The 57,671-nt window shown below is 37.6% G+C and carries 50 protein-coding genes and 1 riboswitch (1 of these 51 running past the window's edge); of the genes, 8 read left to right on the top strand and 42 right to left on the bottom strand.

Annotation, left to right across the window (positions count from 1 at the left end; genetic code table 11):
* A protein-coding gene (locus IPL24_06185; GenBank protein ID MBK8363279.1) for a T9SS type A sorting domain-containing protein crosses the window boundary here: on the top strand, nucleotides 1–1,223 show its 3' portion. Its footprint begins 319 nt before the window's first position; 1,223 of the gene's 1,542 nt are visible here — the last part of the coding sequence; its start codon lies off the left edge, out of view; the stop codon is at nucleotides 1,221–1,223.
* Between the two features lie 45 nt (nucleotides 1,224–1,268).
* Here the strand turns inward: IPL24_06185 and metH are convergent, their stop codons facing one another.
* The 11 genes from metH to cyoE form a co-directional block, all read right to left on the bottom strand.
* A complete protein-coding gene (gene metH, locus IPL24_06180; GenBank protein ID MBK8363278.1) occupies nucleotides 1,269–4,988 on the bottom strand; it encodes a methionine synthase in 3,720 nt (1,239 codons plus the stop codon).
* Between the two features lie 222 nt (nucleotides 4,989–5,210).
* Nucleotides 5,211–5,323: riboswitch (SAM riboswitch) on the bottom strand.
* A gap of 81 nt (nucleotides 5,324–5,404) precedes the next feature.
* On the bottom strand, nucleotides 5,405–7,009 hold the full coding sequence (locus IPL24_06175) for a T9SS type A sorting domain-containing protein (GenBank protein ID MBK8363277.1): 1,605 nt from the start codon (nucleotides 7,007–7,009) through the stop codon (nucleotides 5,405–5,407).
* 23 nt (nucleotides 7,010–7,032) lie between these two features.
* Nucleotides 7,033–8,085, bottom strand: a complete 1,053-nt coding sequence (locus tag IPL24_06170; GenBank protein ID MBK8363276.1) for a rhodanese-related sulfurtransferase — start codon at nucleotides 8,083–8,085, stop codon at nucleotides 7,033–7,035.
* A gap of 214 nt (nucleotides 8,086–8,299) precedes the next feature.
* Nucleotides 8,300–8,776 (bottom strand): IS200/IS605 family transposase, encoded by a 477-nt coding sequence (tnpA, locus tag IPL24_06165; protein MBK8363275.1) that lies wholly within the window; start codon nucleotides 8,774–8,776, stop codon nucleotides 8,300–8,302.
* A gap of 1,025 nt (nucleotides 8,777–9,801) precedes the next feature.
* Nucleotides 9,802–10,023, bottom strand: a complete 222-nt coding sequence (locus IPL24_06160; protein MBK8363274.1) for a hypothetical protein — start codon at nucleotides 10,021–10,023, stop codon at nucleotides 9,802–9,804.
* Between the two features lie 14 nt (nucleotides 10,024–10,037).
* Complete coding sequence (locus IPL24_06155) at nucleotides 10,038–10,577, bottom strand: DUF420 domain-containing protein (protein ID MBK8363273.1); 540 nt, start codon at nucleotides 10,575–10,577, stop codon at nucleotides 10,038–10,040.
* 6 nt (nucleotides 10,578–10,583) lie between these two features.
* On the bottom strand, nucleotides 10,584–11,240 hold the full coding sequence (locus IPL24_06150; GenBank protein MBK8363272.1) for an SCO family protein: 657 nt from the start codon (nucleotides 11,238–11,240) through the stop codon (nucleotides 10,584–10,586).
* 6 nt (nucleotides 11,241–11,246) lie between these two features.
* Nucleotides 11,247–11,579: a cytochrome C oxidase subunit IV family protein gene (locus tag IPL24_06145; protein MBK8363271.1), complete on the bottom strand. Its 333-nt coding sequence runs from the start codon at nucleotides 11,577–11,579 to the stop codon at nucleotides 11,247–11,249.
* 18 nt (nucleotides 11,580–11,597) lie between these two features.
* Nucleotides 11,598–12,410, bottom strand: coding sequence for a cytochrome c oxidase subunit 3 (locus IPL24_06140; GenBank protein ID MBK8363270.1), 813 nt, complete (start codon nucleotides 12,408–12,410; stop codon nucleotides 11,598–11,600).
* A gap of 56 nt (nucleotides 12,411–12,466) precedes the next feature.
* A complete protein-coding gene (locus tag IPL24_06135) occupies nucleotides 12,467–13,126 on the bottom strand; it encodes a cytochrome c oxidase subunit 3 (protein ID MBK8363269.1) in 660 nt (219 codons plus the stop codon).
* Nucleotides 13,127–13,133: 7 nt separating this feature from the next.
* The gene (gene cyoE / locus IPL24_06130; GenBank protein MBK8363268.1) at nucleotides 13,134–14,033 is read right to left on the bottom strand and encodes a protoheme IX farnesyltransferase; all 900 of its coding nucleotides are present in this window, start codon (nucleotides 14,031–14,033) and stop codon (nucleotides 13,134–13,136) included.
* Nucleotides 14,034–14,279: 246 nt separating this feature from the next.
* Here cyoE and IPL24_06125 point away from each other — a divergent pair, with 246 nt between their 5' ends.
* Together IPL24_06125 and IPL24_06120 are read left to right on the top strand one after the other, a co-directional pair.
* Complete coding sequence (locus IPL24_06125; protein ID MBK8363267.1) at nucleotides 14,280–16,217, top strand: hypothetical protein; 1,938 nt, start codon at nucleotides 14,280–14,282, stop codon at nucleotides 16,215–16,217.
* Between the two features lie 38 nt (nucleotides 16,218–16,255).
* Nucleotides 16,256–16,948, top strand: a complete 693-nt coding sequence (locus IPL24_06120; protein MBK8363266.1) for a response regulator transcription factor — start codon at nucleotides 16,256–16,258, stop codon at nucleotides 16,946–16,948.
* A 19-nt stretch (nucleotides 16,949–16,967) separates the two neighbouring features.
* Here the strand turns inward: IPL24_06120 and IPL24_06115 are convergent, their stop codons facing one another.
* The 31 genes from IPL24_06115 to IPL24_05965 all read right to left on the bottom strand — a co-directional run bounded on the left by IPL24_06115 (nucleotide 16,968) and on the right by IPL24_05965 (nucleotide 51,139).
* Nucleotides 16,968–18,167 carry a glycosyltransferase gene (locus IPL24_06115; GenBank protein MBK8363265.1) on the bottom strand — a complete coding sequence of 400 codons (1,200 nt, stop codon included), beginning with the start codon at nucleotides 18,165–18,167 and terminating at the stop codon, nucleotides 16,968–16,970.
* Between the two features lie 593 nt (nucleotides 18,168–18,760).
* Entirely contained in the window at nucleotides 18,761–20,005 is a 1,245-nt protein-coding gene (locus IPL24_06110) for an alginate lyase family protein (protein ID MBK8363264.1), read from the bottom strand.
* 271 nt (nucleotides 20,006–20,276) lie between these two features.
* Nucleotides 20,277–21,038, bottom strand: coding sequence for a hypothetical protein (locus IPL24_06105; protein MBK8363263.1), 762 nt, complete (start codon nucleotides 21,036–21,038; stop codon nucleotides 20,277–20,279).
* Nucleotides 21,039–21,264: 226 nt separating this feature from the next.
* A complete protein-coding gene (locus tag IPL24_06100; GenBank protein MBK8363262.1) occupies nucleotides 21,265–22,359 on the bottom strand; it encodes a glycosyltransferase in 1,095 nt (364 codons plus the stop codon).
* Nucleotides 22,356–23,624, bottom strand: a complete 1,269-nt coding sequence (locus IPL24_06095) for an O-antigen ligase family protein (GenBank protein ID MBK8363261.1) — start codon at nucleotides 23,622–23,624, stop codon at nucleotides 22,356–22,358. Before IPL24_06095 ends, IPL24_06100 begins: the two co-directional genes overlap by 4 nt.
* Nucleotides 23,625–23,727: 103 nt before the next feature.
* Complete coding sequence (locus tag IPL24_06090) at nucleotides 23,728–23,988, bottom strand: polysaccharide biosynthesis C-terminal domain-containing protein (GenBank protein MBK8363260.1); 261 nt, start codon at nucleotides 23,986–23,988, stop codon at nucleotides 23,728–23,730.
* On the bottom strand, nucleotides 23,985–25,034 hold the full coding sequence (locus IPL24_06085) for an oligosaccharide flippase family protein (protein ID MBK8363259.1): 1,050 nt from the start codon (nucleotides 25,032–25,034) through the stop codon (nucleotides 23,985–23,987). The genes IPL24_06090 and IPL24_06085 overlap by 4 nt, the downstream gene beginning before the upstream one ends.
* 22 nt (nucleotides 25,035–25,056) lie before the next feature.
* The gene (gene wecC, locus IPL24_06080; protein ID MBK8363258.1) at nucleotides 25,057–26,259 is read right to left on the bottom strand and encodes a UDP-N-acetyl-D-mannosamine dehydrogenase; all 1,203 of its coding nucleotides are present in this window, start codon (nucleotides 26,257–26,259) and stop codon (nucleotides 25,057–25,059) included.
* Nucleotides 26,260–26,269: 10 nt separating this feature from the next.
* The gene (wecB, locus tag IPL24_06075) at nucleotides 26,270–27,391 is read right to left on the bottom strand and encodes a UDP-N-acetylglucosamine 2-epimerase (non-hydrolyzing) (protein ID MBK8363257.1); all 1,122 of its coding nucleotides are present in this window, start codon (nucleotides 27,389–27,391) and stop codon (nucleotides 26,270–26,272) included.
* An 89-nt stretch (nucleotides 27,392–27,480) separates the two neighbouring features.
* Nucleotides 27,481–28,536, bottom strand: coding sequence for an undecaprenyl/decaprenyl-phosphate alpha-N-acetylglucosaminyl 1-phosphate transferase (locus IPL24_06070; protein ID MBK8363256.1), 1,056 nt, complete (start codon nucleotides 28,534–28,536; stop codon nucleotides 27,481–27,483).
* A gap of 15 nt (nucleotides 28,537–28,551) precedes the next feature.
* Nucleotides 28,552–28,740: a hypothetical protein gene (locus IPL24_06065; GenBank protein MBK8363255.1), complete on the bottom strand. Its 189-nt coding sequence runs from the start codon at nucleotides 28,738–28,740 to the stop codon at nucleotides 28,552–28,554.
* Nucleotides 28,724–30,154 (bottom strand): hypothetical protein, encoded by a 1,431-nt coding sequence (locus IPL24_06060; protein MBK8363254.1) that lies wholly within the window; start codon nucleotides 30,152–30,154, stop codon nucleotides 28,724–28,726. The genes IPL24_06065 and IPL24_06060 overlap by 17 nt, the downstream gene beginning before the upstream one ends.
* A 75-nt stretch (nucleotides 30,155–30,229) precedes the next feature.
* Nucleotides 30,230–31,075, bottom strand: coding sequence for a polysaccharide deacetylase family protein (locus IPL24_06055; protein ID MBK8363253.1), 846 nt, complete (start codon nucleotides 31,073–31,075; stop codon nucleotides 30,230–30,232).
* A complete protein-coding gene (locus IPL24_06050; GenBank protein MBK8363252.1) occupies nucleotides 31,075–32,094 on the bottom strand; it encodes a GNAT family N-acetyltransferase in 1,020 nt (339 codons plus the stop codon). The genes IPL24_06055 and IPL24_06050 overlap by 1 nt, the downstream gene beginning before the upstream one ends.
* Nucleotides 32,091–33,179 (bottom strand): glycosyltransferase, encoded by a 1,089-nt coding sequence (locus IPL24_06045; GenBank protein ID MBK8363251.1) that lies wholly within the window; start codon nucleotides 33,177–33,179, stop codon nucleotides 32,091–32,093. The genes IPL24_06050 and IPL24_06045 overlap by 4 nt, the downstream gene beginning before the upstream one ends.
* A complete protein-coding gene (locus tag IPL24_06040) occupies nucleotides 33,176–34,294 on the bottom strand; it encodes a glycosyltransferase family 4 protein (GenBank protein ID MBK8363250.1) in 1,119 nt (372 codons plus the stop codon). Before IPL24_06040 ends, IPL24_06045 begins: the two co-directional genes overlap by 4 nt.
* Nucleotides 34,295–34,298: 4 nt before the next feature.
* Nucleotides 34,299–35,195: a sulfotransferase domain-containing protein gene (locus IPL24_06035; protein ID MBK8363249.1), complete on the bottom strand. Its 897-nt coding sequence runs from the start codon at nucleotides 35,193–35,195 to the stop codon at nucleotides 34,299–34,301.
* The gene (locus IPL24_06030) at nucleotides 35,192–36,523 is read right to left on the bottom strand and encodes an O-antigen ligase family protein (protein MBK8363248.1); all 1,332 of its coding nucleotides are present in this window, start codon (nucleotides 36,521–36,523) and stop codon (nucleotides 35,192–35,194) included. Before IPL24_06030 ends, IPL24_06035 begins: the two co-directional genes overlap by 4 nt.
* Nucleotides 36,524–36,568: 45 nt before the next feature.
* A complete protein-coding gene (locus IPL24_06025) occupies nucleotides 36,569–37,915 on the bottom strand; it encodes a flippase (GenBank protein MBK8363247.1) in 1,347 nt (448 codons plus the stop codon).
* Nucleotides 37,893–38,681 carry a 3'(2'),5'-bisphosphate nucleotidase CysQ gene (cysQ, locus tag IPL24_06020; protein MBK8363246.1) on the bottom strand — a complete coding sequence of 263 codons (789 nt, stop codon included), beginning with the start codon at nucleotides 38,679–38,681 and terminating at the stop codon, nucleotides 37,893–37,895. Before cysQ ends, IPL24_06025 begins: the two co-directional genes overlap by 23 nt.
* Before the next feature lie 49 nt (nucleotides 38,682–38,730).
* Entirely contained in the window at nucleotides 38,731–39,990 is a 1,260-nt protein-coding gene (locus IPL24_06015) for a 50S ribosome-binding GTPase (GenBank protein ID MBK8363245.1), read from the bottom strand.
* 184 nt (nucleotides 39,991–40,174) lie between these two features.
* Nucleotides 40,175–41,080, bottom strand: coding sequence for a sulfate adenylyltransferase subunit CysD (gene cysD / locus IPL24_06010; protein MBK8363244.1), 906 nt, complete (start codon nucleotides 41,078–41,080; stop codon nucleotides 40,175–40,177).
* A 10-nt stretch (nucleotides 41,081–41,090) separates the two neighbouring features.
* On the bottom strand, nucleotides 41,091–41,684 hold the full coding sequence (gene cysC / locus IPL24_06005) for an adenylyl-sulfate kinase (GenBank protein ID MBK8363243.1): 594 nt from the start codon (nucleotides 41,682–41,684) through the stop codon (nucleotides 41,091–41,093).
* 11 nt (nucleotides 41,685–41,695) lie between these two features.
* The gene (locus IPL24_06000; GenBank protein ID MBK8363242.1) at nucleotides 41,696–42,625 is read right to left on the bottom strand and encodes an aldehyde dehydrogenase family protein; all 930 of its coding nucleotides are present in this window, start codon (nucleotides 42,623–42,625) and stop codon (nucleotides 41,696–41,698) included.
* Nucleotides 42,626–42,651: 26 nt separating this feature from the next.
* Nucleotides 42,652–44,139 (bottom strand): aldehyde dehydrogenase family protein, encoded by a 1,488-nt coding sequence (locus IPL24_05995; protein ID MBK8363241.1) that lies wholly within the window; start codon nucleotides 44,137–44,139, stop codon nucleotides 42,652–42,654.
* A gap of 38 nt (nucleotides 44,140–44,177) precedes the next feature.
* Entirely contained in the window at nucleotides 44,178–45,083 is a 906-nt protein-coding gene (deoC, locus tag IPL24_05990; GenBank protein ID MBK8363240.1) for a deoxyribose-phosphate aldolase, read from the bottom strand.
* Nucleotides 45,084–45,245: 162 nt separating this feature from the next.
* Nucleotides 45,246–45,833, bottom strand: coding sequence for a PorT family protein (locus tag IPL24_05985; protein MBK8363239.1), 588 nt, complete (start codon nucleotides 45,831–45,833; stop codon nucleotides 45,246–45,248).
* A 3-nt stretch (nucleotides 45,834–45,836) separates the two neighbouring features.
* Nucleotides 45,837–46,766, bottom strand: a complete 930-nt coding sequence (locus IPL24_05980) for an Omp28-related outer membrane protein (protein ID MBK8363238.1) — start codon at nucleotides 46,764–46,766, stop codon at nucleotides 45,837–45,839.
* A 4-nt stretch (nucleotides 46,767–46,770) separates the two neighbouring features.
* On the bottom strand, nucleotides 46,771–48,414 hold the full coding sequence (locus IPL24_05975; protein ID MBK8363237.1) for a hypothetical protein: 1,644 nt from the start codon (nucleotides 48,412–48,414) through the stop codon (nucleotides 46,771–46,773).
* Between the two features lie 244 nt (nucleotides 48,415–48,658).
* Nucleotides 48,659–49,180, bottom strand: coding sequence for a TlpA family protein disulfide reductase (locus tag IPL24_05970; GenBank protein ID MBK8363236.1), 522 nt, complete (start codon nucleotides 49,178–49,180; stop codon nucleotides 48,659–48,661).
* 81 nt (nucleotides 49,181–49,261) lie between these two features.
* Entirely contained in the window at nucleotides 49,262–51,139 is a 1,878-nt protein-coding gene (locus tag IPL24_05965; protein MBK8363235.1) for an Omp28-related outer membrane protein, read from the bottom strand.
* Between the two features lie 337 nt (nucleotides 51,140–51,476).
* On the opposite strand from IPL24_05965, the gene IPL24_05960 reads away from it, so the two are divergent.
* The 5 genes from IPL24_05960 to IPL24_05940 all read left to right on the top strand — a co-directional run bounded on the left by IPL24_05960 (nucleotide 51,477) and on the right by IPL24_05940 (nucleotide 57,107).
* Nucleotides 51,477–52,187: a T9SS type A sorting domain-containing protein gene (locus IPL24_05960; protein MBK8363234.1), complete on the top strand. Its 711-nt coding sequence runs from the start codon at nucleotides 51,477–51,479 to the stop codon at nucleotides 52,185–52,187.
* Nucleotides 52,188–52,297: 110 nt separating this feature from the next.
* On the top strand, nucleotides 52,298–54,568 hold the full coding sequence (locus tag IPL24_05955; GenBank protein ID MBK8363233.1) for an NADP-dependent malic enzyme: 2,271 nt from the start codon (nucleotides 52,298–52,300) through the stop codon (nucleotides 54,566–54,568).
* A gap of 1,032 nt (nucleotides 54,569–55,600) precedes the next feature.
* Nucleotides 55,601–56,176, top strand: coding sequence for a Holliday junction branch migration protein RuvA (ruvA, locus tag IPL24_05950; GenBank protein MBK8363232.1), 576 nt, complete (start codon nucleotides 55,601–55,603; stop codon nucleotides 56,174–56,176).
* A gap of 154 nt (nucleotides 56,177–56,330) precedes the next feature.
* Nucleotides 56,331–56,603, top strand: coding sequence for a hypothetical protein (locus tag IPL24_05945; protein ID MBK8363231.1), 273 nt, complete (start codon nucleotides 56,331–56,333; stop codon nucleotides 56,601–56,603).
* Between the two features lie 78 nt (nucleotides 56,604–56,681).
* Nucleotides 56,682–57,107, top strand: coding sequence for a hypothetical protein (locus IPL24_05940; protein MBK8363230.1), 426 nt, complete (start codon nucleotides 56,682–56,684; stop codon nucleotides 57,105–57,107).
* Nucleotides 57,108–57,671 lie beyond the last annotated feature (564 nt).

Below are 57,671 nucleotides of genomic sequence, written 5' to 3'. Positions count from 1 at the left end.
TTTGTTCAGTCATGCAGCCTGACGGAAAAATTGTTTTAGGCGGACATACTTATGATGGTAGCGGGACGCAATTTGTAGTTGCACGTTATGACAGCACAGGTAATCCGGATACACAGTTCGGTACAGGCGGATTTACTATTGCAGGAATTGGTGGAACAACATTTGGTGATTATGCACAAGGGATAGCTCTTCAGAGTAATGGAAGAATCATTCTTGCCGGTACTTCATATAATGGTGCCAACACGGATTTTACAATGGTTGCATTCGATCCGAATGGAATAGTAGACAGTTCATTTGGAACTAACGGAAGTGTAATTACAGCTATCGGTTCGGAGAATGACAATTGCTATTCGATTGCCGTCCAAAACGATGACAAGATCCTTCTGGCCGGGGATATTCAAAATGGAAACAATTATACTTTCACGTGTGCACGATATAATGAAAACGGGTCTTTGGACAACTCTTTTTCCACAAATGGAATAGGTCAATATCCAGTTGGAATTAACGACGATGACTATGGTTATAGTATCAAAGTTCAGAACGATAAGAAAATTGTATTTGGTGGAACTGCATACAATGGCTTCGATTACGATTTTGTTATTGTAAGAATTGATTCAAATGGAGTTCTGGATAATGGCTTTGGCTCGAATGGTATTGCAATGAGAGATTTTGGGACAGGGAATGACGATTGGGGCAGAGCAATAGAAATACAGTCAGATGGAAAAATTCTTGTAGCCGGAAAAACAAGTATTATTGGAAGTTCGTTCGGAGTTACCAGGTTCAATGAAGATGGAACTAACGATGCGACATTTGGAACAAATGGAATCTCATATATTCAGGTGGCATCAGCACAACACAATATTTATGGAATGACTCTGGATCTGAATTCCGACATCGTCATTTGCGGATCTGCGCCTGCAAGCACACCCGATAATTTCTTTTTGGTCAGATATCATTCAGGGTTAAATACAGGAATAGAAGATTTAACAGTAAATTCAGATTGGTCAGTTTATCCTAATCCCAATAATGGAAATTTTACTGTACAGGCAAACAGCAAATTTGACGAGTTAGAAATAATCGATATAAGTGGAAAAATTATTTACAAGACAATTTCAACAGATAATAATTTGTTTTCAGTTTCAATTAATTTAGAAAGTGGAATGTACTTTTTAAGGCTGAAAAAAGGGAATGAAATAGTTTCCGCTCCTTTGATTATTTATTGAAAATTTTTGCACGGCCCTTAAGGGCCGTGCAAAAATTTTTTCATATTATAGAATTACAGAACCTAACCAGCGTTCAACTTCTTCAATTGAAAGCCCTTTTCTTTCTGCATACGATCTGACCTGGTCTTTAGAGATCTTACCTAGCCCAAAATAATGTGACTCCGGATTTGCAAAATACAAACCACTTACTGAAGAAGTAGGATACATTGCCAGACTATCTGTCAATGTGATTCCTGTATTATTTTCAACATCGAGTAAATTCCAGATTGTATGCTTTTCAGTGTGATCAGGTTGTGCAGGATATCCGGGAGCAGGTCGAATACCTTTGTATTTTTCTTTTATCATTTCATCATTGCTCAATGTTTCATTTGAAGCATAACCCCAAAGTTCACGACGAACTTTCGCATGCATCAATTCTGCAAATGCTTCAGCAAGTCGGTCAGCTAATGCTTTCAACATTATGGAAGAATAATCATCATGGTCTTTTTCAAATTTCTCAATCCATTTCTCCATTCCTATTCCGGTAGTCAATGCAAATGCCCCGATAAAATCGGTTTCAGGTGCAGTAGTAACAGAATTTGATTTTGCTGCCGATTTCTGTTCCGCTAATACAAGTGATTTTGGCTTAATAAAATCTGCTAAAGCAATATTGGCAAAACCATCTGCTTTCCTGCTTTGCTGACGAAGTGTATGAAATTTAGCAACAGGTTTCGTTCCATCATGATCAAGTACTTCAATGTCGTCGCCTGTAGCCAGAGCAGGAAATATTCCAACAACAGCATTTGCAGAAATCCATTTTTCATTGATGATCTGCTTCAACATTTTCTGCGCATCATTGAAAAGCTTACTTGCTTCTTCGCCTCTTACAGGATCCTTCAGTATCTTTGGATAAGAACCTTTCATTTCCCAACTGATAAAGAATGGAGTCCAGTCGATATACGCAGCAATTTCTTCTATAGAATAGTCCCTGAATACTTTTGTTCCCAGCATTTCCGGTGCAATTATTTCAGAAGAATTCCAGTCAATTTTAAATTTATTTTCCTGCGCATTTTCCAGTGAAAGGATCTCTGCTTTCGATCTTGCATTGATATGATACTGACGAAGTCTTTCATTCTCTTCCGAATTATTCTTTACAAATTGTTCCCGGAGTCCTTTGGAAAGTAAATTAGAAACGACCGTTACGGATTTCGAGGCATCATTAACATGTATTACCGGATTAGAATAATTCTGCTCTATCTTTACAGCTGTGTGAACCTTGGAAGTCGTAGCTCCTCCGATCATCAATGGAATTGTAAAATTCTCACGTTGCAATTCCTTTGCAACGTGTACCATTTCATCCAGACTAGGCGTGATCAAACCACTTAAGCCGATGACATCAACATTTTCTCTTCGTGCTGCTTCAAGAATCTTTTCTGCAGGCACCATAACACCAAGATCAACGATGTCGTAGTTGTTGCATGCAAGTACAACTCCAACAATATTCTTTCCAATATCATGGACATCTCCTTTTACTGTGGCAAGTAAAACCTTACCGGCTTTACTTTGCTTTTCTGTTTTTTCAGCTTCCAGATAAGGAGTCAGATAGGCAACACCCTTCTTCATTACACGAGCGCTTTTCACAACTTGTGGCAGAAACATCTTACCGGCGCCAAAAAGATCTCCGACTACATTCATTCCATCCATCAGAGGGCCTTCAATGATATGCAATGTCTTTTCGTATTTTGAACGAGCTTTCTCAAGATCGACTTTGATATAATCTGTTATACCTTTGACCAATGCATGAGTAAGTCGTTTTTCCACAGGCTCTCTGCGCCAGGCTTCATCTTTTTCTTCTTTCACATTTACCTGGCCTTTCAGAGACTCGGCAATTGCAATCAATTTTTCTGTGGCTTCATCATTTTTATCGAACAAGACATCTTCAACTGCTTTCAGCAGATCAGCCGGAATATCGTCGTAAACCTGAAGCTGACTTGGATTCACAATTCCCATATCCATTCCGGCTTTAACACCATGAAATAAAAATGCAGAGTGAATGGCTTCACGAACTATATCATTTCCGCGAAATGAAAACGACACATTACTTACACCTCCGCTGACTTTTGCAAATGGAAGATTTTTCTTTATCCATTTCGTTGCTTCAAAATAATCAACGGCATTTTTTCTGTGTTCATCCATACCTGTTGCTACAGGGAAAATATTGGGGTCGAAAATAATATCCTGCGGCGGGAAATTTATTTCTTCGGTGAGTAGTTTGTAGGCACGTTCACAGATCTCTATTCTTCGTGAAAGTGTATCGGCCTGTCCTTTTTCATCAAAGGCCATTACGATCACAGCGGCGCCGTAACGACGTACTATCTTTGCCTGTCGTAAAAATTCCTTCTCTCCTTCTTTCAGTGAAATTGAATTCACGACAGATTTCCCCTGCGTACATTTCAAAGCAGTTTCAATAACCGGAAACTTTGATGAATCGATCATGATCGGAAGTTTTGCAATATCCGGTTCAGAGGCAATGTAATTCAGATAGGTTGTCATTGCATAATGTGCATCCAACATTCCTTCATCCATGTTGATATCAATGACCTGTGCTCCTCCTTCTGTTTGTTCACGCGCAACCGATAAAGCTTCTTCGTATTGTTCTTCCTTGATGAGTCGCAAAAATTTCTTTGAACCCGTCACATTTGTCCGTTCACCGACATTCATAAAATTCGATTCAGGACGAAGAGTAACAGCTTCAAGTCCGCTGATCCGTAAATAAGGTTCTACTTCCGGAATAGGGCGCGGTTTTACTGTTGCTGCAAGTTTTGCAATATGTGCAATATGTTCAGGAGTAGTTCCGCAACAACCGCCGGCAATATTTAAGAAGCCATGATTCAGGAAATCACTCATGTGATGGCCCATGTGTTCAGGTGTCTCATCATATTCTCCAAACTGATTTGGAAGTCCGGCATTTGGATAAGCACTAATATAGAATGGAGCTTTAACTGAAAGCTCTTCAATGTATGGGCGCATTTCTTTAGCACCTAAAGCACAATTCAGACCGATACTTAAAAGATCCATGTGTGATACAGAATTCAAAAATGCTTCTACAGTTTGTCCGGAAAGAGTTCTACCACTGGCGTCGGTTATCGTTCCTGAGATCATCAAAGGCAATGTGATATTCTTCTCTTCGAAAACCTGCTGTACAGCAAATAATGCTGCTTTAGCATTCATTGTATCAAAAATTGTTTCTATCAGAATAAGATCGACACCACCATCAATCAAACCTCTTACCTGTTCTACATATGCTTCTGCAACCTGATCAAACGTTACTGCTCTGAAAGCAGGATTATTCACATCCGGCGAAAGAGTTAGTGTTCTGTTTGTCGGACCTATTGCACCTGCAACCCATTTTTTCGAATCACCGGTTTCCAAACGATACTTCTCTACTGCAGCTTTGGCGATCTTAGCTGATTCATAATTCAGTTCATACGAAATATCTTCAAGACTATAATCAGCCATAGAAATTCTCTGTGCACTGAAGGTATTTGTCTCAATGATATCAGCACCGGCTTTCAGATACTGCAAATGTATTTCTTCTATGATCTGCGGCTGAGTGATTGAGAGAAGATCATTATTACCTTTTAATAAATGTGAAAAATCTGCAAAGCGTGTTCCGCGAAAATCATTTTCTTCAAGACGATAACGCTGAATCATAGTACCCATTGCACCATCGATTATCAGGATTCGTTTCTTTAATTCTTCTTTTATTGAATGTGGGTGATTCATTGATAAGTTTTAATTGAATGATCGGAATTGGGTTCATGTGAGGAATGGTTTGCAGGTTCCAGGTTTGCAGGTTTCAGTATGCAAACCTGTTAACCTGCAAAGCTGTTAACCTTTTAACCAAAATACATTTACACTTACTTCAAAAGACTTCAAAAAAAAATCTCCTCCGACAAAGTCAGAGGAGATTTTATATAATGATAGTATATTTTACAAATCGATTCTGACTTATCTGACTTCCTTTTGGGAAGAGCGAGTTGGCACCTTCTATTCGCTGTGGTGAATAAGGGTTGCCAAGGTTTCACAGGGCGCAATCCCTCCACCTTTCTTGATAAGTGTATCCGCCACCGGCGGATGAGTATTTTTTAAAGAACGATAAGCAAAAGTAATAAACAGATTGATTCAATCTGCAAATACCATCAATTAAGTATTACTTTTTTGGTGATCGTATTATTTTCGGTTTCAAAACGAAGGAAATAGATGCCGGATGAAAGATCTGCAACATTCATTTCTGTTGAATTGGTTGTCGCATGTATGTTGCGGCAAACTCTTCCTGTTTGATCCAGCAGAGTGATCTGCATAGCACCTTGCACCGGAGACTGGATAAACAATCTATCGTTAGCAGGAACAGGATAAACTTTTATTGACTGAAGAGGATTGTTTTTAACACCGGTTCCTAATACGATATTGACTGTATAATCTTCTGTTTCTCCGTAACCATACTCAGCACAATCACTTGTAGATAGAGCAGCAGCATTGAAGATATAACGAACACGCATTCTGGTAGGACCTAACACTGCAGTTGCAGGAATATTTATATTCATTACAAAATCTCCGGAGTTTTGAGGGATCGTATCGCTTATGTTAGTGAATTCACCTGCATCCTGGAAATCACCATCAGCATTAAAATCAAACCAGATACCTGCTCCGTGCGTTCCGGAACCGGCAGCGGAAGCAATTGTTACATCATAATAATCGCCTGTACCAAGGTCAGTAGTCAGACTACCAGTATCAGGGAATAATGTATAATTCTCCGGAAAAGTTCCGTCGCAGATCATTGTTTCACTTAGCAAAGTATTGATAGCAACTTTTCCAAGAGCATCGCAACCTGATGTATATTCAGGAATGCAATAGCAATCTAACGGTGGATTTTGACCCATGGTCACTACTGTTGAATATCCTGTAAAGCCACCGCACATAACCTCTAATCGATAATAAGAAGCTACCGATTGCCCGGTTACGAATACAGAAGTTGTGATTGCACCAGAAATATCATTCCAGTTTACATTATCAGTTGAAACCTGCCATTGAAATGATGTCCCGGTAACACTATCTGCACCAAGTACAGTAAGGTCAATTAAATTGAATGCACAAACTGAAGTGAAAGATGAACCTGCAGTACCACCATTTGGTGTGGAATTACAAGTCAACGGATAGTCTACGATCTGGACATTGTCAAGTGCCCACCACCAATCCCAGGAACCTGTCCATGTAAACCTTACACGAACATTGGCAGCTCCACCGGTTGGCAAAGTGTATAATGTGTGAGCAGCATCAGTAGTATCAGGAAATCCAACTGCAAGTGAATCATACACAATTGATGTCCATGTTGAACCTGAATTTGTACTGAATTCTATTCTGCGGGAAGAACCGCCGGAACTTGGACCGCCAAGTGGGAAATATTGTTCGTCCATTTCAAGAACAACAGCACCTGTAGCAGTTGAAATATCAATATCACCTGTTGTTAACGATGCATATTCATCTATGTTATCATTAACACTGTTCTCATCACTATCGAACATAGCAAAACTTGTATCAAAACCTGATCCTGCAATTCCACGATTGTAACGATTGTCAAAGATCCATACATTCATTGGTGTTACGCCAAGACTATCATTTGTCCAACCTGATGGCAAGGATTGAGAAGAAAATGTTTCTGTGTAAAGAACCGTCTGTCCACTTGCAGGTTTTACAAGTAAGAAAATTGACAGAAACATAAAAAAGGAGAGTAGAGATTTTTTCATTCGAGCGTGTTTTATGGTGTGACTTATAACTGAATATTATTCTGATCAAGAAATTCACGAAGGTTAGGACGCAATCTGCTTTTGTAAACTGAATGAGCATTGTCCTTTATTTTTCCTTTGCGAAGTTCGCGTTGACTTTCTATTGGCATTAAAGAAATTTCTTTACATGTCGGTGTACAACAGCCATTCATTTTCTGTGCGCATTTTTCGCATTGTATGAATAGTAAATGACAATCATCGTTAGCACAGTTTACATGAGTATCGCAAGGCTGGCCACATTGGTGACAAGAGCTGATAATATCTTCAGTGATCCGTTCACCCATACGATCATCGAATACGAAATTCTTTCCGATGAATCTGGAATCAAGTCCTTCAGCTTTTACCTGACGTGCATAATGAATGATACCACCATTCAATTGATTCACATCTTCAAATCCTTCATGCTTAAAGAATGCACTTGCTTTTTCACAACGAATACCTCCGGTACAATAAAGCAGGATTTTTTTATCCTTCTTATCTTTTAGCATATCAATGACCATTGGAAGTTCATCGCGGAAAGTATCAGCATCAGGAAGTATTGCTCCGCTGAAATGCCCCACTTCACTTTCATAGTGATTGCGAAGATCAACGACTATAGTTTCCGGCAACTGCATAGCATCATTAAATTCTTTTGCACTCAGATGATTTCCAACATTTGTTACATCGAAAGTATCATCCGGTAATCCATCGGCAACGATCTTGCTGCGAACTCTTACAATAAGCTTATAAAAAGACTTGCCATCATCTTCAACAGCAATCTTCAAATTGACATTTGAAAATTCAGGATGAGCATATAGGTCTTCAACGAATTTTTCAAAGTTATGAGTAGGTACAGAGATCTGCGCATTGATCCCTTCACGGGCAATGTAAATCCGGCCAAAAACCTGAAGCGCATCAAATTCTCTATAAAGAGAATCACGCATTTCATTGATATTTTCTAAAATCACATATCGATAGAAAGAAAGCGTGGTCCGGGGGAAGTCCTCCGCCATGAGCTTTTTCCTAAGGGTTTCCTTATCGTACTTATTGTATAACATTTGGCAAAAGTAGGGAATTTCTGAATTAGGTCAATGGGCAAAGGTCACATAGAGGAGGTAAATACCGCAAACTGAGTAAAAAACCAAAAGATACAACTCAAAAGATCAGTAAAGTCGACAGCAAATAATAGGTAATAATCATGCAGCTTAAAGTTCAAGCTTAATTAGACCGATAACATCTGCCAAAAAATGGGGAAATTTGAACAAAAAGTAGTCAATCATCAATTTTGTAGTCTATCCAATCAAAAAGATATTCTGGCTTGAAATCGATTTCAAATTCCTTAAGAAATGCAATGTATTCTTCTTTAAATTTTTCAGTGAGATGATGCTTTTTTTGATTCTTAATGTAGTTTATCACCGTTTGGACCTCAGAACGACAATAGGAAAATCCTCCATAACCCTCTTGCCAGGCAAATTCACGACCCAAACTCAATTTTTCATTAACGAATTTGTTTGAAGCTTTCTTTACTTCTCTCACAAGATCCGAAAGTGTACAGTCTGGACGTAATCCTATAAAAAAATGAATATGATCCGGCATACCGTTAATCGCAAGCATTTTTTGATTTTTGTTCTGTACTATTCCGGTGATGTATTTATATAACTCATCCTCGAAAGAAAACGGAATTAAACTTTGCCTGCCTTTAACTGCAAAAATTACTTGGATATGTATCTGTGTGTATGTATCGCTCATGGTTTTTTTTACAAAAATATAGAGACGTCTGCAGATTTCTGTTTAATATAAGAGGGGAAATGATCGATTTCAAAAACACCGATATGTGACCGTTCTACCGATATGTGACCGTTCTACCGATATGTGACCGCGCTGCGGTCATGCGGAATTGCTTTATTTCTTTTCTACCGATATGTGACCGCGCTGCGGTCATGCGGAATTGCTTTATTTCTTTTCTACCGATATGTGACCGCGCTGCGGTCATGCGGAATTGCTTTATTTTCTACCGATATGTGACCGCTATGCGGTCATAACCGCAGCCTTTGATCATATTGGGACGAAAGATTGTAAAAACTGCGTATGACCGCAGCGCGGTCACATACCGGTAGAAAAAGAAGGTGCGGAATTGGGTATGACCGCAGAGCGGTCACATATCGGTAGAAAAAGAAGGTGCGAATTGGGTATGACCGCAGCGCGGTCACATACCGTAGAAAAGAAGGTGCGGATTGGGTATGACCGCAGAGCGGTCACATATCGGTAGAAAAGAAGGTGCGATGGGTATGACCGCAGGCGGTCACATCCGGAAAAAGAAGGTGCGGAATGGGTATGACCGCAGAGCGGTCACATATCGGTAGAAAAAGAAGGTGCGGAATTGGGTATGACCGCAGAGCGGTCACATATCGGTAGAAAAAGAAGGTGCGAATTGGGTATGACCGCAGAGCGGTCACATATCGGTAGAAAAAGAAGGTGCGGAATTGGGTATGACCGCAGAGCGGTCACATATCGGTAGAAAAAGAAGGTGCGAATTGGGTATGACCGCAGAGCGGTCACATATCGGTAGAAAAAGAAGGTGCGAATTGGGTATGACCGCAGAGCGGTCACATATCGGTAGAAAGAGAAGGTACGAATAAATTATGACCGCAGAGCGGTCACATAAATTTCAATTGTGCGGGATATTAATGATCAAAAAATAAAAAATATTGAAGAAAAGAAGCGATCAATATTTGAAAAAATTCAAATTACAATTTTCGATTTTTGAAAAATATTTACGGTCTTTTTTTCTTCACATAAGCATAGATACCAATCCCTGCCAAAACATAAGGAACAGCCAACAAGTACATAATACCTGAATTCAACCCACGGCCTTTTTTGTCTTCATGTGCATCATGACTACTTTCTGCGACACGGCGACACATTGCACATTGGGCATTTGTATCGATTGAAAACGAACCAATAGAAATTAGTAATATGAGCAGGAATTTTTTCATTTCAGAATTGGCGATCAGAATTTGTAATAAGGTGATATCATCAGATAGACAATGACTCCTGTGGTTGTAACGTATAACCAGATCGGATAAGCCCAGCGGGTGATCTTTTTGTGACTACTCACCTGATTTGTCAGACCGCGGTACAAAGATAGTAATACCAAAGGCAATACGAAAGCAGCAAGAATGATATGTGAGATGAGAATAGTCAGATAAAGTGGAAGCTGTGGGTTGTCGGCAGGAAATTTCGTTTCTACACCAAAAGCATGAAAAGCAACATATGAAAGCAGGAAGATCGTGGAAATGACACATGCAGTAATATTGAGTTTTTTATGCATTGCAATATTTTTCCGTTTGATAAAATACAGTGAAAAAATCAACAGCAACGTAGTAGTACCATTAAGAATTGCATTGAGTTTGGGTAAAATTGCTACCCATGAAGGTATCTCATTTTGCTTTGGCAGAATCGACAGAATAAAAATCAATAAAAACACTACGATTGAAATAATGAAGATCAGTCGTTTGTAAAATGAATCGTTTGCAGTGAGATTAGTCAATGGTATTTATTTTTGTAATCTGTATTCTTCAAGTAACAATTTTGCATGATCGATCAATGAGTCAATCTCATTGGGCTCTGTTCCATCAAAAACACCGCGAATGTGTTTTTGTTTATCGATAAGTATTATGTCTTGCGAATGGAAAAAGTCGTTTTCTTCAGTACGTTGAGCTGCAGGGACAAGAAAGCCTGTTCTCGCCAGAGAATAGATCTTTTCTTTATCGCCGGTAAGAAACCACCATCTGGAATTATTTGCACGCATTTTTTCAGCATACGCAGCAAGTACAGGAACAGAATCTGTTTCAGGATCGACAGTAAAAGACAGAATGTGAAATTTCTCATTGTCTTTGAAAGCATATTGAACTTTACCCATCTGCTCATTCATCTTTGGACAAACAGTCTGACAGGTTGAAAAAAAGAAATTCGCAACATAGATCTGATCTTCCACATTTTTAGACCCAACTGTTTCCCCATTTTGATTTGTAAAAGCAAACTCCGGGATGGAATGAAAGGTTGTATCTCCTGCTGCGTTGATCTCAATCGGCCCAAGTATTGGTAAGGTCTTAAAATGATTATGGCCGGTAACTAATACCAGCCATAACACTACCGGGAAAAGTAAAATCACAAATGGAATTATTAATCTCTTCCAGAATTGATTTTTCATTTCAAATTAATAAGGAATTAATCCCAATGCTGTCCCTTCATAGATTGCTATGAAAATAAGGTAAACGATCAGGATAAATGGTAAGAGCAGCGACCATTTCATTGGTACCGCTTCGAATTTTAAATGCATGAAGTAGCCTACAATGAAGTAAGCCTTAACGATCGTAAGTACGATGAATGTAACAAGAAGTATATCTTTTGAAATTGAAGTGAATGAAATTAATACTTCGAAGATCGTTACTGCAAGCAGGATCCAGAAAACTCTCCAGATCATTTTAGTATTTAATCCGCCTTCATGACCATGGTCTACGGCGTGTGATTGTTCGTGATTTGCTGACATAGAATTCTTTTTTTAGAATTAAACGAGGTAGAAGAATGTAAAGACGAATACCCATACAAGATCGACAAAATGCCAATAGAGTCCGACCTTTTCGACAAGTTCATAGTCCTTCTTACGTTCATTGAACCCTGATGATACTAAAGCCAATGTAATAATGTTGATGACCACTCCGGAGAATACGTGGAATCCGTGAAATCCGGTGATAAAGAAGAAGAAGTTGGCAAACAAAGGTGTATTACCGTATTCATTTTCTTCAAGATTTGCACCGATAATATTTTTCTTTGATGTAGCAATCAATTCAGTTGCTTCAGCGCCTTCTACTTTTGATCCATCGCGGAATTTTAAAACCCCGGGCTCGAGATCATCAGTTCTTCCAAAGCGACCATCTGCTAAAACATAAGCACCTTTTTCAGAACCATGAATGAAATGATACCACTCCCAAGCCTGTGAGCCAAGGAACATAAAACCACCAATGATGGTAAGTACCAACCATTTTTCAACAGCTTTCTTTTTAAACTTATGTCCGGCATCAACAGCAAGTACCATTGTTACCGAAGACATGATGAGGATGAACGTCATCAAACCAACATAAGCCAATGGCATATGACCATGGACAAACGGGAAATGGGTGAACACTTCATTTGGAAGTGGCCAGATATCCGGAAAACGGTGACGCATTGCACCATAAGCAATCAGTAAACTTGAGAATGTAAATGCATCGGATACAAGGAATATCCACATGAATAATTTTCCCCAGCTTACATTAAACGGAGAAACATCGCCGCCCCAAATGGACTTAGAAGGAGATGTTGCTGTAGAATGGTTTGCCATGAAATTCGTGTTGGTTTTATTGTGGTTTTATACGTGATTATCTGTTGTAGTTACTATTATCGGATGTAAAGTAAAAAGAAAAATAAATACACCCACAGTCCATCAAGGAAATGCCAGTAAATCGCACACATACTCAAGCCGTTGTGATTTGCTGCAGTGTATTTGCCTTTCGTTGCGCGCGAAAATACAATAATTAATGAGATTATACCTGCCAATAAGTGAAGAACATGTAAACCGGTAATCACATATAAAAATGAGCCCGCGACATTTCCAACAGCTCCGGCTTCAGCTAGAGTTTCTTTTCCGGAAGGAATGTAATTGAAATTCGTTTTGATGTCACTCACGGTTCCTGTTAAAACGATACCGCTTTGATAAAGATCTGACCACGCAAGATATTGAGTAAGCGTAAATCCAATGCCAAGTAACAAGGTGATAAGCAGTCCTGTACGAATCTGTGCTATCTGCCCCTTTTTCGCTGAACTCACTGCCCATTGCATGGAAACGCTGCTCAGAATAATTAGCAAGGTACTGATACTGAACATTGAAGGTATAGAAAACTCAACCCATTTGCCTTCACCTTGGCGAACAATGTATGCTGAGGTCAATCCTGCAAAAAGCATTACGATACTAACTATTCCAAACCACAACAATGCTTTTAATGCTTTTCGTTTTACTTCCGCTTCCGAAAGGTTGTTGAGTTGGATTTCCTGTGCCATGGCCATTTTATAATATCTTATTTAACATCCAAATTATCTGAACTACAGGTAAATATATAAACGACCCAAACATTAACCGTTGTGCTGATTTCAAATCACATTGATTGAAAAGCCTTAAGGCCTGAAGAGTAAATAATATACCTGTTATTACCATTAATATTGTTGCAATGATTCCTGTAAATCCGAAAACGATTGGCATAATTGCCAAAGGTATCAGACAAATAGAATAGACTAATGTTTGAAAAGCAGCTCCTTTTGTACGGCCCTGGCCGGTTGGAAGCATTTTAAATCCTGCCTTTGCATAATCGTCATGAAGTACCCAGGCAATTGCCCAAAAATGTGGAAACTGCCAGATGAACTGAATGGCATATAGCACCAAAGCCTCCATTCCAATTTCATTTCTTCCTGCAACCCAGCCTAATAGCGGCGGAAAAGCTCCCGGAAATGCTCCGATCAGTACTGAAAAAGGGGTAATTTTTTTTGATGGAGTATAAACAAGTGTGTATAAAAGTAAAGACAACAAACTAAGAATCCCGCAGAGTGGATTTATTCCCACCCAAAGAATTAATACTCCGCTGATTCCCATAGCAATGGCGGCGGCATAAGCTTCAGGAACTGTCATTCTACCGGTAGGCAATGGTCTGTTTGCTGTTCTGTCCATTAATTTATCAAGATCCTTTTCAATGATCTGATTAAAAGCGTTGGAAGAACCTGTGACGAGAAAACCTCCGGCAGAAAGTAAAAAAAGTGTTTGCCAGCTAAAGCCATTGCCCATTGCAATGATGTAACCCATTGCCGCTGAAAAAACGACAAGACTAGACAATCTGAATTTCGTCAGTTGAATATAGTCCTGAATTCGAGTTGAAAAGTTCACAGAACCGGAAATACTTAAGGATTTTTGTTGCATTGCCCTAAACCGGGAGGCAAGATTACTGCTTTTTTCTCAGATAAAAAAGACTGCGCCCGGTAGAAACAACTTCTTTCTCCAAAAGTTGTTCCTACGTTGAACCGGGCAACAATTCATGGGTCCAAACTAGTCTGCGTTTGTGGTATTATTGTCTATGAGTACATAAAATTACCAAGAACAAAGGTGATTTAACATTTGAAGATGAACAATACTTAGTTTGTAGTATGTCAATCTTGCCTTATATTTATGAAAATTGCATTCACAATGCACAAACCGGTTATTAAGTATATTTTTTTACTTTTTCTCTGCGGAATTTTTAGTCCTGCTGTTTCACAGACAAAGCGGATCGAAAGCTTAAGAACATTGTATCAGTCAACTACTGACAAGAGCAAGCAAGTTGATTTACTTATTCAGATCTGTGAACAACACAACTCATTTTCACCTGATACCCTACTCTATTATTATTCAATTGCTAAAAATACTTTCCCGCAAACACAGCTACAATCATATCAATTGGAAAATTTCTACCTGATCTATATGATAAAGATCGGAGAAGGTGAAAAAGCTGTTGAACTAAGTGACAGCTTATTGAAAAATTATCAGGCCACATTTCCAAAAAAGTATTACATGGAAATTCTCAACAATAAGATCGCCGGATTGATCAGAAAAAATGAAAGTAAAGCTGCAATCGAAAATTCATTTGTACTGTTAAATATTGCTGAAAAAGAAAAAGACACTTTGTTCATTCTGAAATCATATACACTTTTAGGATGGGCCAATATGGAAATCGAAAAATATACTGATGCAACCAAATGGCTCAACAAGGGAATTTCACTTACTACAAATGAAAAATTACTCCGGAGTGTTCCTGCATTGTTCTCAAACAATGCTTCATGTTATAACAATCTTTCGAAAGATGATTCGGCATTATATTTCGTGAATAAGGCATTATATTTTGCAAAACAATCAGAACATCTTGCAGCAGTCTGCAATGCATTAAACATTCGTGCGAGTATAAATATTAAGAAAGAATATTTTGCCTTTGCTGAATCCGATATGAATGAAGCCCTGGCTGTAAGGGAAAAGATAGGTGATCCATTTTACATCATAGCCGATATGGGAACTTTGGCGACATATTACGCTATGCGTAAAATGCCTGAAAAAGGGATTCCGATCTCAATGAAGGGTATAGACCTGGCGAGGAAAACGAAAAATATTCCCCGACTGATTTATCTCTACCAGACTTTAGCAGAAAATTACAAAGTGTCTAACATGCAAAATGAATATGCAGATGCTTTAACAAAGATCATCGACCTGAAAGACACATTGTATCAAGAAAATTCGGAGGATGCACTCGCTGTTTTACAAACCAGGTATGAAGTTCAGAAGAAAGAGAATATTATTCTTCAGCAAAAATTAAAAATCGAACGCAACAATTATTATCTGGCTGGGAGTACGATCGTTTTCATACTTGTAAGTTTGCTGATCATTTTATTATATCGCAATTACCGGCATGTACAGAAGATCAAACTTGAAAATTTACTTCAGGAACAAAAGATACTTTCAAGAGAAGCGGTAATCAAAGCGGAGGAAGCAGAACGAAAGCGGATCGCAGCTGATCTGCACGACAATCTTGGGTCGTACGCAGCAGCTATTTCATCAAATACAAAATCAATCAAGGAGAGTCCTGCGGCCTCGGCAGCTACTATCATTCAGCTTGAAGAGAATGCACAGAATATGGTAACTCAGTTAAGTGACACGATCTGGGTTTTAAAAAACGAACAGCTTCCATTCACCAGTTTATGTGACAGATTTAAGGTATGGATGCAAAGATTAATGCGGAACTATCCTGAAATAAAATACAATTTCAATGAAGAGATCATTCATGATCTGATCTTCTCCCCTTCCCGGATGTTACATTTGTTTCTGATCATGAAAGAGTGTGTTACAAATTCTCTCAAACACAGTCAGGCAAAAGAAATCACCATCAATTTCTATTCTGATACCGAATGGAAAATTGAAATCGCAGACAATGGAAAAGGATTTGACACTTCGAATTATCTCCGGGGAAGTGGAATTGAAAACATCAGACACAGAGTTGAAGAGTGTAACTGGAGAATTGAACTTGAAAGTAAAAAAGAATCCGGAACGAAAATCAGAATTTCAGGAAATACTACAAACTAAGTATGTTATTTTAATATTAAGTTCAGCAAATTTGAAAAGTGAAAGCAATCATTGAGAAAATAAAAATCGGTCTGACTGAAGACAATAGAGTCAACAGGAACACCTTTATGGATAAGGTCGGACAATATCCCGAACTCGACGTGATCGTGACTGCAACGAATGGACATGATTTTCTGGAACAATTAAAAAAACTTGAAAGCAGTTTATTGCCAAAAGTTGTTTTTATGGACATACAAATGCCGGAAATGAACGGCATTGATACAATTAAGATTGCAAAGTCTATCTATCCGGAAATACATTTTATTGTGTTGACAGTTTTTGAAGACAATGAAAATATCTTCGAAGCAATAAGAGCCGGAGCTTCAGGATATCTCTTAAAACATGAAAACTATTTTACTATCAGAGAAGCTATTGAAGAAGTGTTAGAGTATGGCGGCGCTCCAATGAGTCCAGCAATTGCACGGAAGACACTTCGTTTGTTAGGAGAAAAGAGAAACGAAGTTGTTACGACAGAAAAATCCGAGATTGAAAATCTTCTTACAGACCGAGAGTACGAGATGCTCCAGCACATGATCAACGGGTATGATGCAAAAAGAATTGGCGAGATAACCGGAATCAGTGCATTGACAGTGAGAAAACATATTGCAAATATTTATAACAAACTTCACGTCAATTCTAAAGCGCAGATAATTTCAATGGCACACAAGAATAATTGGGTTCGGCCCATCTAAAATCATGGAATTTTAAATTTCATTTAAACAGATCTTCCACAAAAATTTCGCTCGTTGTTTTTTCATTGAGGATACCTGCCGCCAATTCAACAAAATTCTGGCTGATCTTTTCCCGAATAAAATTTTCGCCGATTGCTAAAGTATTTGGTAGTGAATTGGCGGGTTTATCATAACGAATTTTTGCGATCGCTTTTTTCAACCCTTCTTCAGTATAATCATCCAGGCTATAGATGTTGTCGAAATTCTCAAGAAGAGAAACGGTTGCTCCTTTTCCAAGAAAAAGAATAGGAAGGCCGGTTGAAAGATATTCATAGATCTTGGAAGGAATTGCAGTATCAAATTCCGGTTTTAATCCGCTGTACAAAATCGATGAGCTTTGATAATAAGGAATGATGCGTGCCCAGCGGAGCTTACCCGGAATAAACACATTTCTTACATCCTCTTCTAAAAGATATTTCTGAATACACTCACGGGCATTTCCATCGCCTATCAGATTAAGTTTTACACCTTCCTTATTCCTGATAGCTTCGATCAAGGGAATAAAAACCTGGGCTGAGCCTATGTTACCTATGTAAGAGATTATAAAATCTTTTTTCGGCTTCGAGTAACGGACAGTTTGCAAGAATCTGAACTTATCTTCCGACAACCCATTTGGAACAACCCTTATTTTTTCTTTCCTGACATTTGCATTCGACAGAAGCCATTCCTTTTCAGATTGATTTGTAACGGTCATTGCAGTAAATTTTTCGAAGCTGGCATGTACTGATTTCGTTACTATTTGCTTGACCTTTCTGTTCAGTATATTTTTTTCAGGAAGATAATGCCAGACAATATCCCTGATATCAGCAACAATCATTCTGCATTTGCATAGTTTTGCAACAGCATTCAAGAGAAACATAAAAGGGGAAGTGAAGAGTACAAGGTCACATTCCACAGTATTTGAAAACCGTACAAGCTTTCTTGCATAAACCCACTCCATCAATGCACGGATAATATAAAGCCCCTTTGGATAATCCGGCATGTATAAATAATGCACATGCAGATTGTCATTCCACATTTCAGTAGTTGCGCGGGCTTTCTTTCCTCTTTCAGTCAATGTAAAAACATTCACATCAAAACTAGCAGAAAGTACACGGGCAGCACTTTCCATCCGGTGAGAAGCGGCAGTGTTTTCCGGCGTAAAATGCGGAGTGATGATATTGATACGTTTTCTTGGCATTGAAGCCGTGAAGATAATGGAATTTTCAGGGAATAGATTAAAGTTATTTGCAAACTACTAACAAATAAATTTTTAACACTAAGACCACTAAGTTTTTAGCACAAGTGTTTAAGTGACTTATATGAAACGAATATATTTGAACTTAGTTATAAATTTATCACAGACTAAACAACGAAGTTATTAGCGGAAGGTAGTATCTGTGTTCTTGTGAAAATTCTAATTGAGTTTAGCAGGTTGTTTCATAGAAAGTTTAATGCATCCGGTAGAAGTTTATCTACCCGTAGTCAGATTATTCTAAATTGTTAAATGGGGGTGGACCTATTCTCAACAAGACATGGCGCGCTCCCGGGATTTAAATTTTTTCGAGAAAGTATAATTGAAATTAAAAAATTACAATACTAAAAGCCTACCATTGACTTATTTTATCAAACTTAAAGTAGTAACTAATTCTCCGGAAAAATCAATCTTTACAACGTAACATGGAATTTGTTTTCCAAAAGCAACTGCGTAATAGTTTTCTTTTATCTCAATAGCAGAAGAATTTCTGAATTCAATCTTGACAAATTTAGAGAACAGGGAGTCATCCTTTTTTATCAATCTGTTTTTCTTATCAATGTGCAGATAAGCACTGCATTTAGAGGAAGCTTGCCTGTAATTTTATCAGTTATCACAATTCTATCCTGCTCAAATAAAATTTTCCGCGTATGTCTGACTCCAATATGCTGGTATCCGTTGTGAGAAGCTTCAAGTTCATTAGGTGTTTGTTTGATAAGGTTGACCTTTGCTCTACGTCCGGCTCTGAATGATCCATAAATCTCACTTTGATTTTGTTCATTCACTACGACTGTGTTATGCGCAAGTGTTGATCTTTCATGAATTCTCAGTTTTGATGGTTCATACGTAGAAACACCGGTATCGATAATAAATGGATCTCCGAATACATGTAATATAAAATGAAATGTGTCAGCATGCGAGTGGCCGGGAGCTTCGGGTGGCGTAAGGCCATTCACATCTACAAGCATTTCAAAATTTCTGTTTCTGAATTTCCTGAATCCACTTTCTTTGAGTGCATGACCGGAAGCTTTTACTCCAATATCATTTGCAATTTTCAAGATTGCATTAATTCCGGGCCCATAGCCTTCACAACTATCATTCACTGCAGGGAGTGACCCGTTTCCAAATTGCATGTGTTTGATCCATCCGAGCATAACAGAAACTTTTTCTTCTACTATAGCTAATACCGGTTTGACATTGAAATTTGACTTCTTAAGAATTTGTAAGCATTCCAGCAATCGGTTGGTTGTCCATAGATGATACATCGGACACAGTTCGAAATGTGCTCCATCCGGTAGAATTTGTTTTTCAAGAGAATTCAAAAGGATCTTCGAAGAGAAATGAAATAACTTTTCATGTTCAAAAAAATGCGAAGCAAATAATAGCGCAAATCCATTTTCCAGTAAATGATTATTTCTTAAATGAATTTCAGAATTCTTTCTGACATACAATGCCTGAGAGAATACAAATGCATTAATTTCCGGGAGATCAATACTGTGACGTGAACAAAATTTAATGATATTAATTATTCGAAGAGAAGCACAATGCGAATCATATCGGGTCCTGTTCTTTTTTATTTCTTTAATAAAATCACGGATCAGATATAGTCCATCATCCACAGAAGTATCGAGGTGACTAAGATACTCAAGGGAGTTCAGCCTGATATTCCATAGTTGACCGAACTCGTTAAAATTCCAGTCAACAGTTGAAGAAAAATTTTTCTCTTTATTCAGAAATGAAAACTTCCCGGTTTTATAGACAGAACTACTACAATTTGAAGGCAAGAACTGAAGAAAGTTAACCTTGGGACTTTTTTTAATTGGTGGCGGAAAAATGTGTTTATCATAACAAAACTTTACTAACCGGTACTGAAATTTAGCACCTAGCTGAGCGGTTTTAAAATGACTCACTGTACGACCTAGTCGAAAGACTTTATCCACGTAAAAACAGATTAGAGACTAATTTTAACCCGTATAGCTCTTTCAAGCTTCCCTTCAAGGGTTATTACAAATATAAAATTTTAAACGTGATTTCCAAAAGCAATAATTCAAATTTTCAGGCATGGTTTTTAAGACCTCTGTACAAATCCAAAACCTTTTTTGCAAAATCAGGTTGTCCATCATGGGTTACATTTGGTGCCGGATTTACATTTTCCAGGACTGATGTCAATGATGCAATATCTCCGGATTTGAACAAATGAACACCCTTTGGTCGTTCTACACAATCACTGGCAATTACTTTTACACCGGCATTCAACGCTTCCCTGATGGCAATACTATCCCCATCGGTTATCGTTGGTCTGATATAAGCACTCAGAAATTCAGTCAAACTGCTGAAGTCGATTTCATCCGTCAGATAAATAACTGCTTTTCCCATTTTGTTTAGAAGATCTACTTCAGGTCTATAAATAGATTCCATTGCACCCATTGGATCCAGAAGCAGCAAAACCTGATTTTGCGACGATGAATTTTCATATGCTTTTAACAAAAGATCAAATCCATAGATGTCCTTTCCGTTAAAAAGTGCAGGTTGATTTGAAGGATGCGAAGAAATTGCAGCTATGACACAATTAAAACCTTTTAGTCTGGTCACTAATTCATCATTCAATGATTTAGTATTGATTGCGGAAATATAAGCCGGGATAATAAATGTTTTACCATCCGGAATATCAGATGAAACCGAAGATACAAGTATAACACGATCCGATAAGGCATGTAACTTTTTTTCAATTTCAGAACCTGCATCCCGAACATTATGTCTGGTATAAACAACTTTTTTCCGAAAGCCTTTGCTATTCTTGCAATGATCATTTTCCACTTATTTGAAATATGAAGATGCATGATATCACATTTCAGAAAAAAAACAATTGCAGTAATCAAGTTGGATGATTTCAGATACCTGTCGAAAAATTTAAACCTTCCGATATCAAATACAAAGCAATCCAGGTCATCGGTAGCAATTATACGATGAGTTAACCGGGCAATATGTACACTAACCCCACCCACAGGTGGAGGAATCGGCCCAATGTGAAGCACTTTTATTTTCATTTCAAAGTGTTCAACAAAATTAAATAATCATTCACAATCTTGTCTTCATGAAAATCATTCGCTCTCTGGATCAACATTGAACTATCAACGTTTGCTTTTAAAGCGATTTGAATTTTTTCTGACAATGCCTGAATATTCCCCACAGGACTTAGCCACCCGTATTTTTCATCTGACAAAATTTCTCTCGGACCGTTTTCGCAATCAGTACTAACGACTTTACATCCACAACCAAGAGCTTCGATGATTACTCCGGGCAAGCCTTCATAATCTGAACTTAAGACAAACAAATCTGCCTTTGAAAAATATCTGCAAGGATCACTGACAAATCCAGGTAAAGAAATTTCATCTCCAAGCCCCAGTGTTTTTTTCAGTTTTACTAAATGTGGCATCTGATTGCCATCACCTAAGATGATCAGTTTTGCAGGAATATGTTTATTCACTTCTTTAAAAGCGTGTATCAGTAAGTCAAAGTTCTTACTTCTCGTTAATCTACCCGCTGCGACTATAACTTTTTTTCCACTTTCAAAAAATGGATGCTCAACAGGTTGATTTTTTATCTGATTAAATTCATTGGTTATAACCGGATTATTTATGACATGAATTCTGGATTTTAATTTCGGAAATAATATCGCAAGTTCTTTCCCTACTCCTTCTGAAACAACAGTTATCATATCGGCTCTGGGAAAAAGAAATTTACTCAGGACCATTTGAACCTTCCCTTTAAAGCCTTTCAAATTTTGCAAGTACGTGCTTTGTTCATTTAAAATGATCTTTCCTTTCCAGGAACACATTTTAACAGCAAGTAAAACCATTATCTGAATATGATTCTGAACTATAAATAACTTTGAAGGATTACTTAATTCCAAATATTTTCTGAAAGCAAGAATTCCCTGAGAAGCTTTTCTTCTGTTAAGGTCAATAATTCTAATTCCTGAATTAATTTTCGAAAGAAAATCTCCTGTCTTATGTAAAAGCACAAGTTCAATTGTTAATCCTTTTGCAGCAAGGCCATTCATAAGATGAAGTGTTGCACGCTCAGCACCTCCAATACGCATTGAACCAATAACAAATGTTATGTCAGGTCTTTTCATGAAACTAATTGTTTTTCATCAAACAAATTCCAGAAACGTGCGCTCAAAAGCAGACCAAGTCCAATAGAGAAAGATTTATGATAAAAAGAATGATAAAATAAAAATATCATAGGAATGATCATGATAAAAATATAAATGCAAGTTCTACGTCTATCACCGACTACATCTCTTTCCAACGCATTTCTATAAGTATATATCAGATACAAGAATGCAATCAATGCGGGTAATCCCCAATAGATCCATACCTGAAAGAAGGCATTATGCGCAGCCATTGCAACATCCGTCGTAAACCGATTTGTTATTCCTGCATTTACTGCCCAACCGTGCCAATAATTTCCTGAACCAACCCCGGTTATAAAATACTGATTAATATTATTCAATACTGCTATGTACACTTTAGTTCTCGAATCTTCTTCCTGCAATTCTGTTATTCTTACTAGTGAAGCCAATCGTACCCAAACCATGTCCGGTACAGTTATAGCCAGGATGATCAGAAGAGCAGGGATAGCCAGGATCCATTTTTTAAATTTGATCTTTGACTTAACAAGAAACAATAAAAATGAAGCAAAAAATATTACAGCACCTGTTCTTGATGCAGGAAGAAATACTCCCAGAATTGACGGAAAAGTTAAAGCTGCAAGCAACCATTTTTTCCATTTTACCTTTTCATAATACGCCCAGATGATTCCAATTATTGAACCTATGGATGAGAAATATGAAATGTCATTTAAATTTCCCCGCAAATAAAATTCTTCGAATGCCATAAGTCTGGCCTGAGAGGCATCAGAAAAACCAACTGCATTTATGTTTTGCATCAAAGGAGCTGTTCCTGTTATTATGAGGAATGATTGCGCAGCACTGGCTAAAATAAAAGTAAACAGCGCAATATCTAAAGCCATTCTGTCTCTGCACAAGGCAACAATACAAAACATTCCAATGATCATATTCACATATCGCGTTATGAAATCGTATGAGGGAAATGGATGTAATGTTTCCATGAAAATACAAAGCAAAGCGAAAGAGATCGAAACGATAAAATATTTTCCGGAAAACAATCTTATTAATGTTTTTAGTCTGGTGATTGCCAGATAGAATAATGTTAGTCCAAATAGCAAAAAAGGAGTGCTTGCGCCATATATCAAAGGCAGGTTTGATTCGAAATAAATACTGAAAACAAGAATAAAAAGCAAAACGCGGTCTGCCTTATTAGACTTGAAGTCAATAGCAACCGGAGGCTTTAAATCTGGTGAAAGGTGCGTAAACAATGCTTTTTTGATGATGTCCCGAAGATACAAAAAGCATTCTTATTCACTTTAATAAACAATCCTGAAACTAATTAATTATATTTCCTCAAAAAATCTACTTGCATTAAAAAATACTCGCTTTAATTCTTAAACGTTTTCTCACGTACATGTAAGCGGTAATATTTAAAAAGACAAGGCCGAGCGAACTACCGATTGCTGCACCGGTGATTCCATAATATTGAATCAGAATTGAATTCAGTACAAACTGTATAAAAATTGCAATTGCATAAAAAGAAAAAAACATTCTGTGGTGACCTGTCATTGTAAGTAAGCCGCCAACCATTCCTGTTCCGGCATTGATCAGTTGTCCGATGAGCAAGATCAAAAGTGGCATGTATGCATCAGCATAAGGTTTGCCAAAAAACCAAGAATCATTTTTCCAAATACTGCCATAGCAATGATCACCGGAAGTGAAATACTAAGGATCTGAAAACTCGCTGTTCTGATCAGTTTCTGTAATTTAATGAATTGCTTTGATTCATAAAGTGCTGAGATCTTTGGCATGATCACATAATCAGCTACAGACAAACCTAATGAAGCAAGAGTTGCAAGTTTAGCAGCTACTGAATAAATTCCGGCTTTTGTATTTCCTAAAAAATAACTGACCATTAAAATGTCTGACTGCTTAAGCAACAGATCCATTAATGTTGTCATGAACAAAACTGATGAAACAGAGATCCACAACTTTTTTTTATAAGTTACTTCAGTTGTTTCAACAACCTCTTTCATTACTCGTCCCGCTTTCCTGTTTATAAAAATGCAAATAGATGCTGTAATACCCAGATTAATAAGCATGGCTGCATCAACAGGAAGTTTATTATAAGAACTGAAATAGTACCAGCAAGCAACCCCCATTAACACCGGAAACAGAAAATATGCCGGAAGCAAAGAAAGTTTGATCATTCTCAGTGACCGCAATACCGCACTCGCCTGGGTTGTGAATGCCATGAATGGCAACAGCAAGACAGCCCAGAATAATCCCTCGCTGAATCCGATGTGAAACTTTTTAGACTTTGCCAATAAAAAAATAAAGATCGCAAGACTGCAAATAATTGCAAGTATCATGATCATCCGGTAAGAGAATTTCACAAAACCATTGGCTAAAGAAGCATCCCCTTTACTCAAAGCTGAAGGCAGAAAACGAAGTATGGAAGAGTCGAAACCAAACATACTTACAACCAACAGTAAGTTAAGTGCTGTTATGATTACTGTGTAGTCTCCATAATTCTTTGGACCCATTAATCTCGCAAGTACAATTTGCAAAACAAAGATGAGTCCCAATCCGAGCAATCTGAAAATAAGAGCGTGCAAAACCGGTTTATCCAGTTTACCTGTCTTCTTATATTCTTCAATTAGTTGTCCGGCTTGCATTCGGTATTACTGATATAAATTATTACTTTTTAAATTGTACTCCACAAAAATCCAAAACATTTTTCCCATGTGGAATAGCAACAGAAGAAAATTCTTTATGCGCAACAAGAAAAACAAGTATATCTGCTTCGTCAACCGCTCTTAAAGTATCAGTAATTTCCAACTCTGCATGTTTACGCAAATTAGGTTCAACTGCCATAACATGACTACCGGCTTTTTCCAATTCGTGATAGATCTCAAGTGCCGGTGATTCTCTCAGATCATCAATATCTGCCTTATAGGAAAGACCCATACAAGCAACTTTCGGCTGTCTGCCCGTAGATTTCAAAAATTTCTTAATTGCAATTTGAATTTTTTCTACAACCCAATCTTTTTTATAATTATTTATCAGTCGGGCTTGCTTAATGATTTTTGCTTCCTTTGGAAACTCCGATACAATGAACCAAGGGTCAACGGCGATGCAATGTCCACCAACTCCGGGTCCGGGTTTAAGGATCCGTACACGAGGATGTTTACAGGCAAGATCGATCAATTCATTTACATTTATCTTTGCCTTATCACAGATCATCGAAAGTTCATTGGCAAAAGCAATATTCACATCCCGAAAAGCATTTTCAACCAACTTACACATTTCAGCTGTACGTGAATTAGTTTTGTGCAAATTTCCTTTCACGAACTTACCATAAAAATTTACTGCAGCTTCAGTCGAAGGTTCATCAATTCCGCCAATCACTCTGTCATTTTGCTGAAGTTCATAGATCACACTACCCGGCAAAACTCTTTCCGGACAATATGCAATCCAGATCTTGTCTTTCAATTCCGGTCGTTCCTTAAAGATAAGTTTCGACATTTTTTCCGTTGTTCCAACAGGACTGGTAGATTCAATTATAAAAAGATTTCCCGGCTTAAGTTGCGGTATTACCATTTTAGTTGCTTTCTCTACAAATGAAAGATCCGGTTTATGATCTTTTCTGAAAGGAGTAGGAACTGCAATAAGAAAAACATCCGAAGCTTTAACTGTTGTTGAAGCGGTTAAATATTTTTTAAGAACAGCAAAATGTACTAATCCATCGAGATCAGGTTCAACAATGTGAATCTTGCCTTTGTTGATAGTATCAACAACAGACTTATTTACATCAACGCCATGAACTGATATTCCTTTACTTGCTATGAGCGCTGCTGTTGGCAAACCGATATAGCCTAAACCCATAATTGTTACTTGCATGTGCGATGAATTACTGATTATTTAACAACTTATTTATTATGTCTGCGATCTGTTTACAAGATGTACCATCTCCATAAGGATTCACAGCTTTTGCCATCCGATCGTAAGCGATTTTATCATCAAGTAAAATTGACATTTCAGATACAATCAGATCAATGTTTGTTCCTACTAACTTGGCAGTTCCCGCTGTAACACCTTCCATTCTTTCAGTCACATCACGCATAACCAATACAGGTTTTCCCAATGAAGGAGCTTCTTCCTGGAGTCCACCGGAATCTGTCAACACTACTGTTGATCGTTCAATCATTTGTATGAATTGCGGATAATCGAGTGGTTCTATAAGGTGAACATTATTTTTATTTGCCAACATTCTCTGTACAGGTTCCTGCACATTTGGATTCAGATGAACAGGGTATAGAAATTCCACATCAGGATACTTTGAAGCAAGCTGACTAATTGCTGAACAGATATTTTCAAATGGTTTTCCGAAACTTTCACGTCTATGTCCTGTTATTAAGATCATGCGATTTCCATTGGTTAAAAATGGAAATTCCAGTTTCATTTTTGATTTCCGTACTTGTTCTAAACCCAGAAATAGTGCATCGATCACTGTATTACCCACATTGTAAATATTATCTGAAATATTTTCTTTGTTCAAATGGCTGACCGCTTGCGAAGTGGGTGTAAAATGAAAGTCTGCCAGATGGCCCGCAAGTGTTCTGTTCATTTCTTCCGGAAATGGTGAGTACTTATCGTGACTACGCAAACCGGCTTCGATGTGTGCAACTTTTATTTTCTTGTAGTAGGCAGCAAGTGCACCAACGAATGCAGTTGTAGTATCTCCCTGAACAAATACGCAATCAGGATTAGCAGACGATAGTACAGGTTCCAATTTTATCAATGCATTTGCAGTAACATCAAACAATGTTTGATTGGGCATCATGATATCAAGATCGTAATCGGGAGTGATCTCAAAAAATGAAAGCACCTGATCCAACATTTGTCTGTGCTGAGCTGTAACGCAAACCAGCGTTTTAAATTCATTACGGCTTTTAAATTCCCTGATCAGCGGTGCAAGTTTTATTGCTTCCGGACGTGTTCCAAAAATAAATAGCAATGTGGATTTTTTCACTTTGATCTTGATATCGGCTAATAGCCATAAAGCCCATTGTGTATAGGCTTAAGATATTTATACTGATTGCAGGCTTAGGGGTTGCAATTTTAAATGATTTGCCTGCGCTTTTTTAACAACAGAAAAAGAACAGGTAACTGCGTCAATATTAACGAAATAACCAATAATGAATATAGTACAAATGTTGGATTTTCATACCGGAAAAACCATGCTGACAAAATAAATATTGTATTGACAAGATAAAGCAGAACACAAACTTGATGGGGTTTAAATCCAAGTTCAAGTAATCGATGATGAATATGATTTCTATCTGCAACAAAAGGAGATTGCTTTTTAAAAATTCTTATCGTAAAAACACGCAATGTATCGATCATCGGAATAACAAGAATAGCAAATACTACAACCGGTGCTGTCTGATAAGTGAACCACGAATCAATTTTCACAGAACGTGATAATTCAATAAACCGGAATGCAAAAATGGAAAGCATAAAACCAATTGTCATTGTGCCGGTATCACCTAAGAATATTCTGGCATTTCTGAAATTATATGGAAAGAAACCGATTAAAGCACCGCAAAGTGATAATGATAAAACCGACATGAGTGGGTCATTGTAAATATAAAAAAGCATGGCGAAAACAAGAGTTGCAATAATTCCAAGGCCAGATGCAAGTCCATCAATACCATCAATCAGGTTATAACTATTGACAACAAATAAAATTCCGAGTAGCGTAAGAAAAAAAGAAGCGTATTCATTTAATACATGAATTCCGAACAGACCATGAAGTGATTCCAACTTGATTTTACAAAATAAAATCAGAATGATAGCTGCAGTTAATTGCCCGGATAGTTTTTTTATAGGCGCTAAAGGAGCAATGTCATCCCGTAATCCAAAGAAGAAAATCAGAATGAGAGATGTGATGATAAACAGGTGTTGCTTCTCAAAATATGGCGCTGCTCCAAGAGTAAAAGAAAATATCATAGCTGCAAAAACAGCTACACCCCCTAGCAAAGGAGTTTTTCTAACATGCAGTTTTCTTTCGTTCGGCTCATCAAACAATTGCAGGCGGGCAGCTATCCGGATTATTGTTGGAATAGACCCAAATGCAATCACAAAAGCAGTTATGAAACAAATCAGAAAAAACATTTACAATTTTCTTTTTTAGAAATCAAAATAGTAATTCTCCAGAGAGGTACGAATACCAAAATAGTAGAATGTCGATTGATTTCTATATTGTGCATTATCAAAATTACGCATAATTATTCCTGCTTCAACTACAAAATTAGTCTTAGGATTAATGAGATAATTTACTCTTAAATCGACAGTTTTCAGATTAGATTCCAAGTCCATCAAACATGTAATGCCCGTATTCTCCGTCGCGCATATCCCGCGTTTCATAGCTATCGAAAATATTATTCCCAAGGTTAACATCAGCAGTGTCCTGACCCATTTTAGCTATCTGAACTTTCACTTCAGCAAACAAATTTTTATACCTGTAGTTTATAAACGACACAGATTCCGCGAAATTTGCTCCCAATGGATGAGTGAGCGATTGATTGTAATGTGTATAGCTCTGCGCAGAAGTCCGGTGCTGATAAGTATATGGTCTTACCAGATTAAATTCAGTTTGAACATTGAGGTTTTTTACCCTGAACAAATTGCTGCTTTTAATTCCCAGTTGAAATCCTTGCTTATTTCCCCACCAACCCTTTCCAGACCGAACTTCATCAAGCAATAATTCATCGAGCATCACCTGGCCATAAAGCGTATTAGACCTGTTTATTTTCCATTTTATATTTGAAGCCAAGAGGACATTATCCGGTGAGCCCAGAGAATTTTCTACAGGTCTGATAAATAATACAGGGTTTAAATACGCAAGTTCATATCCCCGCGAAGCAGAAGGAGCCCACATTACTGTTTCGAATATACTCACCGTAAGTTTATTTTTCTTCCCGATATTAAGATCAAGATTATGAGTAGTACTGTACTTTTTTAAGTAACCAATATTCGGATCAGGCACACTCTGAAGATCTCTATACACTGCATAAATAGCTGTATACCGGAATTTCCAGAATGTCATATTGATTCTGAGAAAAGGATAACTGTATGAATTATCCGACAACAATAATGAACGATATCCATCGCCAATAAAATTTTTATCATGTGCGAGTAAAAAATCAAAATGTTTATTGAGAATATAACCGATACCTCCGATAGACTGGCTGAAATCAAAAACTTTTTCAGGATTATATTTCACTATTCCCTGACCGGGAACAACATTTGTTGCACGGACTGATGAATCAATGTATGAAACATAACGGGCTTGGTTCTCGTGAAATCCTGTATAGAAATAAAATTTATCTTTTACATTCGCCTGGACAAGAACGCCACGGGTATTTACAAAATAGTTACTGATCGATTCCTTTTCTTTTCCGAACTGAAGATTAAAAACAGGATCTACTGAAAGCACAATGTCATCTTCATTAACAAATAGTAAATGCTCTTTTAACAATTTTCTTCCTACCCATGTTCTGGTAAATTTGCCTTCCGTTACTATTGGACTGAACACAGAATCTACAGGAGCAATTTTCCGAACATCAGTATATAAATATGGTTTAACAGAAGAATGAAAACCTGTAGTATCAGAATTTATAAAAGACTCTATTCTGGTATTTACATCTCTGTTCATCGGGAACAATGACTCTTGTGCATAGGTAGACACTGCAAATACTTCTGCAATCAGCAATAATGAAAATTTATTCATGCTACGAAAATACAGCTTTGAGATGAATCCGGGATTGCCTGGTTGGTGAGTTATCAATAAATAACGGTTAAAATACTACAAGGAAACTACAGGCAAATTTTTCGTGTTAAGCGTCTCGAATGCTTGCTCAAGACTGATAAACTGAAAATCACTCAACAGTTTTTCCAGCTTCATTTCAGACGTTTTTAGTCCGGTATAGCTCATAAATCTCCGTTTGATCGACAGATTTCTGAGTTGTGGCTGATCAGGGTCAAAATCTCTGGGATGAAAATAAGTCATAACATAATCTGATTCCTTCATCCATTTCCTGATCAATGGATAAGGCAGCAACCGAAAATATCCTCCACCCGAAAATATGAGCTGCTTTTTCAGAAACGACTTTGTATTAATCGGGAACTCAACGATTTCATATCCGGGACCGGTCATCAGACAAGGTTTTTGGAAAGGAAAATCTGCAATACCACCATGATTTCTTGCTGCGGGGAAAACCGAACTATCTATCTTGATTCCCGCATTTTCGAGTTCTTCAAATACATAACCATGTTCACGTGAAAGAGAAAAACCCGGCGCTCTGTATGCAACGACTTTTTTTCCGGTTAAACTTTCAAGAATAGACAAGCTTCTATTTAGATCTTCTTTGAACTCTGCCTTGTTATTCAAATAAAGTAGCTGATGGTTCATAGAATGGCAAGCAATTTCATGCTTCACTGAAATTTTGCGTACCAAAGCCGGATATTTTTCTGCAATCCAGCCGAGGCAAAAAAAAGTTGCAGTTAATTTTTTTTTCTCTAATAACTGAAGAATTCTCTCAGTGTTCGCTTCCACCCTGCTTTCAAAGTTCAACCACTGAGCAGGATATGCTGTATCCTTGAAATCAAGAATATGAAACCAATCTTCCAGATCAAATGTTAGAATGTTCATCAAAAAATATCGTAGTCGCCAAAGGTAAGAAACCACTTTTTAAAATCAGTAATTGAACTTGAAATATTATTTGAATGAATCCGCAAAACAACATTCAGCTTTTTCAACATAAATAATTTCGGCACTTTAAAAAAACCGGCTGATTTCAGGCACTGCGCCTCCGGTGTATCTAAAGGAACAGATGAAATTATCAGGTCAAGTTTATTCTTCTGAAGCTGATCTATTAATTGCCCTATCTCCGTATTTCCTTTTAAAGTAAGCAGATCAACGATGATTCCACAATTTACACCGAAAATATTTTTTGATCTTAAAATTAAAACCGTTTCAATCGTACCATTCTTTTCAATTTTAAAGAGTTGATATTTTCTAATCGGTATATCGATATAGCGCCAACGCATGAATTCTGCTGAACGATCAGTAGTGTAAACATTCCGTTTTTTGAATTCACTCCAGAAATAATTGTATTTGTGCAAATCAGAATTTAAATTCAGCAAAGACACTTTCGGGAGATCAATATTAAATTCATAAGTATATTCATCTCTTACTTTGCTGTTGAATAAAAACGAATACAGTGCTCTGAATGGATTAACCACTTTCAGCATTAAAGGCAATTCACCAATTCCTGAAAACTTAAGTTTATTGATAAATCCTGAAACGGAATTCTTATTTGGAAAACCAATTGTAAAATCAATATTAAGTTTTTTACAATCAGAATAAGTAAGCTCAGCCAATTTCGTGAAGTACCCTTTGCCACGATGAGCGGGATGGGTAATAGTATTCAAAGAAAGAGAAGCATTTATGATTTCATTTCCTATAGAATATTTTCTAGGCACAACCACGTACTGAGAAACAATTTTACTCTCTTCATTTGCTAAAAATACAAGCGCCTTTCCATCAGGATTGGAATTATATTCCCAATTTAAATATTTTACATTAATAATTTCACCCTTATCATATGTAGATCTGGCTAGTTCTGCAAGTTCATTAATTTGCGAAAGATCGCTCCTGATAAATCTCATTTTTTGTTTTCTAAAATTAGAGACTTAAATAAAGCTTCGTACTGCAAAGAAATTTTTTCCCAGGAATAAAATGTTAAAACTCTATCATATGACAATTCTCTAAATTGCATTCCCGAATTACCGGACTCTTCCAATCCATTCAACAATTTCAGCAATTGTTTTTCATCAGCAAAATAGTTTTGCTCATTTCCGGCCACTTCACGGTTGAAAACATTGTCGTGGCAGATACATATACATTTTGCAGCCATTGCTTCTAACAGTGCCGGATTTGTTCCCCCAACACTATGCCCATGAATGTAAGCAAAAGAGTTCTTCCTCAAACTGTCCAGTTTATTTTTCTGATAAATACCACCTGTAAATACAATCCGTTCATCATTAACAATTGAAATTTTCCTTGCAAAAGGATTATCATCCGTACTACCTACTATTACCAATCGTTTTTCACCTTTATATTTTGAAAAGGCCTTTAATATCAATTCAAGATTGTTTTCCGGAACCAATCTTGCAACAACAAGAAAATAGGCATCCTTTGATAGGCCAAACTTTAACAAAACAGAATCATCAAAGCTCAAGGGCACTTTTGCTCCATAAGCAATAGATGATATTTTATTCTCTGAGATCCCGAATCGATTTTTCCAGTATTTCCTGATTTCATTTGAATCAGCAACAATATGTTTACTGAAAAGTGTTGCTGTATACTGGAGAAGATACACCAGCCATCGTTGCAAAAAAGTATATTTCCCTCTACGATGTTCAACACCATCCACATTAGTAATGCAAATAATTTTACTTCTGAATTTAGGATAAAATAATGATCCGCCAACACCACAGACAAGAACAATATCGTTTGAATCACTTACAAGTTCCAAAGATTGCTTGTAATATTTCAATGGGTTCTTGCTTTTCATAAAATCCGAATGGATAATTTTTACCGGAAAATCAAAACCGGAAGCGGCATTTTCCTTTTCATTTACAACAGTTATTTCATGTCTGACAGAAAGAGATTTAGCCAAATGAAAAGCAAATGTTTCAAATCCCCCATAATTTGCAGGAATACCTTTCGAACCTATTATTGCAATTTTCATCGGCAAATGATTTTATTGAATAATTTCGATATTAACTCCCAATTATGATTTTTCTTTATTAATGCTAAGCCATTTTCTTTAAGGAACTGCAATCTGGCCGGATCAGAAAGTAATTGATTTAATTTTTCACTTAATTCTCTATGGTCACCACATTTAAAAAATTCAATAGCATTAAAATCCTTTACAAAATCTTTGTTAGGAATCAGATCACTTGCTAAAACAGGTAATTGATAACTAAGAGCCATGATCAATACTCCGCTCTGATAAATTTTTCTGTAAGGAAGAACGATCACATCTGCCGCTTTAAAATACAGGTCTCGTCTTTCATTCGAAATATATCCGATATCAGTTACCAATTTTCCTTCAGCTGTTAATTTATCTGTCCAGGTCGAATAATCAGAAACAGAATTCATTCTCATCCTTCCTGCGACGATCAGCTCGGCATCCACATCCTGCATTGCTTTCAACAATACATCAAGACCTTTTGTAGGCTTTATCATTCCAAAAAAAAGTATGATTGGCGCGTCAGTTTTTAACCCCAGTTTATTTCTCGCTTCATTCTTTGAAATATCAGATGGAAGATCCAGATAATCGCCATGAGGAATAATATCTACTTTTCCTGCTGTCATTTCATATTTCCTTGTAAGCTCATCACCGGAATATTGGTTATGAACAACAATATGCTCTGCCATAGTCATCAGTTCTCTCATTTGGGATTCATCATCCCTTTCAGAAATCAGACTTTCGACATCATGTACTATAAAAATCAATCTGACATTTATAGAATTTAGTTTTCGTGAAAACCAAATAAGCAAATCTGACGGTTTAAACAAATGCAAAATTACAAAGTCCGGCCTATCTACTTTCACTTTTTTAAATGCGCTATAAAAAGAATATAATATTCCAGGAAGAAACAATGGCGAATTTGAAAAATTAAAAGGAAATTTTTTTACAGAATATTCCGATTGATAATTGCTATAAACAATTGTTTTTATTCCCAGCTTATTCAAATTTGCAGCTAAAGAATCGTTGTAATGATCCAATCCTGCTTTTCTACCAACAGGATCAATTATACAAACAGTGTGTTTTTGGGATGATTCTAATTTCTGACTCATATAATTACATCCAGGAAGACAAATCACGTGCAATTAGTTTCTGCAATTTCAACAGGTCATCCTTATAAAAAGTTTTGAGACGTTTTCTTGTGCTTTCATTCATTAAAGGATTTTTTTCATTTTTTGAATTAAGCCTCATGAATTGTTCTTTTATTGTTGTTTTCACAGACTCAGGAATTCTGCTCAGAAATTTAAATTTAGTTTTACTTTCTATAGTCAGTAGCCGATTCAACAGTGTAGATTTTGGCATGAAAGAAGAGTTTTGCTCAGTTCTTTTAACGAACTCAAATTCGCTATCAACACCAAGGAATTTGCAAATATCAGCAAGAGTTTCCTTTGTATTGTTTTTAAGATCTTCGAACAATAATATTTTCACATTTTTAAAATTCTCTATATACGCCTTTACCTGCTCATAATAATTTCCTCTGTCAATATAAAAATAGTCAAAACTATAATTTTGTTTCATGCGTTCTGATTCAGCTGCAATTGCTTCTTCAAACGACAACTCTTCCCTTCCATCCCGGACGCGCCATAGATATTGCGAATAAGCTCTATCGACAGGATCTCTCAATACAATAATCACCTTTATACTTTCCGGGTCGTCGTGAAATCTTTTTATATTCCGAATAGTTTTCTCATGCAAATACAAATAAGGCGTAGAAATATCACCTGTGATCTGGGACTGCTGTGCCTTCTTATACAGTTTTGAATAATCATCAATGTCTGTCAATGCAAAAGCAAATTTTCCATTTTTGTAATCAATTTTTTCACCTGCAAAAGTAAAGAAACACGGTTCCTTTACAATAGGCAAAAATATTTCCGGATGCTGAATAAGATAAGAGTTAAGTGACGTTGTACCGGCCCGTGCTGTTCCGGCAACAATAAATTGCGGGTTTCTCATGCATTGATTGGTTTTATCGTTTCACTTTCCATCCGGTTTTCATCATAAAAGTACCTGAAATAATATAGCAGACAGACCAGAAACATTATACTACTTGAATCCCTGATATTCACTGCTGAGAAGAACATACAAAGAAAGAAAAAGAGCAACATGTATTCACAAGTCTTATAAAATACATGATTTGATTTCACTTCGCGCGACATAGTAAGAGAAAAATAATAAGGGAGATAGATCAGGATAGTGCCCAAAATTCCAAACACAAAGACGTTTCCTAATATTCCAATGTCGACAGGATAAAAATATCCAAGTATATCATGCCAGCCACCATTCCACTGATTAGAAATAAATCCATTTCCAAGAATTGGATTTTTCTTGATGTATTCCAATGCGGTATTAAATTCCATGAACCGCACTGCAGAAGATGCTTCATCGGGAGATTCGCCCTGGAACACATTGAACACATTCTGATACAAGACCTGATACTTATCGAATAGTGAAGTATATCCCAAAGTAAAAAGAATTGTTATGAAAATTAAACCTATTCCTCCATACAAAAGGGTATTCTTAAGTTTTTCTTTCAATGAGAAGTTTCTTATAAAATAAATCAGGATGGTAATGGCCAACACAACCAATGTCGTTCTTGACTGAAGGAAATAGATCAGATAGAATAGGATCAGCAGAGCAATTATTATAAACCTGTTTTTCTGTTCATGTGAAACTTTGAAAAGAGAATAGAACAGCAACATGATCACCAATGCAAATTGAAATCTATACCGATATCCGCGAATCGGAGAATAAGCAACGAATTCAGCATCATTGAATTTAACCGGATTCACAAATAAGAAAAAGAAATAGAAGACAAATAATAATGCGAGCGAAATAAACAAAAATGATCTTTCAACTTGTCTGATCGTAATCATTCCTTTGTTCAACAATGAAACTATTAATATCCCGCTTATGGAAAGTAATACGGATCGCTGTGCCATGATCCCATAATAATAAGGCTGACCGAAAACCTCATGACCTTTGAATGCTGCAAGGAAATTAACAAGAATAAACATCCACATTAAGACATCAAGTTTGCTGATTCTGCTGTTTTTAAAATTCAGAAACAAACTGAATAAATAGTACGTGGTTAGTAGTATTATTGCTAAAGTTGAAAGAGTCTGATGTAAGGTTTCAAGCGGCAAAGTTGCAAAGATCCTGAACGTGGAAGTATAGACCAGGAAGAGCAAGGTATACGCCAGAAGCGGATGTAATTGAGCGGGTCTATTATTTTCAGTGAACATGTATAATTCTGATGTTACGAAAATACGAAAGATGCTCAACTGTTTCGCCAATAATTTCACTCAATTCAATTGGCTTTTCAACCCCTATTTACTGAAAGGATTGAAGAATGTAAAGAATCCAAACTGCTTTTTGACTGAAAGCACCGACAAAAAATTCCAGGCAAAAATTCCCATGAACTGTGCAATACAAGTTCCCATTATTCCATATTTTGGAACGAGAATAATACATGCCAATACATTTACTATTGCTGAGAATACAGCAATATTTCTTAGAATATGCTGTCTCCCCGTCATATTAAGGATCTGAGAAGGCAATCCGGTAAACGCAACAATGAACTGTCCGGCCAACAGGACATACAGAGCAGTTTCGTTACCCGGAAATTCCTTTCCAAAAATAGACAGGATCCATTCCGGGAAAAAGAAGAGTAAAATAAATGCCGGAATCGAAGTTATAAAGATCAGACGTGAAACTTCCTTTGCATGAGATTTTAAAGAATCCAGTTTCCCTAATGCAAATGCTTCGGCAAAACGTGGCATTGCCAGACTGTTAATGGCAAGAATGGTAATATTAGTAAATGCAGAGATCCGGATAAGCGCATTATATACCCCGACATCTGCCTCTGAATTGTAAGCAGCAAGAATCAATGTTCCCGCCCATGACATGATCAGTTGCATTAATGTTGTGAAAAACATTGACGAAGAAGTTCGCATCAATGTGATGACAGGAAAAACTTTCTTCGAAGTTTCCTTGAAAAACCTGCTGTAGTAAAACCACATCAGCAAACTAAGAATGCCGGTCATGGCAATACTTAAGAACTGAATATATGTAGGAATCTCACGTGCTGTATTGATGAAAGAAAATATAAGCAATAAACACATTGCAAGCAGTGACACCGAAACCGTTTGAAAAAAAGTATATGCTCTGATTTTTTTTAACCCACGAATGCATTCCGAATTAACCAGGATCAGAACAAGTGGTAAAGTTAACCATGCATTCACTTTAAGAAGCTCAACCAGGTACGGCTTATGTAAAATGCTTTCTGCAAAGTATCCGGACATAAAATAAAGTATCAGTGAAATCAAAAAAGATACAGGCAAAATTACTTTCAACGCTGAGACATACACAGATTTGATTGATACATAATCATTCTTTCCTGCAAATTCGGCGACATACTTCATGAGTGCGACATCAAGACCTAATTTACCGAATACAGATGCAAAACTTAAAATTGCAATGCAAATAGAAACTAGTCCGAGAGCATCGGCACCAAAAAAACGAGATGTAAGTAGTGTTACAAAAAAACCTGTAGACACACCGATCATCCTTACCATTAATGCAAGAAAACTTGTACGAATCAGTTCGTTGTAATCCTTATCATGCTTGAAACGAGACAAGGCATTTTTAAAATTATCGAGCAATGAACCAATCATTCACCAGTGAAGGTTTGTTATATTTCATTTCAGTATTAGAAGGATAAAGCATGATATTCTTTCCGCATGCTTTGAGGATAGCATGTCCGGCTGCAGTATCCCACTCCATTGTAGGAGCGAAACGTGGATAGACTGTTGCTTTTCCTTCTGCAAGTAAGCAAAATTTAAGAGCACTCCCGGCATTTACCATCGATATCTTTGCACCATTGAGGTTCAACATTGAAATATACTTTTCTGTCTCTGCTGATAAATGAGAACGGCTCGCAACCACTTTAATTTCATCGGAAGAAGAATTTTCTGCGGGATGCAATTCATATTGATGCAGGCTCTCAACTGATAGTCCATCAACATCAGCTTTAGAAAGTGAGTAGACGACATTATTGAATCCTGCACAAACAGTACCCAAAACAGGCGAATAAATAATTCCAAACAAAGGACTGTTACCAATCATGAAAGCTATATTTACCGTAAACTCTCCATTGCGTTTAATAAATTCTTTCGTTCCATCCAAAGGATCGACCAGCCAATAGTTTTCCCATTTTTTTCTGTCATCATAAGAAATTGCTTTTCCTTCTTCAGACAAAATTGGAAAGCCCCACTTTAAGAGCTCTGAACTTATTATCTCATGTGATGCTTTATCGGCAGCCGTGAGTGGCGATTCATCATCTTTTAGTTCGACAGAAAAAGCGGTATCATAAATTTCCAGGATCTTCTTTCCTGCCTCCACCGAAACTTTAATTGCTGAAATAAGCAGTTCTTTTGACATCTTTTTTTACGTTAAAAATTTTTATAAATTTTGGTTTACATCCAGACAATTAAACTATCATTCCGGCACCTACAGTTTCATTGGTATTTTCATCTATAAGAATCAGACTTCCTGTGTTTCTGTTCCGTCTATAGCTGTCAAAAAACAACGGCTGAGTTGTTCTTAAAATTACTCTTCCTATATCATTTGCACCGAACTCCTTTTCATTTTCTATTCGTCGTAGCTGACTGATATCAATTTTGTAAAGTATTTCCTTTACCATACAACGTACTTCACGGGTAGTGTGTTTGACTATATACATTCCACCTTCGACAAGTTTTTTCTCATTTAACCAGCAAATCATTAAATCAATATCCTGGCTATTCTGTGGTGAATTGTTTTCTCTGACTATCATATCACCTCTGCTTATATCAATTTCATCCTCAAGTTGCAATGACACAGACATAGGCGCGAAAGCTTCCTTTACCACTCCTTCAGGGCTGTTAATTGCTTTGATAGACGTAGTGAAACCCGATGGCATAACCATTACTCTATCACCTTCACGGAAAACCCCACCGGCAATTCTCCCGGCATAGGCACGGTAATCATGGAATTTATCGTCCTGAGGACGGATAACATTCTGCACAGGAAACCGGCAATCAATATGATTGAGATCTCCACTAATATGCACATTCTCCAGATGAAACATCAAAGTACTTCCTTCATACCAACTCATTTCATTAGAACGGTGAACTACATTATCTCCCAGCTTTGCACTGATTGGTATAAACTGAATATCCTGAACATCGAGTCTTGATGCAAACATTCTGAATTCATCTACTATCCTCTCATATACCGATTGATCGAAACCAACGAGATCCATTTTATTGATACAAACAACCATATGCGGAATCCCAAGCAAACTTGCAATGAAAGAATGACGACGTGTTTGTTCTACCATTCCTTTTCTCGCATCAATAAGAATCAGCGCCAGGTTTGCTGTTGATGCTCCGGTAACCATATTCCGTGTATACTGAATATGTCCCGGTGTATCGGCAATTATGAATTTTCTTTTCGGAGTTGAAAAATATCTGTATGCAACATCGATAGTAATTCCTTGTTCACGTTCAGCTTTTAATCCATCTGTCAAAAGTGAAAGATCAATTTCATCCAGCCCTTTTCTTTCACTTGAAGATCTCAAAGCAAGAAGCTGATCATCGAAGATATTCTTTGTATCAAGAAGCAGCCTTCCAATGAGTGTACTTTTCCCATCGTCAACACTTCCACAAGTTGTAAATCGCAAGAGTTCTTTCTCTATTTTGTTGGGCATTCGTTTTTAGTTGTTCGTTTATCGTCGTTCGTCATTTGTAATCAGTAAGTGGTAAGGAGCACCACATACTTCATTTCACTTCACTTCACTTCACTTCACTTCACTTCATTTTACTTCATTTCACTTCATTTATTTATTTATTTATTTATTCCAATTCATATCATTGTTCACTATTGTTAAATATCTAAAAATACCCCCTCTTCTTCCTCTCCTCCATCGCATTCTCAGATCGTTGATCATCAATTCTAGATCCCCTTTCTGTTACTCTGGAAATAAGCAATTCATCAATAATCTCTTTAATGTTCGACGCAGTACTGACAGTAGCGCCGGTACAGGTCATATCACCAATAGTTCTGAATCGAACCAGCATTTCAGAAACTTTTTCTTCAGGAAGCAATTTCATAAACTCAGAATATCCATAGACCACACCGTTTCTTTCAAATACATTTCTTTTGTGTGAAAAATAAAGAGACGGTAATGAAATTTTATTTCTTTCAATATACGCCCACACATCCAATTCGGTCCAGTTACTTAGAGGAAATACGCGGAAATGTTCGCCCATTTTTTTTCGTCCGTTAAACAGATTCCATAATTCCGGGCGCTGATTTTTTGGTTCCCACTGCCCGAATTCATCACGATGGGAGAAAAATCTTTCCTTTGCACGCGCTTTCTCTTCATCTCTTCTTGCACCACCAATTGCCGCGTCAAATTTTAATTCTTCAATTGCATCTAATAGAGTTACCGTCTGTAAAAGATTTCTGCTGGCATGTGGTCCGGTTTCTTCATGAGCCCGACCTGTATCAATACTTGACTGAACAGAGCGAACAGTTAATTTTGCTCCGATCTGGTTTACCCATTCATCACGAAATTTAATTGTTTCAGGAAAATTATGACCTGTATCAATATGCAAAAGTGTAAAAGGAATTTTCGCAGGATAAAATGCTTTTTGCGCCAGATAAGAAGCAACAATAGAATCTTTACCTCCGCTGAAAAGCAGTACCGGTTTTTCAAATTGCGCAGCAACTTCACGCAGTATGAAAATACTTTCGGATTCCAGTTCTTTTAAATGGTCAAGATTATAACTAAACATATTGTGATGATTAAACTCTTATAAACTTCATGACAAAATCAATCAGCTTCTGAGCAGATTCGTTTTCCGATGACCCTTCTGTTTTGATAATTAATTCCGCATTTAAAGGTACTTCATACGGTGAATCTATACCGGTGAAATTTTTTAATTCTCCGGCTCTGGCTTTTTTGTACAATCCTTTTACATCTCTTTCTTCACAAATCTGTAACGGTGTATCAATAAAGACTTCTATAAATCTATTCTGATCATATTCAGACCTGATTGAATCTCTTTGAGAACGTAAGGGCGAAATAAAAGTTGTAATAACAATCAACCCCGCTTCTGTCATCAGCTTGCAAACTTCTCCTGCTCTTCTAATATTTTCATTTCTGTCTTCAATAGTAAACCCAAGATCTTTATTCAGACCTGAACGCAAAGAATCTCCATCCAGTAAGCAAGCATGATAACCGGCCTCGATCAATTTCTTTTCTGCTTCTTTCCCTATTGTTGTTTTTCCGGAGCCACTGAGTCCGGTTAGCCAGATGAGAACAGCCTTTTGATTATAAGTCTTTTCACGAACATCAGAATTAACTGTTGAATTTACCGGAAAAATATTTTCAGTCATTTTTTAAAAAATCATTGACCGATCGGATGCCATGTTGTTTTCGTTTCCTGAACATCCATGATCCGATAACCATTATGAGTACTCTCATTCATATCATCAATGTTACTATAAATCAATGCGCGTTTAACATTTAATGATGCCAGTTCTTTTATTTTTGAAATTTCTTCCTGGCTATTTCCTGAATACATGATTGCATTCACATCCATGTGATTTGCAAAATGTGTTAGAAGTTCAGAACGATATCCTGTTAAAATATTTACCACACCACCGGGAACATCTGATGAGTTGATCACTTCGCCAAACGTAACAGCGCACAATGGTTTTTCTGAAGATGCAAGAATGATAACTGTATTCCCACCAACAATTGCAGGTGCGATCAAAGAAACCAAACCGATCAAACCATAATTTTCCGAAGACAAAGCAGAAACGATTCCCATTGGCTCAGCCATTGAAAAATTGAAATGCGATGAATCAACTGGATTCACAGCACTGAATACTTGCTGATACTTGTCGCTCCAGCCTGCATAATACACTAAACGATCTATTGACAATTCAACTTCTTTTTCTGCTTTTGCCTGCGAACTTCCCTGCAACATTAACTCTTCTATGAACTGAGATTTTCTGCCTTCCAGCATTTCTGCGATCCGGTAAAGAATCTGCCCTTTGTTATATGCAGATTTTGAAGCCCAGCCCGGTTGCGCTTTTCTAGCAGCAACCACAGCTTCTCTGAAATCTTTGCGGGAGCCCTGACAAATATTTGCGAGTTGCTCTCCCTTGCTGTCTTTTAAAATATAATACCGGCCCGATTCCGTTCTTGGAAACTTACCATCGATATATAATTTATAAGTCTTCATTACATCAAGACGTTTTCCTTTTCCGGATTGTCCATTGGCCGAAGTGCCATTAATGATGTCGACTTTATTTTTTTCTATCTGATCCATTTTATTCCGTTTTAATAACGTTGCAATTAATTGTGTTCAACTTCTAGATAAGGCATTAATCCATGCAATCCGCCTTCACGGCCTACACCACTTTCTTTATAACCTCCAAATGGTGAAGTCGGGTCAAATTTGTTATATGTATTTGCCCATACAACTCCAGCACGTAAAGCACCGGTAACCTTGAAGATCTTTGATCCTTTATCTGTCCATACCCCTGCACTTAAGCCATAAGGAATGTTATTTGCTTTTTCTATTACTTCTTCAATTGTTCTGAAAGTTTGAATTGCCAGAACAGGTCCGAAAATTTCCTCCTGTACAATTCTTGACGACTGAGAAACATTTGTAAAAATAGTTGGCTTACACCAGAAACCTTTTGAAGGAAGTGTACAGGAAGACTGATGCATTTCACCACCTTCATTGACACCGATCTTCAGATAGTTCTTTATTTTTTCAGACTGCATCTTTGAATTGATTGCACCAACATCTGTGTTTTTATCCAAAGGATCGCCGACGATAAGAGTTTCCATTCTGTCTTTCAGTTTACGTATTACTTTTGCAGCAATACTTTCCTGAATAAACAACCTGGAACCTGCGCAACATACATGGCCTTGATTGAAGAAAATTCCGTTTATAATTCCTTCAACAGCCTGATCGATCGGTGCATCTTCAAAAATTATATTTGCCGCTTTACCACCGAGTTCGAGTGTATATTTTTTATTTGTTCCTGCAATTGATTTCTGTATCATCTTACCGACACCGGTACTTCCTGTAAAAGCAATTTTATTCACATCAGGATGATTAACCAAAGCAGCGCCGGTTGCGCCTGCGCCTGTAATTATATTTACAACACCGGGTGGCAGATCTGCATCGCGTATTATTTCTGCAAGTTTTAATGCAGTCAATGGTGTTGTTTCAGCAGGCTTAAGTACAACAGTATTTCCTGCAGCTAATGCCGGCGCTATTTTCCACGCAGCCATTAGTAGTGGAAAATTCCATGGAATGATCTGTCCCGCAACTCCCAATGCTTTTGCATTTGCTCCGGGCACAGCATATTTCACTTTATCAGCCCAACCTGCATAATAGAAAAAATGTGATGCTGCTAATGGCACATCAATATCTCTTGATTCCCTGATCGCTTTTCCGCCATCCATTGTTTCAATGACAGCAAGTTCACGTGCGCGTTCCTGCATTATACGGGCAATCCGGTAAATATATTTTCCGCGTTCTTTAGCAGGTAATTTACTCCAGTATTTATCGTAAGAATTTCTGGCTGCGCTTACAGCTTTATTTACATCCTTCTCATTTGCATCGGCCACCATTGCCAGTTTTTTTTCATTGGCAGGATTGATCGTTTCGAAATATTTTCCCGAAGACGGTGGTGTAAATTTTCCATCGATGAATAAGTCATATTTTTCTTCAAGTCGAATATGATCCTGACTTTCCGGTGATGGTGCGTATTTCCAGTCAGTATCAAATTTGATCGCTGCTGTTTTTTTGGTTTGCTTTTTAGCCATTCTTATTAATATAACAGGAACCTGGTCCCCAAATAAAATTAATCTTTTGAAAAATAATCGATGCTCTGATAGACTCCTGTTTTTTCTTTAACGATTTGCATGAGCAGATCATTAGCAAGAGCGCTGGCACCGAACCGGAACATATCAGCATTCATCCAGTCGTTACCGAGTGTTTCGCGCAGAACAACCAGATATTGAAATGCAAGTTTAGCAGTTGCAATTCCACCTGCAGGTTTCATTCCGATCTGCTTTCCTGTTTCATAATAAAAATCACGAATAGCTTCAAGCATTACCAATGTTACCGGCAATGTTGCTGCAGGTTGAATTTTCCCTGTAGAAGTTTTGATGAAATCAGCTCCTGCATGCATTGCAAGATCAGATGCGCGTCTCACATTATCAAGTGTGCTTAATTCACCGGTTTCAAGAATTACTTTCAGATGTGCATTACCACATGCTTCTTTTACAGCTGCTATTTCATCATATACAAATCCATATTCACCGGCAAGAAAATGTCCGCGGGAAATAACCATATCGATCTCATCAGCGCCTTCACCTACAGCCCACTTTGTTTCTTCCAGCTTTACCTTTCGAGTCGACATACCGCTGGGAAAAGCAGTTGCAACTGCGGCAACTTTTACATTAGATCCTTGCAATGCTGTTTTAGCAACTTTTACTAAATTAGGATAAACACAAACTGCCGCTACCGAAGGAACATCAGGAAATGACGCATGCGGATACATTGCTTTTGTACAAAGTTGTTTCACCTTTCCGGGTGTATCTTTTGCTTCAAGAGTAGTAAGATCGACCATGCTGAGTGCCATTTTCAAGGCAATCTGCTTAGACTCCTTTTTTATACTTCGCTTCGTAAATCGCGAAATCCGCTCTTCAACTCCGACCTGGTCGATGGCCGGGCTGTCGCTTAAGGAAAAATCAGATCGTTTCATAGTAAATTGTACCGCATTTAGCGGGATAGCGAAGATATAAAAAAACTTTGACCACTCGTACACCGCCGGTATGACAGCAGAGGTCAACTATTCAACAAAGAAATACTGGACATTGATCCGGTAACCTGAAAATTACGAAACAATTTAAACCCTTTAATCCCTCTAAAATATTACAGAAAGTCCAATCTCTATCAACCTATTGTACTGACCTTTTTCAAAAAACGGAGTATATGCAGCAGGCGAAGGACGGATAGTAGTAATGGAACTTGAATAACGCCCGTCGACACTCCACTTTTCGGAAAGTTTGTAAGAAATTCCAATCCGGGCGGCAATTTCATTTTTTTCAAAGTCAGGACCTTTAAATTCACCGAAATGAGTTTCCTCATGAGAATTAAGGAGTACACCAAATGAAGGTCCGGCAAAAATGTCGATCAGTTGACCGGCGTGCCATTGCAACAGTACAGGCACTTCAATGTAAGTGACACGCATCAGGTAATAAGTGTTATTATCATCAAGCGGTTTACGGCTTCCCTTTTGAATGTAATTCATTTCAAGTTGAAGAGAAGACAGGTCAGAAAGCTTTCTATTGACAAATAATCCGGCAGTGATCCCGGCTTTGTTAAATCCTTCATAAGTATCGCCATCGACTTGAGACCCGACAACACCTACACGCAAACCCGCTTTGAATCCTTGTGCAGAAAGAAGGCAAGGAAAAACAATCAGAAATAAAAATAAAAACCTTTTATACATTCTTTATTCGACAATTTCTTTTTCGATGACCTGAACAACTTTATAGGTATCTACATCATAAATGTATGCCACCAACTTACAATGATCTGCATTCCACGCAGCATCCAAGGTGCTAAAGTATCCTTTAATGAATTTTGTTCCTGAATCAATTGATGCATCTGCATTTATTGGTTCACCAAAATCGCCATTCATTGATGATCTTAAAACATCATGGAATAAATAGTCCGGCACAAATTGAGGTGTATGATTATACCATTGTTGCCATCCGATAATACTATCTTCAACTATCACCATCTGCAATTTTAAGTTTCCGGTATAAGTAGAAAGCATTTCAACTCTGACTGCTGCTTTTACTTCACGTGATGTTGAATCATATACTATTTCAGAATTCATTCGTGCTTTTGGTAATGCATTCAGTTCTGTTTGTGCAAATCCTTTCCATGATAAAGAAGTTTTCTTGTGAGTTCCGGTTGGATAATCTACACGATTGATCATTGCCATTGGATAAGAAATGAAACCGAATTCATCATGAATTGCATTCCCGACACCGGAAGTGTAATCATCACCAAATGATCCTGAAGGCGTACCGCCGCAGTCCAATCCGCCCGGACAAACATCAGCAAAGTGGCCCGAATGCACGCTAACTACTACAAGCTTATCGCCAAAAAGAGCACGCAAAGAATCATTCAAAATGATTGCTGCCGGAGGGCAACTTCCACAAAGGTGGCCGGTGAATTCTTCAATCATTACTCTCTGAACAGCAGGAGATAAATCATCAGCAACAACTAGAGTGTCACCTTCAATTACAACTGCATTGTCGCCAATACTTATTCCTGAATTATCTTCTTCCAACCTTGGGCCGTCAATTTTATCGCAAGAAACTATTGAAACCACGAGGAGTATTGCCGGTAAATATTTTTTAATTTTTTTCATCTTATCAGAAGCTGCTTGTTATTGAAATACTTAAACCATTAGAGGCAGGTACAGTCCGGCAGACACCGCCAACACAAAAAATTCCTGCACGTTGACGACCGTAACCTAACGAAATACGATTTGCTTTATTGGTATAACCTACAGAAGCGTTATAATAATTGATACGGTTATCTTTATCACTGTTACCATAATTATACTCACTGAATCCCGCAAAGAACCAATGTGGAGATATACTATATTCGGCAAGTAACAATGCCCAATTCTTCTTATCCTGATCGGTAAGAAGATGTTGAAATTCTGTGCGAAGATTATGTTTAGCATCAATCTTCCAGTTGAATTCCGCTATCCCTACATGAGCATAAACATGCCCTTTCCCCGTAACTCCGGTAATTACACTTTCATTATAGTTTATGTAGACATAAGATAAGATCATCCGGAGATTTTTTTTGATCTTGGTATTGTATTCCACATTAACATCTTCAAAATAGACCTCATCACCAATTGCGAAAAATTCAGAAGTATAACCCTCAGTAAGATCAACAGTTGGTTTTCTATCAATACTTTGAGCACGCGAATAATTCACAGTTACATCAGCTCCTCTTGAGCCACCAAGAAATTTACCCTCTTTTATATGGAAAAAAAACTCACCCTGAAAACCAACTTCTCCATTCGGTTGTGTTGCATACGGATAAAAGGCGGCAAGAATATTTGTGTGCTGTTTGGTCATTGCCGGCAGATAATTTATCATCAGACTATTCAAAGCAGCATCGCGTTCAGAGCGGAAACTCATATTATCGATTCGCTTTAAGCCAAGATTCAAACCGAAACCGGGTTTAGAATAAGTTGCAGTAAGTAAAGCAGCAGAACCGGTTTTATAAATATAACCTTGCGAATAAATACTTGAATTAGTATAGGACGGATCATTTGCTTTGAATGCATATTCACCTCCGAAATTCCAGTTACCCGATATAATATTAAGTCTACCTGCTCCGGCAGCTACATTTTCCGGAAGAATATAATCACTGTTATCATCAACTTCATATTTACTTACAAAACTACCACCGAGAATGAATTTTGTTTTTTTCTCTTTTAATTTTGAAATAGTTTCATTCAGATTCCAGTCTGCATCCAGACCTCTCACAATTCCTCTTCCAAGTGTAAAAAAGTTCCGCTGAACACCTACTATTCCTTTGATCGACAATCCTGCTATAGGAGTATATTTCACTCGCACCCCTTCCATTGCATTATCTAATCCTAGGCCACGTTCTTCATATGATCTGAAAACCAATCCACTTCCAAACTGGTCATAGAAATTTCCTACTGTTACATCAATTCCATCCTTTTTGTAATTAACAAAACGATATGTTATTCCACTTCCCGTGTAATCACGTTCAAATCCAAGCAATGGATTTCTGTAATTCTCATAGCGCAAGCCTGCAGAAAAATCCTGATATTCATAATTTAAATTTAGAAAAGAGTTATTAAGAAATTTTTCAGGAACATCAGGAGCACCAATTAAACTATCTTCCAGATAATATTGTCCATTGAATTCAAAATTCCCATGAATGTTGGAATTCAGCAAGCCCTGTGAATAGCCTTGCACCGAACTCAATAATGCAAATGCAAGTAGTAGATATTTTCTGATCACGTGGAGGATTTTTTTGTAATTCGTAATTTGAGATTAGTAATTAGAGTTAATCGTTATTAGTTATTAGTTAACCCGTAGTTCGAAATTCAAAACGTTCGCCCTTCGACTTCGCTCAGGGACCGTGGGTTTTGGGCAGATATGTGTGAATTTTTTTCGCAAAAAATTCACACATTACCACTTATAAGACGGTCCCCGAGCGAAGTCGAGGGGCAATAATTTCGAACAACGGGTTAGTTATTAGTTATTAGTTAACAGGCAATCCTGCTGCAACCTTCTTCACCACCTCAAATAATTCTTCTTCATTTCCTTCCATGAATCCGACATGTTGCCATACAATATTTCCTTTACCGTCTAAGACGAAAGTGTGCGGCGGCATATTAACATTCATAGCTCTTTTGAAATCACCGTTAGCGTCAATATAATTTTCAAAAGGCCATCTTCTTCCATTGACAAATGGAGCAACTCTGCTCATAGTTTTGGCATCGTCGAGTGAAATTGCTATCAGTTTCACGCCGGTTTCTTTTTGCCAGTCTGCATAAACTTCGTTTATAGCATTAAGCTCTTCTATACACGGTTTACACCATGTCGCCCAAAAATCAATGATCATTGGTTTTCCATCATTGCTGAACGAAGATGTATTTGTTGTTTGTCCGGCCAGTGACTTCACAACTACATCCGGTAATGTTTGTGTTGTTTTATTTTCAGTTGTCTGAGCAAAAGAAAAACCGAAAGTAAATAATAGACAGATTGCGAGGATATTTTTCATAGTCAAATATAGGATTTTTAGCAATAAAAAAGGGACCTAAATAAATAAGTCCCTTTTAATACATTTATACAAATATCAATATTATTCAGTAATGTTCAAGCGGGTATTGAAAACATCTTCACCACTTGTAACATTTACTATATAAGAACCTTTAGCAAGACCTGTAAGATCTAGTTTAAGGATCTGATTAGTTACTCCGTCAAAAGTGTATGTTTTAGCAATTGCACCTAGTGAGTTCAACAATGTTACTTTTAAATCCGAAGCCTTAGCAAGATTTGCATTTAAATATGCTTCATTTCTGGCAGGATTTGGATAAAGCTCAACACCTGAATTAAAAAGTGTAACAGGAACAGATACAGTACCATCAGAAATATTGATATTATCTAAATAAGCATTGTTACCAAAACCGCTGATACCTCTGAATTGAACAAGCAACTCCGATGAGCCAACAAATTGATCCAATGAAACTGTTTCAAGTCTCCAATGTGCGGCTGATGGCTGATTATATTCCGAAGTAGTTGCAGTAGTAGTTGCAAGAGCTGCACCTTGTTTGTCATAAACAGTAGTCCAGTTAACTCCGCAATCTGAAGAAACATTCACTTGAATTCTATCGATATAAGATGAATTGTACTGAGCATGAGCAACCTCAAAAGTTAACTGAGCACCCAATATTGAATTTGAGAAATCCATTTTCGGAGCATATAGATCATCAATTGTTCCATCATTTGCGCTGAAGAATCTCATTTTAGCACTTCCTGCACCATTGTGACCATAAATAGAACGGATCCATTGATAAGCATCACCATCCGTATTATCTATTGCAAAACCTGCAGGAGGGAAAGACGCAGCAACAAAATCAGCCGCTACCGGTGTTGTCACATTTGAAATGTAAACAGTAACATTAGTATTAGCATCATCATTATTCAAATCCTCATCAACACTTGCATTTGGATTTTCTGTTGTAGCATAAAACACATGAGTTCCGGTTCCTGCTGTAATCGTTGGCAACGGAACAGCTACTTCAGCATCAACTGCAAGAGAACCCGTCCAGTTATACACAGCCGGAGTATTTGTATCTAAATAATAGTTGATATCAACTGAAGTTAAAGCAGTGTTTGCAAAATTGTGAAGCATAACTGTCGGAGTTATATTCGGATCACATGAAACTGCATTGATTCCGGAAATATCAGCAATACCTGCATTGTTAGCGATATTAGGTCTCATATAACCAGCCTGGTATACTTCTTTAGTCGTGTTGTTCTGTACAAATACAACTAAAGCCAATTGTTTGATATCATAAACGTTTGCAAGTTTCCAGGCATAATTTAATTCTAATGAATCACCTACTGCCCAAGTTGTAGGAACAGTTGTACCTTGATCAGATGGAAGCATTTTTTTCATTACACCTTCAAACTCGCGTTCACCATTGTTTCCAGGAGGATTGGAATTTGTGAAATAGATATTTCTTTCGATAACTACCATATGCGCTTTATTCAAGCCGCCTGTAAATCCTTCTGTACAACGGATCATAGCATAACCGTAGATACTGTCTTGACCTGGCGATAAAGTAAACTGAACATCGATTGTTAAAGGTGATGTTTCAGAATAACGATTAGCAACATCAGCATAAGTCATCGTGATTGGTTGACCGGAAAAACCTAATCCACCATCCATTTCACCATCAGGAACACCTGTTACACCGTAATAAGAAACACGAGTCTGGACTTCCGATGGATTATGAACATTCATAACATCATTTCCTGGCCAGTCAGTTTGATATTTAATAGATACAACTTCTGAAGGATGTGCATCCAACATTGCATTCAAGCCCGGATTTGTTGTTGCGCATGGTGGGCAAGATGCTTGAGTGAACTCTTCAAATAACACTAAACGCTGTGATTGCGCAAATGCAGAAGAGCCGGCCATTACTATGGCAAGAATTAGAGTAATTTTTTTCATGGTTTGTTTGATAATGTAATTTGTTCAGGAGAATTACCATGCAAATAAGGCAAAAATTAACATATTTACAAGGCACTTTTAAATAAAGAAGAGCCTGACTAACTACTTTAACATATCTTCATATTTGAAATACTTCAAAAATTGATTTTATCCAAATATTTACAGATTTATCCATTTTCCTGAAAAACTCAATTCCCTATCCGTAAATAAAAAAATTACATTATAGTGATAAATCAGGTATTTCTTTTTAAACGCAGCAACTTGTGATTCAGTTGTTTCAAATTACTGTTGTAGGGAATTCATTTATCATTATATTTGTAATTCAAATACGAAGAAAATGCAAAAATTTACTAGAATTCTATTAGTTGTCTGCTTAATATTCAGTGCTTCATGGGCAAATGCTCAGAGTCTGGGAATCCCGGCTGGAGAGTTTCAGATTCAAGGATTGACTACTGATGTCAGACTTGAAGCACATCTTGAAGTTGAAAATAGCAACAATAATGACTTGTTCGTATTGATCAATTGTGATCGTAGTTTATTGAACCCTGCACATCAGACATATTATTGCTGGGCATTGTGTTATGATACAACTGTATGTAATTCTCCTGACCCATTGATCGTAGCTGGCCGTTCAACCGATATGAATAGCTTCCATAGTTACATTTATCCAAATGGAGTAGCAGGTTTGAGTACAATTACCTACACGTTTTTTGACCAGAACAATCCAACTGATCAAGCCTCAGCATCTATTACATTCGATGTACTTACAGCAGGCGTCAATGAAGTATCAAAAGGATCTTTATCAACTGCAATTCCTAATCCGGCAAATTCTTTTGCGAATATTAATTATTCTGTACCTGCATTAAAGAACGGAAAACTTGTCGTGTATAATATGCTGGGAACAGTTGTAAAAGAATATCGCCTTACAAATACGCAGGCTACTGTACTACTTTCTACATCAGAACTTTCTTCAGGAGTATATGTTTACTCTTTGATCAATGATGGCAAATCGGTATCAACTAAAAAATTAGTTGTAGCACATCATTAATGAGGTAAATTAGTTTGCCTTTTATAAAAAAATAACTGAATCTTTGAAGCACCTGAAACCTCAGGTGCTTTTTTAGTCTTAATTCAAAAATAAGTTCTCCCAAAAAAATAATGAGCAAAAAAAATCTTAACCAGGAAGCACTCGATTATCATTCACAAGGGCGTCCGGGTAAAATTGAAGTCATTCCCTCTAAGCCATACAGTTCACAAAGAGATCTTTCTTTAGCTTATTCTCCGGGAGTCGCAGATCCTTGTCTGGCAATTGCAGCAAACATCGATGATGTATATAAATACACAGCCAAAGGAAATCTGGTGGCAGTGATCAGTAATGGAACTGCTGTACTTGGCCTCGGCAATATCGGTCCCGAAGCATCAAAACCGGTCATGGAAGGAAAAGGACTTCTGTTCAAGATCTTTGCTGACATTGATGTATTCGATATTGAAGTGAATGAAACTGACGTAGACAAATTTGTTGCAACAGTTAAAGCAATTTCGCCAACATTCGGCGGAATCAATTTAGAAGATATAAAGGCTCCGGAATGTTTTGAGATCGAAAAACGTCTTAAGAACGAATTGAAAATTCCTATCATGCACGATGATCAGCATGGAACAGCCATCATTTCTGCTGCTGCATTACTAAATGCACTTGAACTGGCAAGAAAAAAAATTGATGAAGTTCTTATTGTTGTCAGTGGTGCCGGAGCGTCTGCTATCTCATGTGCAAAATTATACATATCGCTTGGTGCTAAACAGGAAAATATTGTCATGCTTGACAGTACTGGTGTGATCCGTGCAGACAGAGCTGATCTTGATGAGAACAAAAAAATATTTGCCACTAAACGCGATCTGCATACACTTGATGAAGCAATGAAAGGTGCAGATGTTTTTCTTGGTCTTTCAAAAGGAAATATTGTATCAAAAGAAATGGTACAGTCGATGGCAAAAAAAGCGATCGTATTTGCATTAGCAAATCCTGATCCGGAGATCACTTATAATGAAGCCCGGGATTCGCGTGAAGATATTATCATAGCCACAGGACGTTCTGATTTTCCTAATCAGGTAAATAATGTTTTAGGATTTCCTTTTATTTTCCGTGGAGCACTTGATGTGCGTGCAACACAGATCAATGAAGCGATGAAGCTTGCCGCAGTTCGTGCAATTGCAGAACTCGCAAAAGAACCTGTTCCTGAAATTGTGAATCTTGCATATAATGCAAAGAACATCACCTTCGGAACTGATTACATTATTCCAAAACCACTGGATCCACGATTGATCACAACTGTTGCACCTGCCGTTGCAAAAGCTGCAATGGAATCAGGAGTAGCTCAGGCACCGATCACTAACTGGAATAATTACAGCGATGAATTGCGCAAACGATTAGGGTTAGATAACAAACTTATTCGTGTAGTTACAAGCAAAGCAAAGCAACATCCTCAACGAATTGTATTTACGGAAGCTGATACCTATAAAATTCTGAAAGCTGCACAGATCGTGCGCGATGAAGGAATTGCAAAACCTATTTTGCTTGGTAACAAAGAGAAGATCCGCAGGTTGATCGAAGAAAATAATCTTGATCTGGGTGATACACCGATCATCGATCCGCGTGTAGAAGATGAAAAGAGAAATCATTTCGGTGAATTACTATTCCTGAAACGCAAGCGTCGCGGACTGACATTGTACGAAGCGAAGAAGATCATGAACGAACGTAATTATTACGGCGCCATGATGGTGGATGTTGGTGAAGCAGATGCTATGATCTCCGGTCTGACAAGAAAATACGGTGACACGATTCGTCCCGCATTGCAGATCATAGGAACACAGGAATCAGTGAAGAAAGTTGCAGGAATGTATATCATGGTCACTAAAAAAGGCCCTATCTTTTTTGCCGATACCACTGTGAATGTAAATCCAACAGCAGAAGATCTTGCAGAAATTACTGTACTTACCGCATGGGCAGTACAGCAATTCAATATCAAACCACGCATAGCTTTACTTTCTTTTTCGAACTTCGGTTCATCGAGTGAAGCATCTGCACAAAAAGTGAGAGATGCCGTTGCCATCCTTCATCAGAAATATCCGGGCATGATGGTCGATGGAGAATTGCAGGCAAATTTTGCATTGAACCCTTCCCTCCTTTCCGACAATTTTCCATTCTGCGAATTTGCAAATGAAGGTGCAAATGTTCTGATCTTCCCGAATCTTGAATCAGGAAACATAGCATACAAACTTTCACAGGAAATGGGCGCTGCCGAAGCAATCGGACCAATACTTTTAGGAATGAAAAAACCTGTTCACGTACTTCAATTAGGAAGTTCTGTTCGTGAGATCGTGAACATGGTGACGATTGCTGTTGTTGACGCGCAGTCGAGGAAGAATTCGTGATGAGTTAGCAGAAAATATATCAGAGGCTGTCTCAAAAGGGGCAGCCTTTTTTTGTGATGTATAATCTGCAGACTCCATTTTGTGTTGTATAATCTGCAGACTCTATTTTGTGTTTTATAATCTGCAGACTCTTTTTGTGTTGGGGTGTAGTCTGCAGACTACACCCCAACACAAAAAAATTAGACTGCAAACTACACTAAAGCAATGGAATGCAAACTTCGCCCCAACACATTGTGATTTGCGAATTTCAAATTGTCGAAAATCTTCCAGGCTGCCGACCCTGAAAGGGTCGCATATTTGTAGAAATGACATAGACCGAACACCCACGACCCCGGAGGGGTCACACATAAATGACGAAATAATTCGCCAGGAAAATAAACGAAAAAGAAATCCGAAAAGCATTATGTCGTTAAAAACGAATTGCTGGTTTGTGTTAGAGTGAAGTCTGCAGACTACAAATTGTGTTGGGGTGCAGTCTGCAGACTACACCCCAACACAAAAAAATTATGCTGCGAACTATACTAAAGCTATAGTGTTTAAACTTTACCCCGCACATTGTGATTTGCGAATTTCAAATTGTCGAAAATCTTCCAGGCTGCCGACCCTGAAGGGGTCGCATATTTGTAGAAATGACATAGACCAAACACCCACGACCCCGGAGGGTCGCACATAAATGACGAAATAATTTGCCAGGAAAATAAACGAAAAAGAAATCCGAAAAGCATTATGTCGTTAAAAACGAATTGCAGGTTTGTGTAGGTTGGTTGGTGTGGTAGTCTGCAGACTACCCCCAACACAAAACATTCGCAACACAAAGCAGGACCCACCCCACAGGGGGGGGGCCCCCGGGGGGGGCCCCCCCAGACTTCACCCCACAACACAAACACAACAGCAGCACTTCACCCAACACAAACACAAACCAGCAGACTACACCCAACACAAACACAAACCTGCAAACTACACCCCAACACAAAAGTCCAGCCGCAGAATTTCTTGCCCCAAATTTTCTTACTTTCGGAAAAAATTCCCTGAATGATCACCTCCTTAGAAGGAAAAATGATTGAAAAGAACCCGGCATTCATTGTTGTGCAATGCGCCGGCGTCGGATATTTCGTTAACATTTCACTCAATACATATTCGAAACTCAGTGACAATGAGAATGTTCGATTGTTAACGCACCTTCAAATAACTGAGGATGCACATACGTTATACGGCTTCTTTGACGAAGAAGAAAGACGACTTTTCCGCTTGTTGATTACGGTCTCCGGAATTGGTTGCAATACAGCGCGGATGATGTTATCGAGCATGAATGTTCAGGAAATCGAGCAATGTATTTTGAGTGATAATTCCTCAAAGCTGAAAAGCATAAAAGGGATCGGGCGAAAAGACTGCATTGCGGGTAATTCTGGAATTAAAAGTAAGCTGATGAAAGAAGGTATTATTCCTTCAACACTAAGCAATTTAAAGGTGAAAAACGAAGCAATGGCCGCTTTGGTAACACTTGGTTTCGTCAAAAATAATGTCGAAAAAACGCTTGATTCTTTGCTCAAAACTACTCCTTCTTCAAATGTTGAAGATTTGATCAGAAATGCACTAAAAGCGCTTTAATTTTTATCGTTTAATGGGTAAAAAAAACTATTTTTAGCCCTCTGTTTAAAATTGATTGAAGTATCGAGCCCAACCTCTACGCTGAAACACAACATTCATTAAATTAATACGCCTTGAAAAGTTTGAAGAAGGTCATTTTCGGGATTGGTAGCGCTTGTCTGTACTAACCATGATCTGGGGTACAAGTAAACCTGCCACTTACGATTACGAACTTGCATCCACTATAGCTCCCGCTGATTCTGACACGCTAGTCTATCCTTTCCGCGACCGGATTGCTGATTCTTACTCCGACGATGGGAGTTCGAATCCAATGTACATGAAAGACCCTTCGAATATCAAAACTGATGTTCAATATGATGTGGAAAATAATCGCTATAACATCAATGAAAACATGGGCGAACTTTTTATCGTAACCCATCCTATTTAACTTTGACGAATTTGTAGAAAAGAATTTAAGAAGACCACAAAAGACTACTGGAAACAACGTGCAGGCGAAGAAGATGAATTGAATAAAAAAGCATTCGCGCCGAAGATCACAATTAACAGTGTTGTATTTGACAGGATATTTGGTGGAAACACAATTGATATTCGTCCGCAAGGAAATGCTGAATTAAGTTTCGGTGTGAATATCAACAAAAGCGAGAATCCTGCTATTCCACTTGATCAAAGAACTGTAACTACTTTCGACTTCAAAGAAAAAATTCAGATGAATGTTATTGCCAACATCGGTGATAAGATGAAACTGACAACGAATTACAATACTGAAGCAACATTCGACTTCTCGGAAAATAAAATGAAGATCGAATACACCGTTATGAAGATGACATCATCAAAAGATAGAAGCCGGAAATATCACTTTGACTTTACCAACGCAGTTAATTCAAGGATCACAGGGATTATTCGGTTTGAAAACACAATTACAGTTTGGTAAGCTAACGGTGACCGGAGTTTTTCGCAAAATAAAACTCAGGCGAAGACAGTAAAGGTAGAAGGTGGTACAAACTTCTACTTTGGAGATCAAAGCAGATCAGTACGAAGATATGCGTCACTTTTTTTAGCACAATATTTCAAGAACACATATGACGCTAACCTTCGGGATCTGAATCGTGTTTCATCTTCAGTGAACATTACAAGAATTGAAGCCCGGATCACAAATCGTCAGACCATTTCTACTAATAATCAAAACAGAAACATTTTTGCCTTTGCGCATCTAGGCGAAACAATACCGACCCATCATAGTCATTGTAACAGGCACAACTGGTGCGAGTCCATACCATCAGATAACTCCAACGATCTCTATTCTGTACTTCCTAACATTCCCTACTTCGTGACATTTCCAATGTCAGTTTATTGAATGCTTTATCTGCACAAAATTTCCTGTGGGGAAAAAAACTATGAGACAGTTGGTAATGCCCGATTACTTGCTGCTTCTTGAATACACATTAAATGCAAACCTTGGTTACATCTCCTGAATTCAAAATTAAAACCGAATGAT

The sequence above is a fragment of the Bacteroidota bacterium genome (genome assembly GCA_016711505.1).
Taxonomy (GTDB): Bacteria; Bacteroidota; Bacteroidia; order AKYH767-A; family 2013-40CM-41-45; genus JADKIH01.
This window is presented reverse-complemented; position numbering and strand designations above follow the sequence as displayed.

Bases quoted from the DNA above. Each gene is read 5' to 3' on its own strand.
- IPL24_05985 (MBK8363239.1), bottom strand. From the start codon at position 45,833: ATGTATAAAAGGTTTTTATTTTTATTTCTGATTGTTTTTCCTTGCCTT.
- deoC (MBK8363240.1), bottom strand. From the start codon at position 45,083: ATGAAACGATCTGATTTTTCCTTAAGCGACAGCCCGGCCATCGACCAG.
- IPL24_06160 (MBK8363274.1), bottom strand. From the start codon at position 10,023: ATGAAAAAATTCCTGCTCATATTACTAATTTCTATTGGTTCGTTTTCA.
- cysC (MBK8363243.1), bottom strand. From the start codon at position 41,684: ATGACTGAAAATATTTTTCCGGTAAATTCAACAGTTAATTCTGATGTT.
- IPL24_06100 (MBK8363262.1), bottom strand. From the start codon at position 22,359: ATGAAAAGACCTGACATAACATTTGTTATTGGTTCAATGCGTATTGGA.
- IPL24_06145 (MBK8363271.1), bottom strand. From the start codon at position 11,579: ATGTCAGCAAATCACGAACAATCACACGCCGTAGACCATGGTCATGAA.
- IPL24_06040 (MBK8363250.1), bottom strand. From the start codon at position 34,294: ATGAGTCAGAAATTAGAATCATCCCAAAAACACACTGTTTGTATAATT.
- IPL24_06175 (MBK8363277.1), bottom strand. From the start codon at position 7,009: ATGAAAAAATCTCTACTCTCCTTTTTTATGTTTCTGTCAATTTTCTTA.
- IPL24_06140 (MBK8363270.1), bottom strand. From the start codon at position 12,410: ATGGCAAACCATTCTACAGCAACATCTCCTTCTAAGTCCATTTGGGGC.
- IPL24_06065 (MBK8363255.1), bottom strand. From the start codon at position 28,740: ATGGACTTGGAATCTAATCTGAAAACTGTCGATTTAAGAGTAAATTAT.
- IPL24_05995 (MBK8363241.1), bottom strand. From the start codon at position 44,139: ATGGCTAAAAAGCAAACCAAAAAAACAGCAGCGATCAAATTTGATACT.
- IPL24_06125 (MBK8363267.1), top strand. From the start codon at position 14,280: ATGAAAATTGCATTCACAATGCACAAACCGGTTATTAAGTATATTTTT.
- IPL24_06115 (MBK8363265.1), bottom strand. From the start codon at position 18,167: ATGCCAAGAAAACGTATCAATATCATCACTCCGCATTTTACGCCGGAA.
- ruvA (MBK8363232.1), top strand. From the start codon at position 55,601: ATGATCACCTCCTTAGAAGGAAAAATGATTGAAAAGAACCCGGCATTC.
- IPL24_05980 (MBK8363238.1), bottom strand. From the start codon at position 46,766: ATGAAAAAAATTAAAAAATATTTACCGGCAATACTCCTCGTGGTTTCA.
- metH (MBK8363278.1), bottom strand. From the start codon at position 4,988: ATGAATCACCCACATTCAATAAAAGAAGAATTAAAGAAACGAATCCTG.
- IPL24_06035 (MBK8363249.1), bottom strand. From the start codon at position 35,195: ATGAGAAACCCGCAATTTATTGTTGCCGGAACAGCACGGGCCGGTACA.
- IPL24_06055 (MBK8363253.1), bottom strand. From the start codon at position 31,075: ATGAACATTCTAACATTTGATCTGGAAGATTGGTTTCATATTCTTGAT.
- IPL24_06045 (MBK8363251.1), bottom strand. From the start codon at position 33,179: ATGAAAATTGCAATAATAGGTTCGAAAGGTATTCCTGCAAATTATGGG.
- IPL24_06015 (MBK8363245.1), bottom strand. From the start codon at position 39,990: ATGCCCAACAAAATAGAGAAAGAACTCTTGCGATTTACAACTTGTGGA.
- IPL24_06000 (MBK8363242.1), bottom strand. From the start codon at position 42,625: ATGGATCAGATAGAAAAAAATAAAGTCGACATCATTAATGGCACTTCG.
- cysD (MBK8363244.1), bottom strand. From the start codon at position 41,080: ATGTTTAGTTATAATCTTGACCATTTAAAAGAACTGGAATCCGAAAGT.
- IPL24_06050 (MBK8363252.1), bottom strand. From the start codon at position 32,094: ATGAGATTTATCAGGAGCGATCTTTCGCAAATTAATGAACTTGCAGAA.
- IPL24_06025 (MBK8363247.1), bottom strand. From the start codon at position 37,915: ATGATTGGTTCATTGCTCGATAATTTTAAAAATGCCTTGTCTCGTTTC.
- IPL24_06060 (MBK8363254.1), bottom strand. From the start codon at position 30,154: ATGAATAAATTTTCATTATTGCTGATTGCAGAAGTATTTGCAGTGTCT.
- tnpA (MBK8363275.1), bottom strand. From the start codon at position 8,776: ATGAGCGATACATACACACAGATACATATCCAAGTAATTTTTGCAGTT.
- IPL24_06170 (MBK8363276.1), bottom strand. From the start codon at position 8,085: ATGTTATACAATAAGTACGATAAGGAAACCCTTAGGAAAAAGCTCATG.
- IPL24_05965 (MBK8363235.1), bottom strand. From the start codon at position 51,139: ATGAAAAAAATTACTCTAATTCTTGCCATAGTAATGGCCGGCTCTTCT.
- IPL24_06085 (MBK8363259.1), bottom strand. From the start codon at position 25,034: ATGCAAGCCGGACAACTAATTGAAGAATATAAGAAGACAGGTAAACTG.
- wecC (MBK8363258.1), bottom strand. From the start codon at position 26,259: ATGCAAGTAACAATTATGGGTTTAGGCTATATCGGTTTGCCAACAGCA.
- IPL24_06135 (MBK8363269.1), bottom strand. From the start codon at position 13,126: ATGGCACAGGAAATCCAACTCAACAACCTTTCGGAAGCGGAAGTAAAA.
- IPL24_05970 (MBK8363236.1), bottom strand. From the start codon at position 49,180: ATGAAAAATATCCTCGCAATCTGTCTATTATTTACTTTCGGTTTTTCT.
- cysQ (MBK8363246.1), bottom strand. From the start codon at position 38,681: ATGTCAAAAGAACTGCTTATTTCAGCAATTAAAGTTTCGGTGGAGGCA.
- IPL24_06070 (MBK8363256.1), bottom strand. From the start codon at position 28,536: ATGTTTTTTCTGATTTGTTTCATAACTGCTTTTGTGATTGCATTTGGG.
- IPL24_05955 (MBK8363233.1), top strand. From the start codon at position 52,298: ATGAGCAAAAAAAATCTTAACCAGGAAGCACTCGATTATCATTCACAA.
- cyoE (MBK8363268.1), bottom strand. From the start codon at position 14,033: ATGCAACAAAAATCCTTAAGTATTTCCGGTTCTGTGAACTTTTCAACT.
- IPL24_06150 (MBK8363272.1), bottom strand. From the start codon at position 11,240: ATGAAAAATCAATTCTGGAAGAGATTAATAATTCCATTTGTGATTTTA.
- IPL24_05960 (MBK8363234.1), top strand. From the start codon at position 51,477: ATGCAAAAATTTACTAGAATTCTATTAGTTGTCTGCTTAATATTCAGT.